The 47792-nt window shown below is 56.4% G+C and carries 50 protein-coding genes; 21 read left to right on the top strand and 29 right to left on the bottom strand.

The annotated features are described in order from the left end of the window. Positions 1-25: 25 nt before the first annotated feature. The 5 genes from KHU29_RS22570 to KHU29_RS19380 all read right to left on the bottom strand — a co-directional run bounded on the left by KHU29_RS22570 (position 26) and on the right by KHU29_RS19380 (position 3144). On the bottom strand, positions 26-298 hold the full coding sequence (locus KHU29_RS22570; protein ID WP_425514496.1) for a TOTE conflict system archaeo-eukaryotic primase domain-containing protein: 273 nt from the start codon (positions 296-298) through the stop codon (positions 26-28). 360 nt (positions 299-658) lie between these two features. After that, complete coding sequence (locus KHU29_RS19395; protein ID WP_211454878.1) at positions 659-1138, bottom strand: DoxX family protein; 480 nt, start codon at positions 1136-1138, stop codon at positions 659-661. Beyond that, a complete protein-coding gene (locus KHU29_RS19390; protein WP_211454876.1) occupies positions 1135-1938 on the bottom strand; it encodes an HvfC/BufC N-terminal domain-containing protein in 804 nt (267 codons plus the stop codon). Before KHU29_RS19390 ends, KHU29_RS19395 begins: the two co-directional genes overlap by 4 nt. Then, positions 1922-2812, bottom strand: coding sequence for an MNIO family bufferin maturase (bufB, locus tag KHU29_RS19385; protein WP_211454874.1), 891 nt, complete (start codon positions 2810-2812; stop codon positions 1922-1924). The genes KHU29_RS19390 and bufB overlap by 17 nt, the downstream gene beginning before the upstream one ends. 14 nt (positions 2813-2826) lie before the next feature. After that, positions 2827-3144 carry a BufA1 family periplasmic bufferin-type metallophore gene (locus KHU29_RS19380; protein ID WP_211454872.1) on the bottom strand — a complete coding sequence of 106 codons (318 nt, stop codon included), beginning with the start codon at positions 3142-3144 and terminating at the stop codon, positions 2827-2829. 134 nt (positions 3145-3278) lie between these two features. Here KHU29_RS19380 and KHU29_RS19375 point away from each other — a divergent pair, with 134 nt between their 5' ends. Both KHU29_RS19375 and KHU29_RS19370 read left to right on the top strand, forming a co-directional pair. Then, positions 3279-3938: a sigma-70 family RNA polymerase sigma factor gene (locus tag KHU29_RS19375; protein ID WP_211454870.1), complete on the top strand. Its 660-nt coding sequence runs from the start codon at positions 3279-3281 to the stop codon at positions 3936-3938. Further along, the gene (locus KHU29_RS19370; RefSeq protein ID WP_211454868.1) at positions 3935-4591 is read left to right on the top strand and encodes an NrsF family protein; all 657 of its coding nucleotides are present in this window, start codon (positions 3935-3937) and stop codon (positions 4589-4591) included. The genes KHU29_RS19375 and KHU29_RS19370 overlap by 4 nt, the downstream gene beginning before the upstream one ends. A 38-nt stretch (positions 4592-4629) precedes the next feature. Here KHU29_RS19370 and KHU29_RS22280 read toward each other — a convergent pair whose 3' ends face one another. The 5 genes from KHU29_RS22280 to KHU29_RS19350 form a co-directional block, all read right to left on the bottom strand. Further along, complete coding sequence (locus KHU29_RS22280; protein ID WP_246542294.1) at positions 4630-4845, bottom strand: GDCCVxC domain-containing (seleno)protein; 216 nt, start codon at positions 4843-4845, stop codon at positions 4630-4632. 6 nt (positions 4846-4851) lie between these two features. After that, positions 4852-5085, bottom strand: coding sequence for a mercury resistance system periplasmic binding protein MerP (gene merP / locus KHU29_RS19365; protein ID WP_211454866.1), 234 nt, complete (start codon positions 5083-5085; stop codon positions 4852-4854). A gap of 30 nt (positions 5086-5115) precedes the next feature. Continuing rightward, positions 5116-5676, bottom strand: coding sequence for a TVP38/TMEM64 family protein (locus tag KHU29_RS19360; protein WP_246542293.1), 561 nt, complete (start codon positions 5674-5676; stop codon positions 5116-5118). A gap of 429 nt (positions 5677-6105) precedes the next feature. Continuing rightward, positions 6106-6396: an addiction module antidote protein gene (locus tag KHU29_RS19355; RefSeq protein ID WP_211454864.1), complete on the bottom strand. Its 291-nt coding sequence runs from the start codon at positions 6394-6396 to the stop codon at positions 6106-6108. A gap of 1 nt (position 6397) precedes the next feature. Beyond that, a complete protein-coding gene (locus KHU29_RS19350; protein WP_211454862.1) occupies positions 6398-6694 on the bottom strand; it encodes a type II toxin-antitoxin system RelE/ParE family toxin in 297 nt (98 codons plus the stop codon). Between the two features lie 196 nt (positions 6695-6890). On the opposite strand from KHU29_RS19350, the gene KHU29_RS19345 reads away from it, so the two are divergent. Then, positions 6891-7517, top strand: a complete 627-nt coding sequence (locus KHU29_RS19345) for an SH3 domain-containing protein (protein ID WP_211454860.1) — start codon at positions 6891-6893, stop codon at positions 7515-7517. Positions 7518-7560: 43 nt separating this feature from the next. Here KHU29_RS19345 and KHU29_RS19340 read toward each other — a convergent pair whose 3' ends face one another. From KHU29_RS19340 to pxpB, 8 genes are all read right to left on the bottom strand, one after another. Then, positions 7561-7977 carry a F0F1 ATP synthase subunit epsilon gene (locus KHU29_RS19340; protein WP_092413985.1) on the bottom strand — a complete coding sequence of 139 codons (417 nt, stop codon included), beginning with the start codon at positions 7975-7977 and terminating at the stop codon, positions 7561-7563. A 136-nt stretch (positions 7978-8113) separates the two neighbouring features. Continuing rightward, positions 8114-8776: a pyroglutamyl-peptidase I gene (pcp, locus tag KHU29_RS19335; protein WP_211454858.1), complete on the bottom strand. Its 663-nt coding sequence runs from the start codon at positions 8774-8776 to the stop codon at positions 8114-8116. Between the two features lie 21 nt (positions 8777-8797). Continuing rightward, positions 8798-9808 carry a DUF2891 domain-containing protein gene (locus KHU29_RS19330; protein WP_211454856.1) on the bottom strand — a complete coding sequence of 337 codons (1011 nt, stop codon included), beginning with the start codon at positions 9806-9808 and terminating at the stop codon, positions 8798-8800. 9 nt (positions 9809-9817) lie between these two features. Next, positions 9818-10804, bottom strand: coding sequence for a DUF979 domain-containing protein (locus tag KHU29_RS19325; protein WP_211454854.1), 987 nt, complete (start codon positions 10802-10804; stop codon positions 9818-9820). Next, entirely contained in the window at positions 10801-11520 is a 720-nt protein-coding gene (locus tag KHU29_RS19320; protein WP_211454851.1) for a DUF969 domain-containing protein, read from the bottom strand. The genes KHU29_RS19325 and KHU29_RS19320 overlap by 4 nt, the downstream gene beginning before the upstream one ends. A gap of 114 nt (positions 11521-11634) precedes the next feature. Beyond that, positions 11635-12450 (bottom strand): 5-oxoprolinase subunit PxpA, encoded by an 816-nt coding sequence (gene pxpA / locus KHU29_RS19315; RefSeq protein WP_211454849.1) that lies wholly within the window; start codon positions 12448-12450, stop codon positions 11635-11637. Continuing rightward, a complete protein-coding gene (locus KHU29_RS19310) occupies positions 12434-13438 on the bottom strand; it encodes a 5-oxoprolinase subunit C family protein (RefSeq protein ID WP_211454847.1) in 1005 nt (334 codons plus the stop codon). Before KHU29_RS19310 ends, pxpA begins: the two co-directional genes overlap by 17 nt. Next, entirely contained in the window at positions 13435-14088 is a 654-nt protein-coding gene (gene pxpB / locus KHU29_RS19305; protein ID WP_211454845.1) for a 5-oxoprolinase subunit PxpB, read from the bottom strand. The genes KHU29_RS19310 and pxpB overlap by 4 nt, the downstream gene beginning before the upstream one ends. Before the next feature lie 361 nt (positions 14089-14449). Between pxpB and KHU29_RS19300 the strand changes: the two genes are divergently transcribed. Next, a complete protein-coding gene (locus KHU29_RS19300; protein ID WP_211454843.1) occupies positions 14450-14962 on the top strand; it encodes a winged helix DNA-binding protein in 513 nt (170 codons plus the stop codon). A 49-nt stretch (positions 14963-15011) separates the two neighbouring features. On the opposite strand, the gene KHU29_RS19295 is transcribed toward KHU29_RS19300, so the two are convergent. The 7 genes from KHU29_RS19295 to KHU29_RS19265 form a co-directional block, all read right to left on the bottom strand. After that, positions 15012-15542 (bottom strand): TlpA disulfide reductase family protein, encoded by a 531-nt coding sequence (locus KHU29_RS19295; RefSeq protein ID WP_211454841.1) that lies wholly within the window; start codon positions 15540-15542, stop codon positions 15012-15014. An 86-nt stretch (positions 15543-15628) separates the two neighbouring features. Next, positions 15629-17593 (bottom strand): M48 family metallopeptidase, encoded by a 1965-nt coding sequence (locus KHU29_RS19290; protein WP_211454839.1) that lies wholly within the window; start codon positions 17591-17593, stop codon positions 15629-15631. An 80-nt stretch (positions 17594-17673) separates the two neighbouring features. After that, positions 17674-18264, bottom strand: a complete 591-nt coding sequence (locus KHU29_RS19285) for a LemA family protein (RefSeq protein WP_211454837.1) — start codon at positions 18262-18264, stop codon at positions 17674-17676. Between the two features lie 129 nt (positions 18265-18393). Further along, positions 18394-19068 carry a BON domain-containing protein gene (locus KHU29_RS19280; protein ID WP_211454835.1) on the bottom strand — a complete coding sequence of 225 codons (675 nt, stop codon included), beginning with the start codon at positions 19066-19068 and terminating at the stop codon, positions 18394-18396. Beyond that, positions 19061-19657 carry a phosphoheptose isomerase gene (locus KHU29_RS19275; protein WP_211454833.1) on the bottom strand — a complete coding sequence of 199 codons (597 nt, stop codon included), beginning with the start codon at positions 19655-19657 and terminating at the stop codon, positions 19061-19063. The genes KHU29_RS19280 and KHU29_RS19275 overlap by 8 nt, the downstream gene beginning before the upstream one ends. A 145-nt stretch (positions 19658-19802) precedes the next feature. Continuing rightward, entirely contained in the window at positions 19803-20156 is a 354-nt protein-coding gene (locus KHU29_RS19270) for a YraN family protein (protein WP_211454831.1), read from the bottom strand. A 32-nt stretch (positions 20157-20188) separates the two neighbouring features. Next, complete coding sequence (locus KHU29_RS19265; RefSeq protein ID WP_246542290.1) at positions 20189-21295, bottom strand: penicillin-binding protein activator; 1107 nt, start codon at positions 21293-21295, stop codon at positions 20189-20191. Positions 21296-21361: 66 nt separating this feature from the next. Here KHU29_RS19265 and rsmI point away from each other — a divergent pair, with 66 nt between their 5' ends. Together rsmI and KHU29_RS19255 are read left to right on the top strand one after the other, a co-directional pair. Then, a complete protein-coding gene (rsmI, locus tag KHU29_RS19260) occupies positions 21362-22285 on the top strand; it encodes a 16S rRNA (cytidine(1402)-2'-O)-methyltransferase (protein ID WP_211454827.1) in 924 nt (307 codons plus the stop codon). A 286-nt stretch (positions 22286-22571) separates the two neighbouring features. Then, positions 22572-24473: a potassium transporter Kup gene (locus KHU29_RS19255; RefSeq protein ID WP_211454825.1), complete on the top strand. Its 1902-nt coding sequence runs from the start codon at positions 22572-22574 to the stop codon at positions 24471-24473. On the opposite strand, the gene trmB is transcribed toward KHU29_RS19255, so the two are convergent. The 4 genes from trmB to KHU29_RS19235 all read right to left on the bottom strand — a co-directional run bounded on the left by trmB (position 24470) and on the right by KHU29_RS19235 (position 26773). After that, positions 24470-25207, bottom strand: a complete 738-nt coding sequence (gene trmB, locus KHU29_RS19250) for a tRNA (guanine(46)-N(7))-methyltransferase TrmB (RefSeq protein WP_211454823.1) — start codon at positions 25205-25207, stop codon at positions 24470-24472. The two genes, KHU29_RS19255 and trmB, sit on opposite strands and share 4 nt — an antisense overlap. 132 nt (positions 25208-25339) lie before the next feature. Next, the gene (locus tag KHU29_RS19245; protein ID WP_014008142.1) at positions 25340-25597 is read right to left on the bottom strand and encodes a BTH_I0359 family protein; all 258 of its coding nucleotides are present in this window, start codon (positions 25595-25597) and stop codon (positions 25340-25342) included. Between the two features lie 303 nt (positions 25598-25900). Further along, positions 25901-26323, bottom strand: a complete 423-nt coding sequence (locus KHU29_RS19240) for a carboxypeptidase regulatory-like domain-containing protein (RefSeq protein ID WP_211454821.1) — start codon at positions 26321-26323, stop codon at positions 25901-25903. A gap of 237 nt (positions 26324-26560) precedes the next feature. After that, positions 26561-26773 carry a DUF3460 family protein gene (locus tag KHU29_RS19235; protein ID WP_211454819.1) on the bottom strand — a complete coding sequence of 71 codons (213 nt, stop codon included), beginning with the start codon at positions 26771-26773 and terminating at the stop codon, positions 26561-26563. Positions 26774-27211: 438 nt separating this feature from the next. Between KHU29_RS19235 and KHU29_RS19230 the strand changes: the two genes are divergently transcribed. From KHU29_RS19230 to KHU29_RS19160, 15 genes are all read left to right on the top strand, one after another. Further along, positions 27212-27472 (top strand): hypothetical protein, encoded by a 261-nt coding sequence (locus KHU29_RS19230; protein WP_211454817.1) that lies wholly within the window; start codon positions 27212-27214, stop codon positions 27470-27472. Between the two features lie 34 nt (positions 27473-27506). Then, positions 27507-28949, top strand: a complete 1443-nt coding sequence (locus KHU29_RS19225; protein WP_211454815.1) for a pilus assembly protein TadG-related protein — start codon at positions 27507-27509, stop codon at positions 28947-28949. Then, complete coding sequence (locus tag KHU29_RS19220; protein WP_211454813.1) at positions 28946-29863, top strand: hypothetical protein; 918 nt, start codon at positions 28946-28948, stop codon at positions 29861-29863. The genes KHU29_RS19225 and KHU29_RS19220 overlap by 4 nt, the downstream gene beginning before the upstream one ends. Continuing rightward, a complete protein-coding gene (locus tag KHU29_RS19215; protein WP_343216075.1) occupies positions 29860-30693 on the top strand; it encodes a hypothetical protein in 834 nt (277 codons plus the stop codon). The genes KHU29_RS19220 and KHU29_RS19215 overlap by 4 nt, the downstream gene beginning before the upstream one ends. Positions 30694-30746: 53 nt before the next feature. Next, on the top strand, positions 30747-31481 hold the full coding sequence (locus tag KHU29_RS19210) for a hypothetical protein (RefSeq protein WP_211454811.1): 735 nt from the start codon (positions 30747-30749) through the stop codon (positions 31479-31481). Next, positions 31478-31684 (top strand): hypothetical protein, encoded by a 207-nt coding sequence (locus KHU29_RS19205; protein WP_211454809.1) that lies wholly within the window; start codon positions 31478-31480, stop codon positions 31682-31684. The genes KHU29_RS19210 and KHU29_RS19205 overlap by 4 nt, the downstream gene beginning before the upstream one ends. A gap of 14 nt (positions 31685-31698) precedes the next feature. Further along, positions 31699-32706, top strand: coding sequence for a Flp pilus assembly protein CpaB (cpaB, locus tag KHU29_RS19200; RefSeq protein WP_211454807.1), 1008 nt, complete (start codon positions 31699-31701; stop codon positions 32704-32706). A gap of 157 nt (positions 32707-32863) precedes the next feature. After that, the gene (locus tag KHU29_RS19195; RefSeq protein ID WP_246542287.1) at positions 32864-35056 is read left to right on the top strand and encodes a pilus assembly protein N-terminal domain-containing protein; all 2193 of its coding nucleotides are present in this window, start codon (positions 32864-32866) and stop codon (positions 35054-35056) included. A 21-nt stretch (positions 35057-35077) separates the two neighbouring features. Then, a complete protein-coding gene (locus KHU29_RS19190; RefSeq protein ID WP_211454803.1) occupies positions 35078-36931 on the top strand; it encodes a TadA family conjugal transfer-associated ATPase in 1854 nt (617 codons plus the stop codon). Between the two features lie 12 nt (positions 36932-36943). Beyond that, positions 36944-37804, top strand: coding sequence for a type II secretion system F family protein (locus KHU29_RS19185; protein WP_211454800.1), 861 nt, complete (start codon positions 36944-36946; stop codon positions 37802-37804). A gap of 58 nt (positions 37805-37862) precedes the next feature. Further along, positions 37863-38756: a type II secretion system F family protein gene (locus tag KHU29_RS19180; RefSeq protein ID WP_246542297.1), complete on the top strand. Its 894-nt coding sequence runs from the start codon at positions 37863-37865 to the stop codon at positions 38754-38756. Continuing rightward, the gene (locus KHU29_RS19175) at positions 38753-40144 is read left to right on the top strand and encodes a DUF192 domain-containing protein (protein WP_211454796.1); all 1392 of its coding nucleotides are present in this window, start codon (positions 38753-38755) and stop codon (positions 40142-40144) included. The genes KHU29_RS19180 and KHU29_RS19175 overlap by 4 nt, the downstream gene beginning before the upstream one ends. A 2-nt stretch (positions 40145-40146) precedes the next feature. Continuing rightward, positions 40147-44994 (top strand): DUF6765 family protein, encoded by a 4848-nt coding sequence (locus KHU29_RS19170; RefSeq protein ID WP_211454794.1) that lies wholly within the window; start codon positions 40147-40149, stop codon positions 44992-44994. A 10-nt stretch (positions 44995-45004) separates the two neighbouring features. Then, the gene (locus KHU29_RS19165; protein WP_211454792.1) at positions 45005-46060 is read left to right on the top strand and encodes a right-handed parallel beta-helix repeat-containing protein; all 1056 of its coding nucleotides are present in this window, start codon (positions 45005-45007) and stop codon (positions 46058-46060) included. After that, entirely contained in the window at positions 45999-47699 is a 1701-nt protein-coding gene (locus KHU29_RS19160) for an RHS repeat protein (protein WP_211454790.1), read from the top strand. The genes KHU29_RS19165 and KHU29_RS19160 overlap by 62 nt, the downstream gene beginning before the upstream one ends. Positions 47700-47792 lie beyond the last annotated feature (93 nt).

Genomic DNA, 47792 nt, shown 5'->3' with positions numbered 1-47792 from the left:
CAGCAGCCGCTCACGCCATACCGCGCTACGCTCTTGTGCATTCTCCATACGACTTCTCCTCTTCGAAAAAGTCCGATTCTCGGCCGATCGATTCAGCAGCGGAAGGTGGGTAGGAAAGAGCGATTACCTTTATCCGTGGCTTGTCACAAACGCCGTACCGCCACTCGTTTGCACAGACTGGTGAGTACCCAGTTTTGCCAGTTTTCTGGCTTTCCCATCGGACAGGATAGACCTCGTTCCTTCCCTGATAGAGCCGGCGGAACAGCTTGATTTTTGCGTCTGGGGAGCGAGCTGGCAATGGGACGAGTGGCGGGGCCAACGGAATCTGCGGTGGTCACATGTTTTGGAATTGCAATGCCGTGCGTGGAAAGGGGCCTCTTGAGCATGTCATTTTCTGCACGTAACTGGATGAGTTCCGTTTCGATCTTTGACATACGAGGCTCATTTTGCGTTTATGAACACAGACGATCCGCTGGCAAATTGCGACTGGCCAGAGAGCGCCTCCGGGAGCTGGTGCGACAGGTTGGATATTATCGCAACAACTTCTGATAATTGTCTCGTTAACTTCTGGATGAATATACGCCAAAACAGGCAATTTGTCGCATTAACTACTGATCGTTCACAATGGTTGTGAAAAATTAGTAATTCGTGAGACAAATCAGATTTGGTTATGGCGATCCATCCATCGCTCCCACAGTAAATGATCAAAGGACCAGCTTCCGGCACCGCGGCATAGCAGCACCAGCAGCATCGCAGCCCACTGGATATGGGTGGGCCACGCTAACGGATAGACAAATATCTCGATGACCGTCGTCATGCCCAACAGTAGCAGCGCTACGGGGCGAGTCGCCAATCCCAGCACTAGCAGCACCGGTGCAGTCAATTCGATCGATACCGCCATGTAGGCCGCGAGTTCCGGCGGCAGGAGGGGCAACTTGTATTCTTCCACGAACAGTTCGAGGGCAGTCTCCCAGTTCGCGAGCTTGGTCATTGCTGAGTTCCAGAATATCGTGGCAACCGCGATCCGTAGAGGAATGGCGAGGAACGTATAAGGCACACGCTCGAACCATTGGACAAGACGTACCAGGCGCTTGTCATTTAGGTTCGGCGGCGTAGCCGATTGCGATATGAGTGTCATGAACGAATCCTCCTGAACGAGAGTTTCGACGCTGTGTCTGTCAGGCCGATGTTTATAAAGCATCCGCGTCTCAGGTGCGCGGCCAGCACGGCTTGCGCATCGGCACAAGGGGCGTCCTCCAACGCCGCGTGCAATGGTTGCCCGGAAAATAGCACCGCTGTAAAACGCCACTGACACTCACTCAGGCGCACCAAGGCGACACCGCTCTCCACTCGCTGAACCAGCAGCCAAACCGGGCCGTCTGCGAGATCGATTGCCGTCATGGCACTATCGTCGCGCTCCAGTACTGCATGCCAGATAGCGTCCGCAGGAAAATCGCAGCGCAGCAATTTTGCCGCAGGGTGGGGTGCAAACCGCCAATGCGCCAGCTCAGCTTCATCTAATTGTACAAGCCGGGCTACATCGAGCGGCTGCGCGTCTGCTGCGTGCAGCACAATATTCACTTGCCATTCAAGGCGGGCCACATCGGCGAGATAGGGTAACGATACGGCTTGGGGAAGCTGTGCCAGGAATTCAGGAAAATCAGCGCCATATTCATCTAGCAATGCACTGTGTGGAGGGGCTTCGGCGGCGAACAAGCGCGCAGCACCTTCAAAGAATTCCGCGCCCACCAGATAGCGGACGGCCGGGAAAGACAGGGTCAGTGCCGTTGCAAGCACACTGGTACAGGTATTGCGGTAAATGCCGAGACGCGCACCACCGTCCAAGCCGTCGGCGATCACATAGGCAGACAGGTCGCCATCCAGGTGGTGCAGCATGCTTTGCTCAATCGTGCGTTGCAGTTCAAGTAACGTTGGCATGGATGGACTCCTGTCGTTGTTTCTCGAGAGCAGCCTCGGCGACTGCGGCTTCTTCCATCAATATTTCAAGCGCTGGCACGTCGGTATCCCATTCAATCAAGGTGGGAACCGGCCCGAAACGTTTAAGCGCCTCCCGATAGAGCGCCCAGACGGCAGGCGCCACGCGGGAGCCGTGGTCGTCGATACGTAACGTTTGTCCGTTCCCGAGTTGCCGGATGCTATGGCCGGCCAGATGGATTTCGCCGATCGCTGCCGGCGGCAAAGCATAGAGATAGGTCATCGCGTCCCAGCCGTGATTGCTGGCGCTGACGTAGATGTTGTTGACATCACACAGAATTCCGCAGCCGGTACGCTGGGCGACTTGTGCGAGGAATTCCCACTCTGGAATCGTTGAGTGATGAAAACGCAGGTAGGTCGAAGGATTTTCGATCAGGATGCGCCGCTTGAGGTGAGCCTGCACCTGGTCGACATGCCGGCAAACAATATGCAATGCTTCTTCGGTCATCGGCAGCGGCAACAGGTCAGCCAGATACGTGCCGCCGACGGCGCTCCAAGACAAGTGTTCGGAAATCAATCCGGGCTCAATCCGGTCGGCCACGCTCCGTAGGCGGGCCAGGTGCGCTACGTCAAGTCCGTCAGCACTGCCGAGCGACAAACCGACGCCATGCAGAGAAATCGGATAGTCGCAACGAATCTTGTCCAGGTATTGTGGTGCTGTACCACCACCCATGTAATTTTCGGTGTGCACCTCGAACCAGGCGACATCGGGAGACGAGTCGATAACGGCTTGATGATGTCGAAAGCGCAGTCCGACTCCCGCTTTCGCGGGGATCGGGCTGGACATATCCTGCATCTTGGCAACAATAGCGTTCATACTGTGATGCTTGCTCAGCTTGCCTGCAACTTGCCACCTTGAATCTTGGAACAATCGCCGGCCGGCAGCAACACGAAGGACTTCGGATCGCGTGCCTGTGTAGCCTGACCAGCACAAGAATGCGCACCTTCAGCACAGTCGTTCTTCGCGACCGTATTGATGCTGTAACATTTCTCCAGCTTGTTTTTTGCCATTCTCGCCATATTGTCCTTGACGGGCTGTGGCATGGCGCTCATGTCCTTCATATTCTGGGCCTGTACCGGCGCTTGCATTGCGAGTGCGAGACCGATTGCGGCGGACAGCGTCGAAGCTGCCCATGCTTGTTTGCTCATTTTGCATTCTCCTCAGGTTGAGACCGCAGAATCGCGGCCTTGCTGATAAATTCGTCTGGAGTCCCCCAAAGGTTACGCCGCATAAAAAATTTATTTTTCGAGACAGAATCCTTCTCGGAGCGCAAAATTTGCCTATGTCATCCGAAACACGCCGCCCCGGCCCGTCACTGAGTCTCGTACAGAGTTCTCAGGATTCGGGCGCGCGGGACAATTCTTCCGCAGCACCTGATACCCGCACCGATGGCACTCTCGACTGGTCCATCTATATGGCTCGAGCACAGGAGGGCGACGGTGAGGCTTACCGACGCCTGCTCGAAGAGATTACGCCTTATTTGCGGGTGCTTGCCATACGCCGCATTGGCAATCGCAGCGATGCCGAAGATGCGGTGCAAGATATTCTGTTGACCATACATACAGTGCGGCACACGTACGATCCGACTCGCCCGTTCGGCCCTTGGCTGGTTGCTATCGCCAGCCGGCGCATCATTGACAGTCTGCGACGGCAGGGGCGCCATAATGCACACGAAGCACCGCTCGATCAGGATTATGAAACCTTATCGGCCTCTGAAGCGAATCTCCAGGAAGAGGCAACAGATGCCAGCATGTTGCGCGCGGCCGTCGCGCGCCTGCCAGCTGGACAACGAGATGCAATACAAATGCTGAAATTGGAAGAAATGTCATTGAAGGAAGCTGCCGCGTCTAGCGGCATGTCGGTCGCTGCGCTGAAAACCGCGACCCATCGTGCCTTGAAGAGCCTGCGCAAGATGATCGGCAAACGAGGTGGCAACACATGAAACCGACCGCCAATCTCATCGACTCGTTAGTCACAGATGTCAAGCCGGTGCGACGCTTGCGGTCGCCAGTGGTACGTGCTGCGTGCTGGTTATTGTTTGCGGCATTGATGCTGGCGTTAGTTGCCGTCGGACATGGTGTTCGGCCAGATCTGATGCTCAAGCTGCATCAGCCTGTTTTTATTACCGGTGTCGCTGCAGCTCTAGTGACTGCTGTTCTCGCCGCAATAGCATCGTTTATTGCAAGTATTCCGGGACTGTCCCGGCGCTGGCTGCTATTGCCGATGCCTGCGCTGGCGGTATGGATTTCTACGATTGGCTATGGATGTTTGACTAACTGGGTCAGTATCGGTCCGGAAGGTATGTCTCTTGGAGAGACTGCACGCTGCTTCGCAACGTTGGTGCTAACAGCGATCCCTCTATCGCTGACGATGCTCATCATGTTGCGCTACGTGGCGCGATTATCTCCGACGCCGGTTGTGATGACGGGCAGTCTTGCGGTCGCCGCGATGACGGCGAGCGCCTTGTCCTTGTTCCATCCGCTTGATGCAACGATCATGATTCTGATGTCGAACTTCGGCGTGACGGCCCTGTTCTTGGCCCTCAGCAAAAGATACGGGCAACGGCTGTTTGCACGGGTAACGCCCCAGGAATGACGCGGTTCGACGCTCGCAGAAAAATCGCATTTCAGACACTATTTGCAGCATCCGTGCTGCGCTTGAATCGGCGGACATTTTACCGAGCCGAACGAACAAAACACACAGCAATCACCTGGATTAGGCCGCAGCAGCGCCTTGCAGTTACTACACTCGTAATAGTACTGGCAAGCGTCGGTAGGCATGCTCTCCAGCTTGGCAAAGCCGCATTGCGGGCAAGTCAGAACAGATTCAAGGACGATAGCGTTGGGCATGGCACGTCACTTGTGCAAAGTGGACGGATAGCCTGCGTTCGTGGTGGCCTTGGTCAATGCCTCCGTTCGAGCTTTGTCAGGGTCATAGGTAACGACCGCTGTCTTCTTGTTGAAATCAACCTTGACGGACCTCACACCGGACATCTTATCCAGCGATTTTTTGACAGTAATTGGGCACAGTTCGCAGGTCATGTTTTTGACGTCGAGCGTGACAGTTTTTGGGGCGGCTGCCAGCGCCATTATTGCATAGGTTCTAAGCCACAAGGCAGCTCAATACACATGCAGCACCTTGCCAATATAATCAAAAAACAGGCAATACAACATGATCGGCAATGGCAAGCCGAGCATGGTGCCAATCAGATATTTATAAAACTTCACGCCGGACAAAGCCAGCGCGTAATTCAGGGCAGGAACGGTCTGAAACAATACTCTTAACAATGCAATGCTTTTAATGGGATGCGCATCCAGGCCATGGAGGATTTGCAACGCATATCGGTTTTTCAATTCTCGCATTGCATCGCCGCCGATGAAGCGTATTGTTAAAAAAGTAAATGCACAGGAGATGACTGCCGCGATATAGGTCGCCAAACCACCCCAGATCTTTCCCAGGGCCAGTACCGCCGCCGCGAGAAATATCCAGCCGGGTATCTGAATCAGATTACCCAGGCAAAACAGTAGGACGAAGATCACCAAACCGCTGACTTTATTGTCGACGATCTGTTGATGAAGAAACGCCAAATTGAAATGTTCTCTAAGTCCTGAAAATTGAAATAAGGCGAGCAGCGCCGCCAGAAACAGAACAACGATCAACAGCCGTTTGTAGCGACGCATGGCAGGGACTCGCAAGTTGAGGTGGCTGGCTTCATTTTTATGGTGCCTCTTGACGATACGTTGAGCATGACGGAATGCTATGTAAAAAACGCAAATTGGCCGCAGCTTTAATGCGGTTACACCGCCTGCCACAATAGGTTGATGAGTGACGACGACTCGGCGCCTGATTTGGTGCTCAAATTGATTGGCTTACTGATTGGCTTACTGATTGGCTTACGTAGGAGAGAATCATAGTGAGATGAAAAGAGTCTCGTCAATTACTGAATTTGTCTCGTTAATTAATGCATTAAAATGTTCCAAATAGGCAGATTTGTCTCATTAACTACTGATCGTTCACAATGGTTGCGAATGCTCAATAATTGATAAGACTATTTCCGCGGGATTCAATCGCAGATAGATTTTCGTCGTATTGAATCCCGATAGACGTAGTCAGGCGTGAACCTTGGCGGTCAGATCAATGCCAAGCGCCTTCATCACGGCAAGAGTGGTTTTTAAGGTCGGGTTGCCGTTCTCGCTGAAAGAGCGATAAAGCTGTTCGCGGGAAAGGCCGGTCTGTCCCGCGATTTCCGCCATGCCCTTCGCACGAGCGACAACACCTAGCGCATGCGCTATATAACCGACATCGCTCGTCTCGAATGCTGCTGCCATGAAAGCCGCGATTGCTTCGCTAGAAGCCAAATCTTCGGCAGGATCGTAGCTTGTCAGTTTTTCTTTGGTCATTTCATTCACTCCATTCAGCAGCAAGAAGCTTTGCCGTCTTGATGTCTTTTGCTTGTGTACCCTTATCGCCGCCGCAAAGTAAAACGATGATCGTGCCACCTCGTTTATGGAAGTAGATGCGGTATCCAGGGCCGTAATGGATGCGCATCTCGCTGATCCCTTGTCCAACGGGCTCCACGTCACCAGCATGCCCGAAGACCAAGCGGTCTAAGCGGGATGCTATCAAACCTCGTACCTTCTCATCCTTTAGCTGGATTCGCCATTTTCGGAAAGTCTCGGTTTGTTTTATTTCAAGCATGCCTTATTGTAGTTTATAAATTACTTTTTGGTGATAAAAATTGTCTTTTACGCATTGTTTTATGCGACTATTCATCTTCATATCAGGTGATAGTGTGTATCAATCAACCTGATATTTCCACTAAGTAATTTTCGATGTATTCTTAACAGCGTTCACACAGGGCGCAGTATCGATTGTCAATCCATTGGAGGTGGTCATGTTTCGCAACCGTTTGTTGCCGTTGATTGCAGTCGCTTGCTTCAGCGTCCCTATTGCCGCAGTTGCCCAGCAGCAGGCATTTACCAGTAAAAACGTCAATCTGCGGGCCGGCCCGGCGCGCGATTATCCGTTGGTGGCTCAGCTTCGTCCCGGCACGCCGGTATCGGTGGCTGGTTGTATCAACGGTTATAGCTGGTGCGATGTGACGCTGCCGGATGGCAATCGTGGTTGGGTGTATGCGCAAAACCTGAATTATCCCTACCAAGGCAACCAGGTGCCTGTGATGACCTATGGCAGCTCTATCGGATTGCCGATCATCGCCTTTACACTCGGCGCTTATTGGAACCAGAATTATCGCCATCGGCCGTGGTACGGGCAGCAGTCGCACTGGGCGCATCGGCCGCACCGGCCGCGTCCTCCAGTTGTTGTGCGGCCGCCGCCAAGGCCGCATCCGAAACCGCCGGTAGTCAAGCCAGGCAGGCCGCATCCGCAGCCGGGCTTCGGCGGTGGAAATCGTCCGCCACACGGCGCCAGGCCGCCGGGCGGCAACCGGCCACCAGGTGGCAAACCTCCGGGCGGTGGCGGCCGGCCATCGAATGGCGGAATCACACTGCAACCGCGTTGATCTGCCGCGAGGCGGCTGGCGTCAGCGAAGTACCTTGATGAGGTTATTTGCCGCGCCGCATCTGCGCCAACGTGGCGAGTTGTGCGGTTGCCTCAGCCAATTCGGCTTGCGCCAGCGCGTAGTCGATATTCGACGCCAGATTCTGTAAACGTTCCTCGGCTTGTTGTCTTGCCGCGGTGGCTTTGGCTTCGTCCAGATCCTTGCCGCGGATCGCGGTGTCGGCCAGGATGGTGACGGAGTGCGGTTGGATTTCGGCGTAGCCGCCGGCGACATAAATGAAATCATCTTCGCCGGTCAGACGTTTGATATGGACTGCGCCCGGCTTCAGGCGTGTCAGCAGCGGAGTGTGGCCGGGCAAGATACCCAGCGAGCCGGCGATGCCCGGCAGGGTGACCAATCCGGCGCTCCCGGCGTACAGCTCGCCTTCCGGACTAACGACAACGACTTGAGTTTCCGACATACGGGTTCCTGTAGCTAGACTTCATCATCAGGTTGTTTCTCACTACGCTAAACCAATGATAACCAATGATACAAGATCGGCTTGCCGAAAATCAGGAAATTAACGGAATCCGCATGTGCCGGCGCATGCACTAGATTTAGTGCAGCTGACCACCGCCTTCGATCACATCCTGCTGCAACGTCACGGCGCTCTGCAGTGCGACCTGTAAACCCTCGACGATCGTATCCAGCGCCAGACTGGGTTGTCCTGGATGGCGTGCAGCCTGCGAAGGAATATAGGGGATGTGAATGAAGCCGCCGCGGACTGCAGGCGTATGCGCGGCCAGCCGATGCATCAGTCCATAAAACACATGGTTGCAGACAAAGGTGCCGGCGGTTTGCGACACTTCGGCCGGGATGCCGGCAGCACGCATCGCCTTGACCAGGCCTTTGATCGGCAGCGTGGAAAAATACGCCGCGGGGCCGTCGCTGTGTATCGGTTGGTCGATAGGTTGGCGGCCGGCATTGTCGGCAATCCGTGCATCGTCGACATTGATGGCCACTCTCTCCACCGACAACTGGCTGCGGCCACCGGCCTGGCCGACGCAAATGACCAGTACCGGTTTGAGCTCATCGATCAATTGATCCAGCACCTCCAACGCGGTGCCGAAAACGCAGGGCAATTGACGTGCTGCCACGACGGCGCCTTCGCATTGCCAGCCATCCAGCGCGCGTACGGCTTCCCACGACGGATTAAGCGGCTCTTGCTCAAACGGCTCAAAGCCGGTGAGTAAAATGCGGTGCTGAATTTTCTGAACCATGAGTTACCTGCCTTAGTTGCCTTAGTTGTTTGTTTCCATCGCCATCATGGCAAACGTCGCCAGCCAGTGCTCGCCGGCATATTCGCCGCTAACGACGTGCGGCAGGCCTGCCTCCATATGACGGCGCGCGGCCGCAACCAACGTGGCGGTGGCCGGATCGTTTTCCGGCAAGCGCCGGGCAATCCTTTTCATGCACCAGGCGCGGCTCAAGTTCAAACCGTTCAGATGGGCGATCTTGGGATCGCTATGGTCGCTGACCTCGGCCGGATTCATCAGCCGGTCGATATCGGCCAGTGCCGGCAAATACTGGGCAAACCAGTCGACGAAGACATCTGCTTCAAGCACGTCAGCCATCAGCAACGCTTCGGTCAGCGCTGCCGACAGGAATTCGTCGCCGCCTGGTTCGTAGTGCGCCGGGTAATTGCTGTCGCTCATGAAATAACGGCAGGCGGCGTTGACTACGGCGCTTTCCAGTTCGCTGTCCTGGCGATGGCGAGCGAAATCGAGTATCAGCTTTAACGCAAACGCGCTGTTGTAATGGGTGCCGACCCGGATCGCATAACTGAGCTTGGAGAAATAGCTGAACACGCGGCTGCGGATTTCAGCCACCAGCGGCTCCATGGCCGCCAGCCAGGTTTTGGCCTTGGGGTGCTGCCAGGTTCCCAGTTCCTGCGCCAGCGCCATGATCCAGGCCCAGCCGTATGGGCGTTCAAAAGACACCCGTCCCGGCGCCTGGAAATACGCCAGCTCTTGTTGCATGTTGGCGGCGGTGAAATGTTCGTCGAACAGCGCCGCGATTTCGTCCTGCTGCGGCAAGGTCGGATACAGGCGGGCGCAGCGAGCCAGCAGCCAGTAGCCGTGTACCGCAGAATGCCAGTCGTAGCAGCCGTAGAACACGGGATGCATGGCGCGCGGCGTTTGCGCATCTTGCGGGCCGTTCAAGGCGTGCATGATGTAGTTCGGATATTCGTGGCGTAGCGAGCGCAAAGGCAAGCGCGCAAAGGCCGCAACCTGATCAAGAGTAAGGTGCATGGTGTCTCCTTAGCGGAATATGAGGAAATACATCAACAGTATATTCGCTGCCAATAGTGTCAATGCCGTCGGAATCTGGGTTTTGATCACCAGGTATTTATCCTTTAATTCCAACAGCGCCGCCGGCACGATGTTGTAGTTGGCGCCCATCGGTGTCATCAATGTACCGCAATAACCGGCCAGCATGCCGATAGTCACCAGCGGCGCCGGATCGGCGTGATGGACAGTGATCAGGAAGGGCAGGGCAATGCCGGCGGTCAATACCGGGAAGGCAGCAAAGGCGTTACCCATGATCATGGTGAACAAGGCCATGCCGACGCAGTAAATCACCACCAGCATGAAACGGCTGTCCGGATTGACGAACAGGCTGACGACTTCTTGCACCGACTTGCCGGTTTGCGCAGCAACGAACACGCCACCGAGCATCGCCAGCATTTGCGGCAGGACAGCGGCCCAGCCGATGGCGTCGAGCAGCCGGCGCGATTCACGCACGGCGTGCAGCGGTGTGCCGCCGGTCAGTTTCCAGCCAGCCAGGATTGCGCTGATACAGCCTACGCACAGCGCCGCCAGCGTCAGCTGTTTCTGATCGAGCAGATAGACGCCGCCGACCGACACACCCTTCAGCAGAACCGTGCACAGTACGGTAACTACCGGGATCAGCACGGCAGGCAAGAAAATCCAGTTGCCGATCTGATTGGCCGACGCCTGACGCTCGTCATGGCTGCGTTGTTTGTACGAACCGATGGACAGCAAGCCGAATCCGGCGATTAACGAAATCAGCACGACCTCCACGCCGATGATCCGGTAGGCCATCGACTTGCCAAGTGCGGAAACCAGCAAATCGCTGAACAGGAATACCGTGCCGAACAGGAACCAGAACAAGGCGGTAGTCATGCGTTTCGGATTGCCCTTGTCGCGCAAGGTCATGCCAACCAGCAGCATGAGGATGACGCCGATCAGGTAGTAGATCTCATTGATGGTGATCAGGGCGCTCATGCTGTTACCTCGTTTCCTTCAGTTTTTTTCCAGTCGGCGACGTCGCGCGCGATGCTGGCGTCAAGCCGCACCAGGCGGAACATGTGAATGATCAGCGCCGCGATAGCAGTGGGAATGGCCCACAAGCCGAGATGCAGCGGTTCGATACCGAGAATGCCGTTTTCCTTGAGGAAGGCATCCATCAGCAGCACCGCGCCGAAGGCAATGAAAATGTCTTCGCCGAAGAACACGGCGATGTTGTCGCAAGCAGCGGAATGCGCACGCAGCTTGTCGCGGATGTGCAGCGGCAATTCGCCGTGGCGCGCGGTAGCGGCGCCCTCAACCATCGGCGCCAGCAGCGGCCGCACGGTTTGTGCCTGGCCGCCGATATAGGTCAGGCCGAGCGCGCCGAAACCTTGGCGCAACACAAAGTACAACATCAGGATACGTGCCGAGGTGGCGGCGGCCATGCTCGAAATCCAGTCTTGCGCGCGTTCTTTCAAGCCGTAACTTTCAAGCAGGCCGATCACTGGCAGGATCAACACATAGACAGCCAGCGAACGGCTGTTGATGAATTTCTCGCCAAAGGTTTCCAGCAAAGTGCCGATATCCATGCCAACCGCGAGCCCGGTAGACAGACCCGCCACGGTCACCACCAGCAAGGGGTTGAATTTCAAGGCAAAGCCTGCCACTACGATCGGTATGCCGATGAGCGGCAATAATTCTGTTACGGTCATTGCTATCTCCTGATGTTGAGGCGGTCGTTGCCGCGCCGCCGGTTCTGTTGATTTTTTGGTGTTATCGGGTGTTATCTGGTGTTACTGTGACGCTACTGTGATGTTACTGATTACTTAGCCTAGCAGTGGAAACAGGGTCTCGGCGGTTGCTATCCGAGGCGCGCGGATGGCGATGCCTTGCTGCGTCAGTTCGTCATGGATACGGTGCGCAAACGCCAGCGCATGCGCACCGTCGCCGTGCAGGCACACTGTATCTGCCTTGACCGGCGCCCAGCTGCCGTCGATCGCGTGCACTTTGCCGTCACGGATCATATGCATGGTTTGTGCCAATGCCTGCTCTTCGTCTTCGATCAGGGCGCCGGGTGTGCCACGCTTGACCAGGCTGCCGTCCGCCATGTAGCCGCGGTCGGCAAATACTTCTTCCACCGCCAGCAGGCCGGCGCGATGGGCGGCGGCGATCAGCTCGCTGCCGGCCAGGCCGAACAAGGCCAGCGCCGGATCGACGTCGCGGATCGCAGCGACGATGGTGTCGGCCAGTGCGGCATCGCGCGCTGCCATGTTGTACAGCGCGCCGTGCGGCTTGACGTGCGCCAGCTGCGCGCCATGGGCGCCGGCAATCGCCGCCAGTGCACCGATCTGATACTGCACGCCGCTGTAGATTTCGTTGGCCGGAAGCTGCATTTCGGTGCGGCCGAAATTGTCGCGATCGGGAAAACTCGGATGGGCGCCGATGGCGACTTCTTGCGCTACCGCCCACGTCACGCATTGCTGCATCATCAAGGCGCTGCCGGCGTGCCAGCCGCAAGCGATGTTGGCGGAACTTACCAGCGCCAGTAATGCTTCGTCGCTACCGTTGCTTTGTTCGCCGAGGTCGGCGTTAAGGTCGACTTGTTGGTGTCGCTTACTTTGTCGTTTATCTTTCGTGGGCATGCTCTGCTCCCTTTTTGGCCGGACGCAACCAGTGCATCGCGGTTTCGATTTGCTGTAGGTATGCCGCTTCCTGGCGCAATTCCTCGCGCGCCTGGGCGGCGTCGCATTCGACAAACTGTATGGTGCGATTGAAGCGCAGCTGTGCCAGCTTGGCCAGGTCGGCGCCGATCACCACGCCTATTTTTGGATAGCCGCCGGTGGTTTGGGCATCCGCCATCAAGACGATGGGCTGGCCGGCAGGCGGCACCTGGATGACTCCAGGCAGCACGCCATGGGACAGCAGGTCGCCGCCTTTCTTGATCTTCAGTTCCGGCCCGCTCAGGCGAAAGCCCATGCGATTGCTTTGCGGCGTCAAGGTCCAGCTGCCGTTCCAGAAGGTTTTTTGTGCCGCCACCGTGAACAGCTCGTATTCAGGGCCGGGTATGACGCGGATCGCCAGTGTTTCGGTATCGTCGGCCTGGTACCAGGAGGGCGGCCGCACACCGAAAGACGCCGCAGTATGCAGCGGCGCGGCCGGGTCGTTCAACTCGCCGGCAGACAGGCCGTCGCCTTCGGTCAGGGCGCGGCCGCCGTGGCCGCCAAAGCCGGCCTGCAGATCGGTGGCGCGCGAACCCAGCTGGGTTGCGGAGTTGATGCCGCCGGCGACCGCCAGGTAAGCGCGCATCCCGTGACGTGCTGCTTCCAGCTTCAGAATTTGTCCGGCACGTACCCGCACACTCCACCACGGCGGCAGGGCGCGGCCATCCAGCGCCGCCGCGAAATCGGCGCCACCCAAGGCGATGCGGGTGTCGAATCCAAACTCCAGCTGGCACGGGCCGAGCGTGAATTCGATAGCGGCAGCGTCGCGCGGATTACCTACCAGCAGATTGGCGATGGCGAGCGCGGTGCGGTCCAGCGCTCCGGACTGGCAGATGCCGAGATGGCGAAAGCCGCTGCGGCCCATGTCCTGGACCGAATTGATGCGCCCGGCGCGGAGGATCTTGATCATGCAATCACCTCGCTGGCGACGAAACGTACGTGGTCACCCGGTTGCAGCAAGGTAGGAGGATTGGCGGCAGGATCGAACAGCTGCAGCGCGCTATGGCCGATCAGTTGCCAGCCGCCGGGCGAGGCCGCCGGATAAATCCCGGTCTGGCTGCCGCCAATGCCGACCGAGCCGGCCGGCACTACCAGCCGTGGCTCGCTGCGGCGCGGGGTGGCCAGTTGCGGATCGAGCCCGCCGAGGTAAGGAAAGCCCGGCTGGAAGCCGATGAAATAGACGATATATTCAGCCGCCGTATGGCGTTTGACGATCTCCGCCGGCGACAAGCCGGTGTGACGTGCGACTTCTTCCAGGTCGGGGCCGCTGGCACCGCCATAGACCACCGGAATGTCGATTTTTCGCCCGGCCTTTTGACTGATTGAGGCGGCGTCCCATGCGCTCTGGAGTTTATCTGCCAGTTGCTGCGCATCGGCTGCTAGCGGATCGAACAGGATTGTCAGGTTATTCATGCCCGGTACGACGTCGCGCACGTGTGGCCAATGCGAGGCTTTGGCGGCGATGGCCCACAAGCGCTGTTGGCATTCCAGGGTGGCGCTGGCGCCTGCATTCAATATCAGGGCGCTTTCACCAAGAGCTTGTATGACGGCTTGAGTCATGACGGCTAGCTTCCTTCGGCAGAATAGTCGGCAGTTGCGGCGCAGAGAGAAATGCCGCGAGGCGGCGCATGACTCTGTCCTCGACTGCTTGAACAACACGTTGAATTGCAAAGAAATGGCGGAATAAGTTAGCAGCCGTGTTAGCAGCCGTCGCAGCGTGCTGAATTAGTCTACCCCCAACAAGCTTACTCTTTATTACCAAGAGCTTAATCAAGGGGCAATATCGTTCATCAAAAATAAAATGTCAATAATTTGTGTGTAAATAGTTTGTGTTGTTGCAGAAACGCAGGCATAAATTCGCTCTGGTTTTTAGCGAAACTAGTTGTATGATTAATTTTTCTTGGCGTTTTGTAGGAAATGTATGAACGTTACTGCCCCTAAAATCCTGTCTTCTGCTCATCTGGCTTCGGAAAGCAGTGTCGAACTGTCTGAGCTGGAATACGCATTGATCATTGCCGGCAATGCGTTTAATCGCTGGATGGCGCGTTGCATGTCGGCTGCCGGCGTCAAGGATATGACTCCGGTCGAAGTTTCTTTGTTGCATCATGTTTGTCACCGTGAACGCAAAAAGAGCCTGGCCGACATCTGCTTCGTGTTGAATATCGAGGATACGCATATTGCCAGTTACGCATTGAAGAAACTGGTAAAAGCCGGCTATGTAAAAAGCGAAAAAGTAGGCAAGGAGGCTTATTTCTCGGCTACTGAGAGCGGTTACGCACTGTGTCTCAAATATCGCGAAATGCGCGAGGAGTGCCTGATTACGGTGCTGTCTGATACCGGTTTGTCGAACCAGGCGTTGGGTGATGCAGCAAAGCTGTTACGCACCGCCTCGGGCTTGTACGATACGGCTTCGCGTGCAGCGACGTCGAGATAGATTGGATTTCATGCAGGCATAAAAAAAGGGCGCTTGATGCGCCCATTTTTTATGCTGCTGCCAGTGCTTTATCCAGTAGTGCGTGCAACTCTTCAAACTTGGGTGCGCCAACGTAGCGCTTGATGATATTGCCTTGCTTGTCGATGACAAAGGTAGTCGGTGTCAGCTTGACATCGCCGAAGGAATTGGCCAGCTTGCTTTGCGTATCCAGCGTCACCTGGAACGGCAGGCTGCGGGTTTGCACGAAATTCAACACGTAGTTAGGCGGGTCGTAGCTCATTGCCACGGCGACATAGTCGAGGCCCTTATCCTTGTACATATTGTAGGTTTGCACCATTTGCGGCATCTCGGCGACACAGGTGGTGCAGCTGGTGGCCCAGAAATTCACCATCACCACTTTGCCGCGCAAGTTCTTCAGCGACACCTGTTCACCCTTCAGATTGGTAAACGAGACGTCGGGCGCGGCATGCGTGTTCGACATCGACATGTAGCCGGCCAGCGCCAGCGCTACCACCGCTACAGCACCCGCAGCCTTGATCCAAAGCCGTTTACCGGCGGTATTTTCAACTTGAGCTTGCATGACCACATCCAATACGGGGAAACCCGAGAATGTTCATTATAACGATCTGATCGAGGACTTGCCGAAAGCGACAGAATTATTGTGAATTAATTATCGAATTGCCACGGATAGGCGTGATAAGTGGCGGCGACTGCCGGCGGTATCGGCGCTTCGATGCCGGCGCAAATTGCACGCAGGATATCGGCGCTGGCAATCGGCAATTCAGCGCCGTTGTCGGCGACCGCAAGCAAAGCCTTGATCAATTGCGGTTTGGCCAGCGGCGCCAGTTGATTGGCGTGGTCCAGGGCCAGCTTCACCTGCGGGAAGCTGAGGCTGGCGCCATTGCAATAATCCTGGGCGGCGAGCTTGAGTTCCGGACAAAGCTGCGCGCCGCGCAGGAAAACGGCCAGGCGCGCGGCGCTGGCGTCGCCATGGCTGGCAGGCACTGCCACATGCGCCACCAGCGACAGCAGCACGGCGACCTCGCGGTTGAGTTCGGACAGGCGATTGTATTTGATCGGCACCAGACGTCCGGCGCGCGGCGCCAGGCGACGCGTCAAGATGGTCTGTAACACAAATTCGGCCAGCGTGATGCGGCTGTCGGCGGCGATCAGCTGGTCTGCCAGCGCCAGCATCTTGTCGCGTTCAGGTTGCGCCAGTTGACGCAATGCCGGTGTCGCCAAGTCGACCAAAGGCAGCCTGGCGCTGAGCGGCAACTGCGCTATCGACTCGGACAGGAAAGTGGCCAAGGCGGCTTGCTGCGGCGCTTCTTTGTTGAGTAGGGAAAGTTGCGCGTCGCGCTCCGCGCCGTCACCCAACAATAGTGCATAGACTACCGCGCAAGCTGCGACAGGATCGTGCACCGCGCCATCGAGTTGCGGCGACAATGGCGATCTGCCGCTGCTATTGCCGAACTCAAGCGATGGTGTCGATAATCCAGCGGTTATCTGCGCGGACGTTGACACAATCGCGGCACCTGCCAAACCGGCAGTGACGAACGGCAGATCTGCCATGCGCTCAACGATTGGTGCATGCGGCACCGCCAATTCGGGTGCGTCGAGCGGTGTCATGTTCCGGCCGTAGATACGCTTCAAGCGTTCTGCCAGCGGCGGGTGCGTGGCAAACCAGCCGTCCAGCAAATTGGGGCGGACGCTGCCAAGGAACAGATGCGAGAGTTGTTCGGCATTCGGATGATTGATTTGCGAGCCGATTTTTTTGCCATCGGTGAGGCCGCCGATCTTGCGCAAGGCGCCGCCAATGCCTTCAGGATTGCGGGTGAACTGGACGGCGCTGGCATCAGCCAGGAATTCACGCTGGCGCGACACCGCGGATTTGATCAGGCGGCCAAAAAAAATACCGATATAGCCGACCGCGAACAGCACCAGGCCGGCCACGAACAGCACCAGCTGCCATGGCGGTCCCTTGTCGTCGCGCCCGCCCCAATAGCGGCCGGCATTCATCAGTTGCTGGCCGAAGCCGGCAATCATCTGGATCCCGAACAAGACGCCGATCAAATGGATATTCAAGCGCATGTCGCCATTCAGGATATGGCTGAACTCGTGGCCGACCACACCCTGCAATTCGTCGCGCGTGAGCCGGCTCAAAGTGCCGCGCGTGACGGCGACCACGGCTTCATTCTGGTTATAACCGGCGGCAAAGGCATTGATCGCATCTTCGTGTTCCAGCAGGTAGACCTTGGGGCAGGCAATGCCGGAAGCCAGCGCCATTTCTTCCACCACGTTCAACAACCGCCGCTCTTGCAAATCGCCGCTGGATGGCGAGACTGTGCGGCCGCCGGCCATCAAGGCCACGGCATCGCCGCCATCGCGCAGGTTGAAGGTCTGGATCAGGGTGCCGCCGCCAATCAGCACCAGCGTGATCAAGGTATTGATCTCGAAAAAACCTTTGGGATATTGACGCAGGAAGCCATGATGGCTGCCGAACTTGAAGGTCCATACCAGCGCCATCGCCAGATTGACGGCGATCACGATTGCGATCACCGCCAGCACGAAAAGGAACACCAGTTTCCTGGTTTCCTGACGCGCCTGGTGCTGCTGTTCAAAGAAAGTCATGCGTGCCAGTTCATTTCAGGCCGGGTGTTAGCTGGGTTCTAGCGGGATTCAAGCCGGATTCAAGCCGGATCCGGACTTGATCAGAATGTGACCTTGACCGCCTTGCGCTCTTCCGGTGCTTCGGTCGCCTGCAGCAGTTCCGCCGGCTTGAAAGTAAACATGTTGGCGAATATCGAGCCGGGGACTTGCTCGATAGCGGTGTTGTATTCCATCACGCTGTCGTTATAGGCCTGGCGTGAGAAGCCGATTTTATTTTCCGTGCCGGTCAACTCTTCGGTGAGTTGCATCATGTTCTGATTGGCCTTCAGATCCGGGTAGGCTTCCGACAAGGCAAACAGTTTTCCAAGACTGGCGCTGAGTGCGCCTTCGCTTGCGGCCATCTGCTGCACGGCGGCGGCATCGGTAGCGTTGCCGCCGACCTTGGCGTTGGCGCTGACCGCCTGGTTGCGCGCCGAGATCACCGCCTCCAGCGTTTCACGCTCATGCTTCATGTAACCCTTGGCGGTTTCCACCAGATTCGGAATCAGGTCGTAGCGGCGTTTCAGTTGCACGTCGATCTGGGCAAACGCGTTCTTGAAGCGGTTACGGAAACTCACCAGGCGGTTATAAATACCGACCACCCAAAATACGATGGCAAGCACAATTGCCAGAAAAATGATGAACCCGATCATGGTTTTCCCCAAAAAAAAGCCGCCGGACAATTTGTCCAGCGGCAACGTTATATGACAAGAAGCGGAAAAGCAAGCCGGTTTACGTGCCGATTAGCAAGCCGATTCGCTCCAGCGTTTCAAGGCAATCGCTTACTTGGCGTTTTCCTTGGCGCTTTCCCTTGGCGCCGATGACAGTTGGGTCAGTTCGTCTTCGGTGATGTATTCAAACACCTTGACTACCTTTTGCACACCGCTGACACCTGCAGCGATTTCACCGGCACGCTTGCCTTCCCGTTCGGTGACGCGTCCCATCAGGTAGACATTGCCGCGCTCGGTCACCACTTTGAACGAGTTGCCGAACACATCCTTGGCATCCACCAGGGAAGCGATGACCTTGCTGGTGATGAAAGTGTCGTTGGAGCGTGCCGAGAAACTCGACGGCGCACCGATCGCCAGTTCATTGGCCACGGCATGCACGTTTTCGATAGATTGCGCTTCGCGTTCCGCCGCCGCCTTCGCCGCATCGTCACGTACTTCACCGGTCAGCAATACCTTACGGTTGTAGCTGGTGATGTTGACATGGCCATCCTGGCCGACGACGCCAGGAATCCGCGTTTCGGCCTTGACAATGATGGCCTTGTCCTCGGTCTGCGCACCCAGCGTACGGCGGTCCGTCGCAGCAAAGCCGCCGGCGACAGCGCCGCCCAAGGCCAGTGCCACGCAACCCTGCAAACCCATCACCACTGTGCCGCACAAAGCGATTGCAGCCAACGGACGTTGCCAGTTGCTCCAACCTGCCTGCCACCGGTTTTGCCGATCAATCATTCGCATCTCCTCCAAATAAAGCGACATCGATGCCGTCGCATAAGCAGTGAATCGTTAACAGATGAACTTCCTGGATGCGCGCGGTGCGGTCATGCGGCACACAGATATGCACATCTGCTTCAGTCAGTTTCTTGCCGATGGCGCCGCCGCCTTTGCCGGTCATGGCCACGACGCGCATGTCGCGTTCCAGTGCGACATCGATGGCGGCCAGCACGTTGGCTGAATTGCCCGAAGTCGAGAACGCCAACAGTACATCGCCGGCTTGTCCAAACGCTTGCACTTGTTTGGAAAAGATTTCGTTGTAACTGTAGTCGTTGCCGATCGCCGTGATAATCGAGGTATCGGTAGTCAGCGCCAATGCCGGCAACGGCAGGCGCTCGCGTTCAAAGCGTCCCACCAGTTCAGCCGCAAAATGCTGGCAGTCGGCAGCAGAGCCGCCGTTGCCGCAAGCAAGAATCTTGTTGCCATTGGACAGCGCAGAGAACATAAGTTCAACTGCGCTGGCAATTGGACCCGCCAGATCCTCTGCTGCGCGGGCCTTGAGTTCGGCACTTTCATTGAAGTGCGCCAGGATGCGTTGATTTATCATGATGTCGGTTTGGAGTGTGAGATGCTGCATTTCAACCTGTTGAGCGATACAGGCTGGATTGGCAGAATTGTTTTCTGAATAATATGCGTGCAGTGACTATGGTGACCGGATTATAGCGGCGTTGCCGTTGCCGACGGTAGATCAATCAGGCCTCGAAAGCTTGCTTGATCCATTCGATGGCATCGTCTTCGATGGCAATCACATCGAAACGACAGGCCGGCAGAGCGGCATAGCGCAGCAGGAAGATCTGGGCGGCAATGATGAGTTTGGCTTGTTTGCTACGCGTGACGCTAGCAGCGGCACCGCCGTAGCGTTGACTGTTACGCTGCCGGACCTCGACAAAAACCAGCAGGTTCGAAGCCGGTTCGGCCAGGATCAAATCGATTTCACCGGCCTTGCAACGGAAATTCCTTTCGATCAGCTTCAGTCCGCGCTGCTGCAAATAAGCCAGCGCGCGATCTTCCGCCATTTGACCGCTGGCCTGGCGCGGTGATGGCATTTTCGGGAGTTTGATCACGGCGCCCGGCGGAATCAGGGAGCGCCGAGAGGCATGACTATGCCATTTTGGTAGGCCGCGGTCGGTTCTATGCGTTCAAATCTCGGCGTGCCTACGCCAAAACTGATATTCAGCTGGCCGGTCACACCGTCGATCTGGAATACCGTATTGCGCGCGGCGATTTCGTGAGCGATGCGGAAAGCATCGATGCCCAGCGCATACAGGCGCTCCAGGTCGGCGTTGGGGCGCTGGTCGGCGGCCACCAGCTGGTGCGGATACGCCATGACGGCCGGGTGGTCGGGCTCTACCTGCCAGGGAATATCCAGCAGCCGCACGCCGTTCAGCTCAGGGATTTGATGTTCCGGATTATTGTCGTTCGAGATCAGCGGATTCATTTGGGAGATGCCGAAGATCGGCGTTTCCTCGCCAATCGCGCTGCGGACCTGCTTGGCCTGGTCGGCGTTTAGCGCGGCAAACAGCAAACGCGGCTTTTCAGTTTGTATGCGTTGCTGCAATTGTGTCAATGCACCGGCGTTGAGGGTGCCGTCTTCCAGGCTCAACGTCATCGAATTGGTGTGCAGCCCGCTGCCTTGGACTTGCTGTATGAAGGCATTCGCGACGCGCTTTTGCCAGGCTGCGTTGGTGCTGAGGACAAATACCGTGCCAGGCGCGTAATCCGCGCCGACCCAGCTGCCGACTTGCCGCGCTTCGGCCTCGATCGACAAGCCGATGGGCAGCAACTGCGCCGGCAGGGCCATTTCCTTGCTGGCCGCAAAATCCGGTTGGGTCAGGGCAATCGTCGGTTTCTCCACCTTGCCGTTCTGGATGATGGCGGTAAGACCGGTGCGCGACAGCGGGCCGACCAGGATATCGTACTTCTTGCTGGCAGTGAGATAGGCTGCCAGCATATCGCCAGGGGTATCGGCAGCTTCGATCACGGTAACGGCCAGGCCGCTCTTGTCGCGTTCGTAAGCGTTTAAAAAGCCGCCGCGCACGGCGTCGGCAGCCGCGCCCAGCGGGCCTGAGCGCAGGGGCAGCAACAAGGCGATGCTGGCGAGAGGAATGCTGTCGGCGCCGCCATCCAGGCTGGCCGATCCGGCCGAGGTTGTGTTTGCCAGCGCAGGCGGGCACAATCCGTTCAAGAGGATACTTGCCAGAAGTGCCAACCTGGCCCGTTTGGCCCATTTATATAACATTCATAACTCCCCATGACTCATCAATCTGCCAGCAGCCTCATCAACCCAGCGATTCTGGATGAGGTGGCGCAGCAAGCGTATCCCGCGTCCACATTATATGTGTTGGCCACACCGATCGGAAATGTCTGCGATATCAGCCTGCGGGCCTTGCATGTATTGTCCATGGTCGACGCGGTGGCATGCGAGGACACCCGGAATACTGCCCATTTGCTGAATCGCTATGGTTTATCCAAGTCCCTGGTGGCGGCGCACGAGCATAACGAACGGGAAGTGGCAGACAAGATCGTTGCGCGCTTGCAGGCTGGCGAGCGCATCGCGCTGGTGTCCGATGCCGGCACGCCGGCAGTGTCGGATCCCGGGGCACGGATTGTCGACGCCGTGCTGCGCGCCGGTTTGCGCGCATTGCCGTTGCCCGGGCCGTCGGCGGCGGTTACCGCGTTGTCGGTCAGCGGCCTGGTGAACGATCGGTTTCAGTTCGTCGGATTCTTGCCGAGCAAGGCAAGGCAGCGCGAGATCGTATTGGCCGGCCTGGTTGGCGCAACTGCGACGTTAGTGTTGTATGAGGCGCCGCATCGGATCGTAGAAACCGTTGATGCCTTGCTGCAAGCCTTCGGGCCAAGCCGTCAAATCGTGCTGGCGCGCGAGTTGACCAAATTGTTCGAGAGCGTACACCGTTGCCCCTTGGGCGAGGCGCCGGGCTGGCTGGCGGCCGACGGCAATCGGCAAAAGGGCGAGTTCGTGTTGCTGATCGAAGCCGCGCCGGTAGCGCTCGACGACAGCGCTGAAGGAGAGCGGGTGTTGCAGATACTGTTGGCTGAGTTGTCGATTAAGCAAGCTTCAGCATTGGCGGCGCAAATTACCGGGCAAAAGAAAAATGCCCTGTATGAACGGGCGCTGGAATTAAAGACGCCGAGAGACACTGAAGGTACTGAGTAGGATAGGTGTGATAATCTTTTGTCATCGTCCAGTGCTGTCCTGAAGGCTTAAACTGAATCAGCGCTGAACCAGGGCTGGAACCTGCGTATGTCCACGAATAGGCACAAATCGAGGCGTGCAGCGATGTATTTTAGCAACGGCAATAACATTCCAAATTAGTTCCGGCCAAGGGTTCAATAGTAAAATCCGCCTCCTTGTGCAATGCGGCAAAAGATTCAGGCAGTTATCAAATTGAAGTAAGCGGGCCATGCATGCCAGACTTGCCCTTACCAATAAGAGAGAGAACATGAGTAATACGCAAACCAGCAACAGCCCCGGATTCAAGTCATCCCGTCTACACATCATTACGCTGGCTGCGTTGGGCATCGTGTTCGGCGATATCGGCACCAGTCCGCTGTATGCGCTGAAAGAGTGTTTTAGCGCGGAGCACGGCATCCCGTTTACGCCGGCAGCAGTGTTGGGAATTATCTCGATGCTGTTCTGGGCGATCACGATCGTGGTCTCGCTGAAATACGTATTGTTTGTGATGCGCGCCGATAATAACGGCGAAGGCGGGGTACTGGCCTTGATGGCTTTGTCGCTGCGTACCGCAAAAACCGGCTCAAGCCGCGCCAAGCTGCTGATGATGCTGGGCGTATTCGGGGCTTGCATGTTTTATGGCGACGTCGTGATTACCCCGGCAATTTCGGTGTTGTCGGCGGTGGAAGGATTGGAAATCGCCACGCCGGGACTGTCGCGATATGTGTTGCCGTTATCGCTTGTGATCCTGATTGCCTTGTTCCTGATCCAGAAACACGGCACCACGGTGGTGGGGAAATTATTCGGCCCGGTGATGTTCGTCTGGTTCTTGTCGCTGGGCGTGCTAGGTGTCTACAACGTCATCAAAGCACCGGAAATCCTGGTAGCGATTAATCCTTATTATGCTTTCGCTTTCATGCAACAGCATGCTCTACAGGCTTTCGTCGTGCTGGGCTCGGTAGTGCTGGTGCTGACCGGCGCCGAGGCACTCTATGCCGACATGGGGCATTTCGGCATCCGGCCTATCCGTTTTGCCTGGTTGTTTACCGTCATGCCTTGCCTGATGTTGAATTACTTCGGCCAAGGCGCGAATTTGCTGATGAATCCGAGTGCGATCCAGAATCCGTTTTACCTGATGGTGCCGGACGCCTTGCTGCTGCCGATGGTGATCCTGGCGACCGCCGCCACCGTGATCGCATCGCAAGCCGTGATCTCGGGCGCGTTCTCGTTGACCAGCCAGGCCATCTTGCTCGGCTTCGTGCCGCGCATGCGGATCCTGCATACGTCCGAAGATGAACGTGGCCAGATTTATGTGCCGGTAATTAACTGGATGCTGCTGATACTGGTGGTGGCAGTAGTGCTGGCCTTCAAGAAATCCGACAACCTGGCCGCCGCCTACGGCGTCGCCGTCACCACCACCATGCTGATCACGACCGTGCTGGCGGCGGTGGTCATGCGTACCGTGTGGAAGTGGAATCCCTTCCTGGTGGCGCTGGTCATCAGCGCCTTCTTCATTGTCGATTTCGCCTTCTTCACCGCCAATCTGCTGAAAATTATCGACGGCGGCTGGTTCCCGCTGCTGCTCGGCGGCTTTGCATTCTTCCTGTTGATGACCTGGTACTCGGGCCGCATGCTGCTGCGTGAACGCAGCAAGGACGAAGGCATTCCGCTGGAGCCTTTCGTCGAAGGCTTGCTGGCGCATCCGCCGCATCGGGTCGAAGGCACCGCGGTATTCATGACCGGCAATGTGGCGACCGTGCCGGTAGCGTTGCTGCATAACCTGAAGCACAACCGCATTTTGCACAAGCGGGTGTTCTTCCTGAAAATCAGTATCTGGGACGTGCCGTTCGTCGAAGACAGCAAGCGTTTGACCTTGAAGGAACTGGGCAACGATGTGTATATCCTGCGCGCAGCGTTCGGTTTCAAGGAAGCGCCCGACGTGCAGTCCGTGATGGCTTTGGCCACCAACCAGTTCGGCCTTGAATTCGATGTGATGGATACGTCTTTCTTCCTGGCGCGCGATACCGTGATACCGAGCAAGATCCCGGGCATGCGACTGTGGCGTGAAAAGCTCTTCGCCTGGATGTATCAGAACGCGGCTAAACCTTCTGACTTTTTCCATATCCCGGTCAATCGGGTGGTTGAGCTGGGTACCAAGGTCGAAATCTAAGTTGTCTGGAACGTTCCCGCAGGTCGGCCTGGCTCGCGGGGATCTTGCAAGACTCGTGGCTCGCCGAGGCTGACCTGGCACCGCCACAACTGATGGCCGGAAGCCAGGTATTTGCTCTCAAACGGCGTGATTGGCAGCGTCGGCTGATACACTTCGCAGCCAACCTCTTTGCCGCTGAGCTGGCCCAAGGCGCTGGCGCATTCCTCTACATAGATCTGCCAGTTACTACGGCACTCCAGAATTCCCCCGAGGGCGGCAATATCCGGAAACACCGGATGGCCATGCCAGCGGCGGCTCAGCTGGCCAATCTTCGGCCACGGATTCGGATACAGCAAATAGTGCCGGGCCGGGAAAATCCCGGCAGCCAGCAGTAGCCGCCAATAATCCACCAGATCGGCACGAATCCGCAGGAAATTGTCCGGCAGCGGCGCCGCGCCCGGCCACAAGGTATTGCGGCCGACCCGGTCCGCAGACTGATCGACTCCAATCACGAAATGATCAGGATATTGTGCCGCCAGATGCATGGTCGACAAGCCGACGCCGCAACCTGCATCCAAGATCAAAGGCAAGCTGCCGGCGGCGCGCCAGGCGGCAATGCTGTCGTCAAAAGCGCGCTGGTTGTAAGCGCTGACCGGTTTTTGGAAGGTGTGCGCCGCATGTTTGGCGACGGTCGCTGCAAGCTGGTCATGAACGCCGCTTTGGGCACTGTGAATCGGGCTGGAATTGGCGTACATGGGGGAAGGCGCGGGAAATACGCCGCAAGCGAAGCTACGGCAACAATGCTTAAGCCGTCCCAGTCTTCCTGATGGCTGTCGACGGTGTCGGCAACAGCAGGTTGACTGAAACGAGGTGGATCGGAAACGAGGTTACTGTAACGTTACCGGCTGACTCATCATCGAGTCATAATTGCCTAAAAAGGCATCGATATCTTCGATGCTCGGCTCGGTCGCAATCAAATCCTCGACCCCTTTACGGAAAAATTCAGCCAAAGCACCAGCAATGAAAATCTCACGCTTGAATGATTTATCGACGATTTCATAGCCGCCGAAACGTAAAGCTTCGCGTTGTTCATCGGCACCAAATTCGACGACGCTGTATTGGTCACTGTTATAAATCAGGTTCATATGCGCTCCCGGTAATTAAGACAGAAGGTAATGATCGAGTAAGCAGTTTTCAAGCCAGCAAATGAAAATATTATTTTTTAACTCCTTTTCCGAGAGACATGTTTCAAATGAGACATATTTATCTGGTGAAGAATTTAAGTGTTTCTTTCATTTACATACTACGCCAGCACGGGTATTTGTCACGAAATAAATGTTGATGAAGGCTATACATTTTTTCTACCTGCCACTCAGGAGCCAACTATTCCGTGGCACTGCTTGCTCGAATCACAGTTATCAAATCTTGCTAAAAATGTTGCAGATCCGCTACTCGGACCATTCAAACATGATACGTTGATGCGATCCCGGCTTGATGGTCACATCGTGGGCCTTGGTTTGGCCGTTCTTGATTGCCTCGAGGTGATAACGCCCGGCTGGTAGTTGTGCCAGGAGGAAAGGCCCCTTTGATACTGTATCCAGGACGGTTTTGTGGCTGGCGTCGCTCATCTTCACTTGTATGTCAGAAGTAAACTCATCCTTGGGAGTAGCCTTGATGACAAACTCAAGTTCCAGGGAGTAGTTCTTTGCTGCTTGCTGTATGGCAGTTGATTCGTCCTGCCCGATACCGCCGGAAACATAGGTGGCGACACCGCTGGTGGTTGGCTGCAGCCGACTTTGCGTAGTATCGGCAGCAAATGCCAGGTTTGCCGCCATCAGTACGGATAGGGCAAAAAGAGTGCGCTTGTTCATGGTGCCTCCTCCAAAAATGTATCTCCCACAATGGGAGAACAGCGGAATGGCGAAAAATACGACATTGCACAATGCAATTTGGCGCGACTGTGAAGCAATTTGGGGCGCCTGCAGAATCCATCTTAGCGGCCGCAAATTAAAATAAGCTTAAAGCGGGATTGTTGCGGCGGGATGGTTGCCGCGAGATTGTTACAGCGGATTTGTTACGAGTTTCTTGCTGATTTGCCCTTAGTCCGGTCAGCTGTAGTAGTAAGGTTTGGTGGGCACGCTATCCTCGCCGGCCTTTTTCAATTCACCCAGGTCGACGTTACGATCCCAGAATATGTGCCAGCCCCGGCTTTGCTCGTCGACCACTTCTGGATGTTCTACGAGAAACTTGTCCAGGAACTGGGTGATTTCCGAGACATAACCATCGTGACCGATTCGGTAGTCTTTCCGTTTGGTAAACATATGGCCTCCAGGCCTAATACTTTTTGGACTGCCAACGGCGCTGCGAGTTTCCTTTGAGTCTTTAACACGGCAAGATCACAGGTCTTGCAGCGCACGCCGATATTCGATCGCCTCAGCCCCATGGCCTGCTGACATTGTCCGCTCCAGCCAGATCTACAAGTCGAAGCGGCTGTTGATTCAGGTGATGCGCAGGCGCTGCAGCTTCTGCAGCAACCCCTTTCGACGATCACTGCCTGTCAAAAAAATGATGTTAACAATTAACAACTAATGTTAACAAAAAGAATCAATTTTCTTGACGCAACATTTTTAAATGGGCAACATATTTCTTTAAGGAAATTTTTCAATGAATGCACCTATAAGGTGCTGAAAGTAGCGTCTGGCCGATATGCGTCTACGCGTTTATTGTTTTTATTGTAAAAAATGGGGAGTAATTCACAGATGTCTATGTTCAAAAACAAACAGCGCGGTCAAGGCATGACCGAGTACATCATCATCGTTGCGCTGATCGCCGTCGCCGCGATTGCTGTTTATCAATTCTTCGGTCAAACCATCCGTAACCAGACCGCAGGTATTGCCAACGAAGTTGCCGGCCAATCCGGCGGTGCGGCAATTACGGCGGCCCAAACCGCGGCTACCGCGGCCTCGGGCGAAGGCGTGAAAAAGGGCTTGAACAAATACACTAACGATAATTCTCGCTAAGACTTAGCCAGAACTTCATAGCGTACCAAGCATCATGCCACGCGCCAGCTTTCGCCGAAGCTGGCCAGCGTTCAAGGGGAGGCGATTTCAGCAGGGCCAAGCGCTCATCTACGGGATTTTTGTCCTGGTAGCTGGCTTGGCCGCGCTTTTCTTCCTTTTTAACACCGGTCAGCTTTCCCGCGAGAAAACCAAGCTCGTCAATACCTCCGACGCTGTTGCCTACAGCGCCGGGGTGATGCACGCACGCGCGCTGAACTATATCGCCTATACCAATCGGGCGATGGTGGCCAACGAGGTGACCATTGCACAAATGGTCAGCCTCTCCTCATGGGCCCAGTACACCAAGACCCACGCTGAGAGCACCGCCCAGCTGGGCTGCGAAACCTATTATTCAGAGCCGGTTGCCAAGGCCATGACCTTGTATATCCCGGTGTGCTCCGGTTTGTATTACGCCAACGTCATCGGCACTGTGGAAATTGTCAGCGAAGCGGTGCAGGTCGCCGCTGAAGCGATGGTGGTCGCATCGGACGCCGCCAAAGCGATATTGCAGGCATCCCAGGTCACCATGCTGGCGACCTTGCCGGTTGCCCGCAAAGACGTGATGCAGCAGGTGGCGAACGCCAACTACCTGAATGACGGCGAGGTCCAGGTTGATGTGGTGCCATTGCTCGATACCTTCTTTGCGTTTGACGGCTCGCCGATCATGCAGCGCTACAGTGGGGATCAGCGCGAGCGGTTTGCCCAGGTAACGAAAGCGTCAGCTAACCTGGACAGTTTTGTTCCATCTCGTCATTGGCGCAGCAATGCACTGATACCAACCTGTTGGGATCCACTTCCACACTTCGACTATGTCAATCGTGCGGGTGGCACAGAACTCATCGGCTACGACGAATGGCGGGCACTGGATACGGCGTCGATTTACAGGTATCGCCCGAAAGGACGGTGGATCAAAAGATGCCGAACTGATGAGGGAGCGCTCGGCTACGGCAAGCAAAGCGCAAACGACGGCGATTCATCGGGAGGCGGCGGCACAGTCACCAGCGGCAGGGAAAATTCTCAAGCGGCGTCGAGGGCTTCCAGCAACGACTGGAACTACACCGGCCTGCCCGGCTTCTTCGAGCTGTCCGACAAGGCGCTTGCCTACACCCCGGACAACGCAGACAAGAGCAAGCAGGATCCCAAGGTCCGATTCGCCATCCGGCTCCGGCGCCAGTCCGACCAGACCGCTACCTCCGATGCACGTTCGGCGGTCAAGCCATCGGCACATTTGAACAATTACCAGGGCACACCGGCCGGCGGATACTACGCCAGCGTCTCCGCGTCAGAGGTGTTCTTTTCGCGGCCGGTGCCTCGCGCCGACGGCAAAACCGAGCTGGCGAGCCTGTTTAACCCTTATTGGCAAGTTCATCTGATTGAAGTGCCGGATGACATCAAGGCTGTTGCCCAATCACTCCAAGGAACGGTTCTACCACCATGAAATCAGCTGTCGCACGTCTCTCCCGCCATCTTTTCGCCGTAACGGCATCCACGGCCGCATTGCTATCTGCTCCTGTGTATGCCGAGACCGGACTGGAACGCGAAATACTGAACGCGCCCATGCCGCACGAAAGCGGCAAAGGTGGCAAGGAAGTGCTGGTTCACTATGCACGTTTGCAGGGCGCTCTACAAGGCGACCCAGATAATGCAGTACGCCTGGAGCAACTTAAGCGCGATGTCGCCAGTTGCGCCGCCACCAAGCGCGAAGCAAACCTGCCGGTCAACTTGCCGACTGAATGGCCCGAGCACCTGAATGGCTTCCGCGAAGATTTCTACGCCACCAGGAATTTTGCCATCACCTATAGCGCCGCCTGGATTTATATATTGAATCCGGAAGACTGCAGCGTAGCCGACGGTCCGGCCCTGGCAGCCAAATCCCATTCCAGGTCGCGTGGCTTATGGACTACCGCCACCCTGAAATCATCTGCCGGCATGTGCCAGATCGACCTGGTCGCCAAAACAGCACGCGGCCAATGTGCGATGGATGTTCACCGCAACGCCCGGCCGTCGCAAGGAAAAAATCCGGCCGATGTGATCGCGCAACTCAAGCGCAATCCGGCCATTCCTGCCAGCGTCATCACGCAAATGGAGGCAGCCATGCCTGCTGCATCCGGGCCGTCCAAGAACATTCTGGGCATCTCGTGCCAACCCGAAAGACTGCTCGGCGATACCATGTGCGTCGCCAACGGCGGCAGCTTTACGCCAGCCGCCAAACTGGTGCTGGAGCGCAGCTCTGCCAAAGGAATCTCCATGACTGCCAAACAGGCAGCGCAGGACGTAAGAGTCGGTGAGAACGTGTTCGCACCGCACCTGGCTGGCGGCTTCCAGGTCACGCAGCCGGGAGGCAAGCCGTGAAATTCGCGCCGCGCATAGCCAGCCCAGCTTTGCGTAAGTCCGGTCTTGCCGATTCGAAAGGCCAGGCCCTGACCGAATTCCTGGTGATCTCGGTGGCGCTGTTGCCGCTGTTCCTGTTGGTGCCGATGATCGCCAAGTATCAGGACATCGCGCACAGCACGCAGCTGGCCAGCCGCTATGTCGCCTTTGAAGCGATGACGCGCAATGATGCCGTCAGCAGCTGGAAGCCGGCTGCACAACTGGCGGCTGAAGTAAGGCGCCGCTTCTTCAGCAACCCGGATGCCGCCATCAAGACCAATGACGTCGCCGGCGATTTCAAAGCCAATCAGAACCTGTTTTGGCGCGATCCGAAGGATGCGCCGTTGATCAAGCATTTCGATAGCGACGTCAATGTCAGCTTCGGCCCTGACCACAACAGCGATCACGGCGGAGGATTTACGTCAGCCAGCGACGGCCAGCCGTTTTTGCTGAAGAGGCCTCTCTCGCTCCAGGATCGCGGCATCTATAGCGCCAATGTCTCGGTGACATTGGTCAACTTGCCAGGCGACCTGAACTTCTACAAGCCATTTGACGCAATCAACCTGCGCATGAGCCGCAGCACAAGTCTCTTGATCGATGGCTGGTCAGGACGCGATCCAGGCAGCGTGCAAGACAAACTGAGCAACGTTGAAATTTTTCCGGGGAAAGCATTGGCGCCGTTGTCGGTCATCGTCGACCCGGTAGTGATGGTGATCGAACTGCCTGGCGGCATCACCAAAGGCCCCAAACTGGGCAAGCTGGATTTTTGGCAAGACGTGGTGCCGCCGGATCGTCTGAGAGCATCCCGGTGATCCGGACATCTTTTTGCCGACGGAGCCAAGCGGCCTTGGCTATGTGCCGCCGCGTGTCCACTTGTCTGGCGATGATAGGGGTCGGCTGCACGTTTTTTCTGGGGTACGCGTCGGCACAGAATGTCTGGCCCAGTATCGCGCTGCCGAAATCGGCCGATGCTTTCGGTATCGGCGAGCAGCTCACGGCCAACGGTTTGCCAATGCGGATACAGGGCTTCGTATCGCAGAAAAAGCCGGCTGAATTGCTCGATTGGTTTCGCCAGAGCTTGGGCAAGCCGTTAGTGGAAAACACACTCGGCAACAAGCAGATTCTGGGGCGGGCCGAAGGGCATTACTACCTGACGGTGCAAATCGAAGCGGCCGGGCAGGGCAGCAAAGGCCTGGCGGCAGTGACCGATGTGAAAGCCATGGTCCAGAGTCGGGAAAAAACGCAGGACAGCAACGGGCGATGGCTCAATCGCTTGCCGTCCGGGTCGAAAATAATCAGCCAGGTATCGTCCCAGGACGGCGGCAAGCTGAATACGCAGCTGGTGATCGTCAACGGCCACAGCGAAACATTGAACGCGAATGCGCTTAAAGACATCATGGAAAAAGACGGCCAGGAACTCGACCGCGAGGTGACGTCCGATGACAGAACGCTGAACCGCATTCACGCCCGGCTGACAAACGGCAGGACCTTGCTGTTCAAGGGAAAAGGAAAGGAAGCTGTCGCCACGATTGCACGCGACGGCAACGGCAGCACATCGATCGTGCTCAGCATTGTTACGCAGATGGAGAACTATAAATGAACAATCCGCAGATCTACACCGGTAGCGCTTGCCTGAACAGGCAAGCGGGCCAGGCATCGCTTGAATATGCCGTCGTCTGCGCCGCACTTGCTTTCGCATTGGGAGTCGGCATGATCGATTCGAACAGCGTGCTTTGGCAGCTGATTGATGCCTTCAAAGTGGCCTACCACAAATACAGCTATTCCCTTTCACTTCCGCTCTAATTTGACCTGACTTTATGAAGCTTTCCCTACCTAAAAAATTCAAACCGGGCAAAACCTGGATCATTCTCGGCGTGGCTCTCAGTATCGGTCTGTTGGCGGCGCTTGCCGCCCGCAGTTTCCTGTCGCACCAGATGGAGGCGATCGAAGCGCGCAGCAAAGGCGAGACTATCGACGTCGTGGTGGCCAAACGTGAGTTGAAGAAAGGCGAAAGACTGTCTTCTGAAAATGTCGCGGTGCGCTCGGTGCCGCTGCAGTATTCGCACTCGCAAGCCATTTTGCCGGATGCGTTTGATCGCGTCGAAGGCCAGGTTCTGGCTTACCCCGTCAATGCCGGCGAGATGATTATATGGGGTCTGATGGAGACCAAAAGAGTCCCCACTTTTTCGGCGCGGGTTGCACCCGGCCACAGGGCATTGACAGTAGCGGTCGATGAAATCAATTCGATCTCGGGAATGCTTGAGCCGGGCGACATGGTGGACTTGATGGCGACGATCGACAAAAAGGGGAAAAAGATTACATTCCCGCTGTTGCAGAGCATTCCGGTGATGGCTACCGGTCAACGCTCGATCGATGATCCGAAGAGCGGTGAACGGCGTGAATATTCAACTGTCACTCTCGAGACTTCGCCCGAGCAGGCGCAAAACATTATCGTCGCGCGTGAAGCCGGGAAAATTACCGCGCTGCTGCGCAATCCGCAAGACAAGCAGCCGATCGGCAACAGCAATGCAGATGTCGCTTCGTTGCTCGGGCTCACTGGCGGCAACACGCGCGAACCGTCGGACAATCAGGTACCGGTAATTTACGGTGGCGGCAACAGCAAAATCCCGGAAGAAGCTCTGTTGCTCAGCAAATATCAGACTCCAGCGGCTAATCCTGTCGGGCAGCTCGACGGCATGTCACGTCCCGCTGCTGCAGCTCAAATCCGGCCTGGCCCGCAGGCCACGGCAGGTCAAGCAGTTATTCCAAATCCCGCGCAATCATCGATGGCCGCGATCAACAACGCCGGCAATGGCCAGCGTTAAGGCAAGCACGCAGCAAAGCAGCCGATTGAATGCAATTTGAACTGAGTAGCGAGTTAAAACGAGTTGACCCCCAATGATAAATAACAATAGCCAATCTCCCTTTTTCCCCGTCAAGCCGCTGATGCTTTTTCTAGCGCTTGCTTTTGCCGGGGCCGACATGACAGCCAACGCGCAGAGCGCTCCGTCAAACATTGCCAACGCTGAAAGCGGCGCCGATAAAGGAGTGAACCTGCCGGCCAAGAATGGCTACGCAGATACGTATCGCTCCAACCTCAAACGCTCAGCTGTTGCTCTGAGCCAACCCTATAACCCGATCAAAAAGCAGGACGACCAGGCGCAGATTCCCGAGATCGAAATGTTTGTAGGCGAGTCGCGCGTATTCCCGGCGCCGGGCGTCGCCCGCATCGCCGTCGGCAACGGCCAGATCATGAGCGCGGCAGCGCTCGACAACCGGGAGGTGATCCTGTTTGCCAATGCGGCCGGCACCTCGTCGCTGTTTATCTGGAATGAAGATGGCCGCTACCAGCGTGTCAAGATCAATATCGTGCCGGGCGACACCAGCCGCTTTGCGCGCGAGATCGCGGCCTTCCTGACAACCATCCCCAACACCAAGGCTTCAATTATCGGCGACAAGGTGATCGTCGAGGGCGACGACCTGACCGATGCCGACATCAAGAAAATCGACGACCTGGCCAAGCGCTATCCGCAGATCGTCAACTTCACCAACCAGCTGGGCTGGGAACAAATGGTGCTGATGGATGTGAAAGTGGTCGAGTTTCCGAAAACCGAACTGCGTGAGCTGGGATTGAAATGGACCTCCACCGGCGGTGCGATCATCGGCGGCATCTGGAGTCCGGCACGGCGCGGTACCGATGGTCCCTATCAGATCAACATAAAAACAGGCCAGGATAATCCGGTGCCGATCACAGCTCCAGGTGGTAACTCCGGTACCGGCGTGGTGCTGCCGTCAGCACTCAATGTGTTGAGCGCGGTCAATCTGGGTCTCAATGCCCAGTTGAATCTGTTGGCGCAAAACGGCCAGGCAACGGTTCTGTCGGAGCCGCAATTGTCGGCGCGTAACGGCTCCAAAGCTAGTTTTCTGGTCGGCGGCGAGTATCCGTATTCGGTCTCCTCCATCAACGGCCTGACCGTCATGTTCAAGCCATACGGCATCAAGCTCGACATCGAACCGCGAGTGGACCGTAACGGCGTGATTCGCGCCAAGATTGAAAGCGAAGTCAGCGCCATTGACGGTTCCGTCGTGACCACTGCGGGTCCTGCCATCAGCACGCGCAAAACCAATACCGAATTCAATGTCAGAAACGGCGAAACACTGGTGCTGTCGGGCCTGATTTCACGCAAGACCAGCAATAATATCGACAAGGTTCCTTTCCTCGGCGATATCCCTATCCTTGGCGCCCTGTTCCGTTCCAAGCGTTTCCAGAACGATGAGACCGAACTGGTGGTTTTCGTTACTCCCACCGTGGTCGACAGCCGCTCGGCCGGACTGGTCGACCGGGTCCAGCGTGCGAGTCAGCGCCTGGAAGACAATTTCGGCAAGAAACCGTATTTGACGGATCCACTGCAGCCGGGTGTCGATCCGGCGCGCACTAACCAACCCTCGCTCGCCCCGGTTCATCCTTCTGCCGTAGAAACCGGTAGCGATGAATCCGCCGCACCGGCGATGGCGCCGGCAGAACCTGCGCCAATCGTTCCGGCTCAAGCGGCTAGCATCAGAGCTGCCGCCAGTGCGGCACTGGTGCCGGCCGGGCAAAACCCGCTGCAGGTCGGAGGCAGCTCGTTGCAAGTCAAGCAGGACGGCTTGATCGTGCATGCCGAGCCTGATCAGCAAAGCAGGACGTTGCTGCAACTTGGGCGCGGCTCCATCGTGCAGATGGGCAGCCTCGATCCGCAGCCGCTCGATTTTCCTCAGTGGCGCAATGTCGTCGTCGGCGCCGTCAACGGTTGGGTCGCTAGTGCATCGGTGGAACCGTCGAAGCTGCAACCGGCAATTCGCTCTTATTCGGCCAGCACGATTGCCCGGCCTGATCAGCAAGGCAGCATCATCGGCTCAAGTAATCCTGATCTGAAACCGGCCAATGCCACTACGCTCACGGCCAACGCCAAGAACAATGATGCGACTGAAGCCAGGCGTTATCGCGTCACCTTGAACCAACTGGCGCTGAGGACTAGCGCCGATGTCAATGCGCCGGTGATTCAACAATTGGCAAGCGGTAGCATCGTCGAAGGTTTACCGCAGGCTCCCAATGGCTACTGGTCACCGGTACAGATCGATGGCAAGCGCGGCTGGGTCGCCACGCAATGGCTGTTGCCGATCGCGGCGCAGTAGAGATAAAAGTAAGGTGAAACCATGCTCCAGATAGAAATACTCGACTCCGACGGCAATAAAAAATCGGTGCAGGCGCCAGATGAATGTGTGATCGGCAAAGGCTCGCAGAATGAGGTTCGCCTCGATAGCTGGCGTGTCTCAAAAGAACACGCACGACTGCTCAAGACCCCTTCGGGTGTCCTGCTCGAAGACATGGGATCGTTCGGTGGCGTCAGCGTCAACGGTGCACGTATCGACGGCCAGTATGGGCCATTGAAGGAAGGCGAAGTCATCGGTATTGGTCCTTTCAAGCTGCGCGTAATGGAGCTTGGGGAAAATTCCGGCATGGTGCAGGCAGCCCACCCGAAATCGCGTTCCGACACGGCGGCTATCCGTAATCAGATGGCGACCGACGAACTGAAGGCGTCGCGGCTGACTGCCGAGCGGGTCCAACGTCAGATCTTGCAAGAACAAGCGGAGGCAGAAGTCTTTGGGGGTGCCGACCAAAAGCCGCCGCAAGCATCGGCGAGCGCCAGTTTCGCGCTGGTGATTGCACCGGATCCGAAGCGCAAGGAGCTTGAGTTTGAATGGCGCAAGCGCATTCATGCCAAGCTGCTGGAAACGATGGACTTGCGGCGCCACGACGTGCACAGCATGACGGATGAGCATCTGCGCAAAGAAACCAGTGCGCTGATACGCCAGATTCTGCGTGAGGTGGATCTGGACATTCCGGCCGAGCTGGATCGCGAGCTGCTGTGCAAGCAAGTGCTCGACGAAGCAATCGGCCTGGGGCCGCTGGAAGAATTGCTGGCCGACGATAGCGTGACCGAAATCATGGTCAACCGATTCGATGAAATCTATGTCGAACGCGCGGGCCGCCTGCAAAAGCATGCGCTTACCTTCACCGGAGACCGTGCAGTGATGGGGGTGATTGAACGCATCGTCGCACCATTGGGACGGCGCATCGATGAATCGTCGCCGATGGTTGATGCGCGCTTGAAAGACGGTTCACGGGTCAATGCGATTATTCCCCCGCTGGCGCTCAAAGGCGCCTGCCTGACCATTCGTAAATTCTCCAGACGCAAACTGGGCGCGCAAGACCTGGTGCAATTTGGCGCGCTTAGTCCGGCGATGGCGAGCTTTCTGGAAATCTGCGTTCTGTCGCGCAAGAATATCATCGTCTCCGGCGGTACCGGCTCCGGGAAAACCACTCTGCTCAATATCCTGTCCAATTTTATTCCTGCCGGCGAACGCGTCATCACGGTGGAGGACGCGGCTGAGCTCAAATTGCACCATGAACACTTGATCAGTCTCGAATCGCGTCCTGCCAACGTCGAAGGCAAGGGCGCAGTGCTGATCCGGGAACTGGTCAAGAACACCTTGCGGATGCGTCCGGACCGGATTGTGGTCGGCGAGTGTCGCGGCGCGGAAGCGATGGACATGTTGCAGGCGATGAACACCGGCCATGAAGGGTCGTTGACGACGCTTCATGCCAATACGCCGCGCGACGGCCTGGCTCGTCTGGAAACCATGGTTTTGATGGCGGGTATGGATTTGCCGCTGGTGGCGATTCGCGAACAGATTTCATCGGCAGTCGACATCGTCGTGCAGCAGACCCGTTTTGGCTGCGGCACGCGGATGGTCACCAGCATTACCGAACTGACCGGCATGGAAAGCGGAAAAATCCAGATTCAGGAGTTATTCAAATTCGTCAATAAAGGTTATACCGGGCCACACAACAAGGTAACCGGCTACTTCAGCGGCTGCGACATGGTGCCGACCTTCTATGAGGAATTGCGTGCTACCGGCAGCGATCTTGACATGGCCATCTTCAAACCGTTCGATGAAATGCAGGGTGCTCATGCCGAACACAATTCCATGCATACAGCCAATTGACAGGGCGGAGCCATGAATAACAGCAACATGCTCACCATCATTACCGTCGTAGTGGCCCTGTCGGCAGGACTGCTGGGCTGGTTCATCATCGACATGGGAACGGTGACGATGAATCGCTACCGCGCTAATTTCACCGAACGCACCAAGTTCCAGGCGCAGGAATTTTTTCTGTTCATCGATCCGACCAAACTGTTCGTGGCCAACCTCGCCGTCATGGCGCTTGGCGGCTTACTGGTATGGATCATCACAGGCACCGCCGTCATCGCACTCCCCGTGTTCTTTGCACTGGCATTGTTGCCGCGCACCTTGTATGCATGGATGCGCAAGCGTCGCCTGCGCAAATTCGAAGAGCAACTGCCTGATGCCTTGATGATGCTATCCGGCGGCATGCGCGCCGGCGTCGGCCTGACTTCTGCGATCCAGCAACTGGTCACTGAAGCGCAAGCGCCGTTGGGGCAGGAGTTTTCACTCATGATCCGCGAACAGCGCCTGGGCGTCACTTTGGAACAGAGCCTGAACAACCTGGCGCGCCGTATGCCAACCCAAACCACGACGCTGGTCGTGTCGGCAATGCGTATCGCCAATGAAACCGGCGGCGGCCTGGCCGAGACGCTGGAGCGCACAGCAAACACCATTCGCAGCCGTCTACAAATGGAAGGCAAGATCGGCGCCCTTACCGCACAAGGAAAACTGCAAGCCTGGGTGGTCGGATTGTTGCCGATGGTGCTGATGGCGATTCTTAACAAGATGGAACCGGAAGCCATGAGCTTGCTGTGGCACAGCCGCACCGGATGGGCCACGCTTGGCGTGATTGCCTTTTTTGAGTTCATGGGCGTGTTTGTGATTCGCAAGATTATTGCGATTGACGTCTGATCGGCAAGAGAGCATCGATATGAATGACGCAGTGAGTAAAAATTTTGGCTTGATCAGCATGCTGTTTGCATTGGCGATCGGCCTCTCGGTAGCGCTGGTGGCGTGGCTGATCAGTCGCGCGGTAGCTGCAGTCCCGGAAGAAGATCGTGAATACAAGGACCCGCCGCCGCTGGGCTTTCGTCTGGTATGGTGGCCGATTCAGGCAATCAGTTATTACATCAACCCGCTTATCTCCGGCAAGGCGCATGCCGCATTGCTGACGCGTTTGCGCAAGGCCGGGCTGGATTTCACTATCAGCCCGACGCAATTCATGGCGAGCCGCATATTCGCAGCGGCGCTGGCGGCGATTGCATTTTGGTGGGGGCTAGGTTCTTTCGATCATGCTTCGGCGGATGACACAGGCTTTCGCAGCAGCCTCTATTTGCAGGTAACTGCCTGCGGCGCTTTGTGCGGCTGGGCTTACCCGGCGATCTGGCTGAGCGACCTGCTGGGCGCCAGGCGTCGCGAGTTGCTCAAGACACTGCCGTTTTATCTAGACATCATTACGCTGTGCGTCGAAGCCGGGCTCAACATGCAAGGTGCGATGAACCAGGCAGTGGCAAAGGGGCCGAAAGGTGTCTTGCGGGAAGAGTTCCAGCGTGTCCTGCGTGATATCCGCGCGGGTAAAGGGCGCGCCATGTCGTTACGTGACATGGCCGATCGCCTGAACGAAGCCAGCGTCACCAATTTTACGACTGCCGTGATTCAAGCGGAGAGCATGGGCATGAATCTGGGGCCGGTACTGCGTGCGCAGGCGGATCAGCGTCGTACCGAACGCTTTTTACGGGCGGAAAAATTGGCCATGGAAGCGCCGGTAAAGATGTTGTTTCCATTGATCGTCTTTATTTTTCCATGCACTTTCATTGTGCTGTTCTTTCCGATTGTGATGAAGTTCATACATTCAGGTCTATGAAAAACTTCCAAACTGCAACCATACAAACCAGCAGTGGCATGCATGAGTTCGAGCTCAGGCTGGCCGATAATTTCCTGCAGCGCTTCGTCGGTTTGATGATGAGCCGTCCGATGCAGGTGTGCATAAAAAAAATGCCTGGCATGCTGATCACGCGCTGTCCAAGCGTTCACACCGCGTTCATGCGCTACGCAATTGATGTGATTTACCTCGATGCAAACGGTATCGTCACCAAATGTGTGCCCAATCTCAAGCCATGGCGCGCTAGCCGCAGCTCGGGGACAGATGCGCAAGGGCGACGTCTGGCGCGCGCGGTCCACACGTTGGAACTGCCCGGCGGGGCGGTCGACAAGTTCGCAATTCGCCAAGGCGATCGCTTGTGCCATCCCTATTTCGAGGCCGGGAAACAGAGCGAGGCGGTCGACCTGCAAGCATCGGCTGCGCCGTATCGGAAAGCAGCAGCAAAACCATCCATGCGCTTGCAGCGCGGGGCGTCGATGATCGAGTTTGCCGTGGTGGGCCCGATCATCAGCTTGTTAGGATTGGCCGTACTGCAATACGGCATGCTGTTTTTTGCCAAAAACCAAATGAATCAGGCCAGCTTCATGGCCGCCCGCGCGGGAAGCATGGCCAACGCCAGTTTGTCTTCTGTCGGAAAAGCCTATACGAATGCCTTGATCCCGCTCTACGGCGGCGGACTGACCGTGCAGCAATTGGCCAGGTCCAGGGCGCTGGCTATCTGCGAATCCACTAAAAATCCGGGCGACCTGGCTGCGGCGCAAGCCTTGGCGGGAGCGACGTTTACCGCCGATGACCAGGCTGCCTGCAGCAAGTCCCTGGCCCAAGGTGGCGCATGGATCGAGCTTCTCAATCCTACGAAAGAAAGCTTCGACGACTGGAAGGACGACACCCTCACTCAAACGGTAGGTAACGGTAAGCGTGTGATTCCCAACCGCAATCTGGCGTTCAAGGATTCCAGCAAGATAGGAAGCAGTTCCGGGCAAAGTCTCCAGGACGCCAACGTGATCAAGGTGCGCATCACGCAAGGCTATACACCCAAGGTGCCGTTGATGGGTTTGATTTACACCAAGTACCTGAAATGGCTCGATACCAAAACGGACCCGGTTTACACGCAGCTGGTCAACAACGGCCGCATACCTGTGGTGACCAATGTCACCATGCAGATGCAATCGGATGCTATCGAACCTGACAACCCTGTATCAACGCCAGGCATGGGCAATGGCGGTGATCCGACCAATCCGGGAGATCCGCCTGTCGTCACCACCGATCCTCCTGCATGCGGAAGTGTCGGTTGCACAGTGCCGCCTAAACCGGTTGATCCGGGCGGAACCTGTACGGGCCCTAACTGCCCAGTCTGTAACGGAGCTTGATCATGCGTCTATTGCCTAAACTATTTGCTATCCCGGCGTTACTGGCCGCGTTGTTTTCCGGATCGGCTCCGGTGCAGGCCTGCGGCCCGAGCCCGGGCGGCCAGACCTGCAACGGCGGCCCCCAGGCTGCCAGCCTCGGTAACGACAGCAGCACCAACCAGGGGGCCGGCAACCCGATCAACATCATCAACGGCAACAAGTACCAGCAAGAGACTGACTTGCCGGCGCTGCCCGGGGTGCTGGGGCTGGAGATCATCCGTCACTACAACAGCCAGTACAGTATGCCCAATGTGCCCAACGGCGCGTTTGGCCGTGGCTGGAAGCTCAGCTATGAAACCGACCTGTATGTCTCCAGCAGCAACATCCAGATTGTGCAGGCCGACGGCACCCGTATCATCTTCGATCGCGATCCGAGCCATCCGAGCCTGTGCAGCAGCGCCAATCCTGCCAACGGCAAGTTGCTGATCGAGAAGAAGCACAACGGCGACGAATACACCTGGATCTGGCCCAACGGCCGCCAGCTGAACTTCAACAGCGACGGCAAGCTGGTGCAGATCGCCGCGCCGACCGGCGAATTCGTCAGCCTGACGCGCGATGCCAAAGGCATGTTGCTCAAAGTGACCGATCCGCAAGGCCGCAGCCTGCACCTGAACTACCTCGACAAGCAAAGTGCACGGCAAGGTGACCGTTTTCGTGGTGTGCAAAGCATCGACAGCCCGGTAGGCCGCTTCGGTTACAGCTACGGCAGCGAAGCGCCGCAAGGCAGCACGCTCGACAAGGCGCTGTTGCTGGCCAACCTGGTCAAGGTGACGATTCCGACCAGCTACGATGCCAATCGGAAAGCACACGCCTATACCGAACGCGGCACCAGCACGAGCAGCGTCAGCCGCACCTACCACTATGAAGACCCGCATTTCCCGACGCTCCTGACCGGTATCAGCGTCAACGGCAGCGGCAGTGATGGCAAGCTGGTCAATCAGCGGCTAAGCACCTGGATCTACGACCAGAATGGCCGCGGCATCTTGAGTGTCAAGGGCAGTCCGGCGCGGTTGCAAGCGGATAAAGACGGCAAGCCGCTGGAACCGAAGCGTCTGGCGCCGGGCACCGGCCTGGAGCAAGTCTTCTTCGACCGCCAGCCAACCAACAAGGTGATCCTGACCAACAGTCTGGGCCAAAGGACCAGCTACAGCTATAGCATCATTGGCGGCGAATACCGCTTGCTCGAAATCCGCGGCGCCGGTTGCGCCACCTGCGGCCCAAGCAATGTGCGTTACGGTTACGACATGGTGGGACGGCTGACCGAGACTACGCAACTCAATGACGGCGGGCAGGCGATTACGACCAGCAAGACTGAATTCGATAGTTACGGACGGATTGTGCGCACCAGCCGCATCGGCTACGCAAATGGCAAGCCGCAGCCGGCGCAATGGCTGACCCGCTACGAATATCCGGCGCTGGACAAGAACAACCCCGCTGCGCAGCCCAGCTCGACGCCGATAGTGATTGCCCGGCCGAGTGTGATTGCGGGCAAGGAAGTGATCACCCGGATTGCCTATAACGATGTGGGCCAGGTGACCAAGGTCAGCGAAAGCGGCTTCGCGCCGGCCGTCGATGGCAAGACAGCGGCAGCGGCTATCGAGCGCAGTACCAGCTATGGCTACAGCAAGATCAATGGCCGCAGCCTGCTGAGCCGGATTGACGGACCGCTGGCGAATGGTCCGAACAATGATCCGAGCGATTCCGACGTCACCCAGATCGCGTATGACCATCGTGGCAGCTTTGTCACAGCGGTCACGTATCCGCTCAATCTCAGTCGCCACTTCACGCGCGACGAAGGCACCGGACGCTTGTCGCAAGATATTGCGGATGACGGCATCGTCACCAATCTGGCATACAACACGCTAGGCATGGTCACGCGCACCGAACGTGCCGGACTGATCACTGAACGCCAGTACAATGCACTGGATCAGGTCAGCGCGCTGTCCGACGCCGCCGGCCGTGGCATCAGCTTGCGCTACGACAGCGCCGGCCGGCCGGTTCACATGGAAGACGCGCAAGGGTATTTCAGTGAGCTCAGCCTGGATACCGAAGGCAGGGTCAAGGTCAGCGGTTTGTACGAGCCCGCAGAGGAACAAGCGCAAGGCAAGCTGGTTCGGGCGACTTACCGCAGCTACGACGAAAACAACCGGCTGTCTCGCCAGTTGCAGCCAGACGGCAGGCTCGATACCTATGCCTACGATGCACAAGGAAGACTGGCAAGGCATCTGGACGGCGACGATGTATTGCATCTGAGTGCAGCAAACAAGAGCAATACTGCACGCGCCAACATCGATCTGGCGGCAGACGGCATGCTGCGGATCAATTTTCAACTGGCGCCGTCGTCATCCGATGAGACAACAAGAAAAATTCAACCCAATATCTTGCGCGACGATTTCGGCCGTGTGCTGAAAATCCACCTGGCCGATTACGGCAATAAGATCGCCAGCTACGATATCCGCGACCGGATGATCCGGCTCGACCAGGCAGACGGCAGCAGCATCGACTTCCGCTACGACCTGGCGGGCCGCATGATTCAAAAAACAACAACTGCCGCCGGCACCGCCAAAGTCTCGACGGTAACCTTGCGCTATCAAGGCAACCGGCTCATCGACGTCACGGATCCGGTTCAAACCACCGCCTATGCCTACGATGCCGCAGGCCGCATAGCGCAGACCCGCATCACCATCGACCAGCAAAGCTACACCCTGGCCACGACCTATGACCCGCGTACAGGTGAGCCCAGCACCCAGCGCCTGGCCGACGGCCAGGTGATGCAGATTGAACGCGACCAAGCAACGCAGGTAGCGCGCAGCATCAGCCTGCAAGGCGAGCGCTCAGCCAGCATTGCTGGCCAAATCGAGAAACTGCCGGCTTGGCTGCAATGGGCTAAAGCTATTCTGCCAAAACAAACCGTGGTCGCCGATATCGGCTTTAATCCCTACAACGGTCTGACCGGCTATACCCAAGGCAACGGGATTAAGACGGCGAAAGGATTTGATATCGCCGGACGCCTGACGTCGATGAAGATCGGTGCCGACCGCAACAGTATCGCCAGCTGGCGTTATGACTACGGTGTAGGCCCGCGCATCCGGGCTCTGCAAGCCGCCGCCGATACGCGGACCAATCCCGGCAGCGGTATCGTAAAAGCTACTTATGATTACTCCGGATTCGGCGCGTTAAAATCAGCTAAAGGAAACTATGGTCCGCTGAAAGTAGCCGCCACAAGTAACAGCATATTGCATTTGACGCCTAGTCATCGCGACAAACTTGGCCGAGTAATAGACGACGGTGAGTTCCGCTATCGCTATACGCCAGAAGGCCAGGTTGAAACAATAGTCGACAGCAAGAGCGGTATGCTAGTTGTCACATATCGTTACAACAGCTTCAGTCAACGGGTCACCAAAGTCGTTTATGGTAACCAGCAGAGCGCTGCTACCACTACCCGCTATTTGTGGGACAAAGGCCGTTTAGCTGCAGAAATTGATGCGCAGGGGCATATCAGAACGCAATATCTATATCTAACTGCGGACGGCAATGAGACCCCGATTGCTAAGTTGGAAAGCGAAAGAGGTAAAGAGCAGCGAATTCTCTACATCCATACCGATCAACGTGGTGCGCCAATAGCTATGACGGATAGCAGCCAACATATGGTTTGGCAAGCCGACGTCGCCCCTTGGGGACAAGCAAAAATTCAAAGCAAGGAAGGCAGCACGCTCAATTTACGCTTGCCAGGGCAATATTACGACGCTGAGACTGGTTTACATGATAATTATCATCGAACCTATAATCCCGCCGCCGGGCGCTATTTGCAACCTGATCCATTGGGCTATCTGGAAGGATCTGATGCCTATACGTATGTATCGGGTGATCCCATCAATAAAATTGATCCGTTGGGTCTGTATGAGCGTGATACTCACTATTACATGACTCTCTTTCTAGCATTGATGGCAGGCGTCGATAGCAAGGATGCTCGAATCATCGCATTGGGTGATCAATATGTTGATGACAATCCGCTCACTACTCCTATGCCAGATGGCTTAAGTCTCAAATCTATGCAGGAAAATGCAGATGCGCTCCTGAAATACCATTTTGTTATGCCGGGCGGAACGGATGGAACCAATATAAAAAATCCTAGCAGCGCCCAACTTGATAATTTATTCTCCGCAGCGATCACTGCAGATGCAGCTGGGAAGCGAAATGCTTGCCTCCAATTTTCTGGAGAATACCTGCATGCTTTTGAAGACACTTTTGCCCACCGCGATGAGAACAATATTTCTTTTGATCCGCTTAAAGAGGTAAATGTTATTCAATGGGGATTTATACATTACACAGCCGATCAGAAAAATCTGGGTCTTGGTCACGGACTCTATGGGCATGATCCTGATTATACGTATGATCATGAGGGTAAGCTGTGGGGGGCTTGGAGCGATGCTAAAGGCGGCACTGTCGATTTGTTTCTCCCTCCGCATACTGTGAAATGGGATGTCAATGAACAACGAACGCTCGACATGGAAGAGGCTGTTTTTAATAAATTGCAGCAATTTGGTGACAAAACCAAAGCGAAAAATTGGGATGAATTGAAGATGTATCTGATTGCGTTCAACGGTATTAATGAAAATGAGGACAATACAGACAAAAATTTTCCTAAGAAATTAGCGGCGCTGCAAGATGCCCTGGATACGTTTGGCATAAGTGGAATAGATTTAAGGGGCGCAGATAAGTACAACGAAGCTGCCGGTAAATCTAATCGCGATGATTTTCTTGGAAGTTTGGCTCAGAAGGATTATCCGGGGACCATTCTTGTTAAATAAGGATTGCATAATGTTTGATAAGTTACTTGTATCTCTGCGGGTCAGTTTGATGTTTGGCCTGTTAGCCGCTGCTTTTCCGGCTAGAACTGAAGAGATATCTTTTACGCCGGCTTTTGTATTTAGAGAATTTTTTCTCAAAAATAATCAAGCCGACCGATCGCTTCAAAGTAATCGCACCAAGGCAGGGGCAACTAGTCAGCCTGAGAGTGTACAGAACGATTCTGGGAGTTCTTGCGTTGTATTGCGCTGGGATAAAGCAAGTTTCAACAAGCCCTACATCGCGATTAGACAGTCTGGTCGTTATTGCTTGGACCAGGACTATGATTTTGCGTGCAGCCCATGGGCGCACGGATGCGGCGGAAATTTTATAGACATTGAAGCTGACAATGTTGACGTTGATCTGCGTGGACATACTCTCGGGACGATCGGAACGCGAGGCTATACCGGCATCTCGGGGCACGGAAAGAACATCCGCATACACAACGGAACCATCAAAGGCGTCGGTACGGGGATCGAGCTGGCTCAGCGCAGTACGAATTGGAAAATGGCTCCTGTTTATTCCTATCCGGTTTACCCGGTTTTGCCCAATGCACAGTTCACGGATACGCGCTTCATCATTGAAAGCATAAATTTTGTCGATGTCTTTAGTCCGATCCTGTTGTCTGGCACAGGCAACGTCATCCGCAATAATCATATTGGCGCGATTCTGGAAAATCGGCTTGTGGCGGATGGCAAGCCAAAATTTTCGGGAGATGACGAAGCAAAAGTATCAGTCTTGAATTTCGGCCCCAAAGCACTGATTGAAAACAACACAATTACCCAGAAAACAAATAACCGAGGCGTGGCTGCCTATACGCTCTATCTGCGCAATGGCGATGGATCTGTCGTACGCAATAATTCCATAACGCTGGATGGCAGCGTGGATAAGACGATTGCGATCGGACTGAGCAACAGCCGGGAAGTCGTGGTGCAAGAGAACAGTTTTGTGAAAGTAGAAACGCCGATTGAAGTCAAAGACGGAAGTACGGTCAAGGAAAGCGGTAGCAGAATTAATCAACCGTTCTAATCGGGGCGGATATGGCTTCGATATTCTCGGCCATAACATCTGGACCGCCAGCGCACTCGGCGTGATCGCGCGAAATAGTTTCGATACGGAGAGCAATCTGGTCGAATCCGCTACGCAAAACGCGCGTATTCAGCAGATACAACATTATCGTTACGACGCTCAGAATCGTCTGATAGCAACATGGGACAACACCGGCGGCATCAAACGGATCGCCTACAACGACCAGAATATGCCCGCCATATTGAGCGATAGCCTGGGCCGCCAAAAGCGCTATCGTTACGATGCCAATCTGCACCTGACTGACGTGACGTCAGCCGCCAATAGCGTGGTCAGGTTCGAGAACGATAGCCAAGGCAGAGCCGCGGCAGTGACAGCACCGAACGGCGCCGTCACCCGCACCATCAGAGATGATTTCGACCGCACGGTCGCCATCATCAGCCCTGACAGCGGCACCAGCACGCGCGCCTTCGACGCCGCCGGACGCCTGACAGCAAGCGCCGACGGCAATGGCAATCGCGCTCGCTATGAGTACGACCCCATGGGGCGTATCAGCAAACAAACCGTGTTTGACGCCAAGACCAGCGAACCGGTCGTCACCAGTTGGCAATACCAAGGGCAACGGCTGGTCGCGCTGGATTACCCGACCCAAAGCGAACGTTATGCCTACAACCAACGCGGACTGATGGTGAGCAAGACGGTGACGCTGAAACAGATCAACGGCAGCACATCGCCCTCCGCTATCAGCGCCATTACCCGCTATCGCTACGACGAACACGAACAATTGCAAAGCGTCAGCCTGCCGGACGGCAGTGCAATTCAGTATCAGCGTAATGGCCAGGATCAGATCGTTGCACTGACGCGCAGCCGGATTCAAACGCCCTGGCTCCAGTGGTTGTTGCCTGCCAAGGTGCTGGTACAAAACATCGAACGCGACATCGTCGGGCTCAAGAGCTATGCCTACGGCAATGGCATCGAGGCCCAATTCCAGCGCAGCAGGGAAGGCGCGTTGGCAAGGGTGGTATATCGCCGTCCGGCCAATAGCGGCAACGTGCAGACCGCCATGCTGGAACGCGTGCTGGGCATCGCCGATGCGCAGGCAGCCGCAACGCCCGCCAGCGCCGTCAATGGCACGTCCGGGTTGCCAGGCGCGCTTGGTTTGCCGGAGGACTCGCAAGCGCTGCTGGATCAGCGCTACTTGTGGGACACGCAAGGTAATTTGCTGCATATCCAGAATCGGGGGATGCTGACTGCGCCACATCAGCAAACCGGCAGCTACGCCTACGACGCCCAGGACCGTCTGATCGTGGCAAGCGCACCGCAAAGCACCGACCGCTATTTCTATGACGGCGCCGGCAACCGGCTGCTGGGGCAGCAAGGGATCAAGGACCAGGCTGACCTGACCACCAATTCGGTCAAGAATGTCTATGCGGCCAACAGCAACCGCTCGCTTGGCAGCGCAGCAAACCACACGAAATACGATAGCGGCGGCCAGCCGCAGCGTATCGCCAATCGGGAATATGTCTGGGATGCGTTCGGCAAATTGTCTGAAATACGCCAGGAAAACCGCAGCCTGGCCAGCTATAGCTACAACCATCGCGGCGAACGCCCCCTGTGTCAGGATAGATGTCGCGTCATCTGATTTTTCTTAAAAAGCTCAGGGGGCGGAGCGAAGACATGCAGTGAAACGCTATTCATTAGAACGCAAGGAAGCCATTCTCAGACGAATGATGCC

This window comes from Collimonas antrihumi (genome assembly GCF_018304965.1).
Lineage (GTDB): Bacteria > Pseudomonadota > Gammaproteobacteria > Burkholderiales > Burkholderiaceae_D > Collimonas > Collimonas antrihumi.
This window is presented reverse-complemented; position numbering and strand designations above follow the sequence as displayed.

Excerpts from the sequence above, each read along its gene's own strand:
- KHU29_RS19395 (WP_211454878.1), bottom strand. The coding sequence starts at position 1,138 with ATGACACTCATATCGCAATCGGCTACGCCGCCGAACCTAAATGACAAG.
- KHU29_RS19390 (WP_211454876.1), bottom strand. The coding sequence starts at position 1,938 with ATGCCAACGTTACTTGAACTGCAACGCACGATTGAGCAAAGCATGCTG.
- bufB (WP_211454874.1), bottom strand. The coding sequence starts at position 2,812 with ATGAACGCTATTGTTGCCAAGATGCAGGATATGTCCAGCCCGATCCCC.
- KHU29_RS19380 (WP_211454872.1), bottom strand. The coding sequence starts at position 3,144 with ATGAGCAAACAAGCATGGGCAGCTTCGACGCTGTCCGCCGCAATCGGT.
- KHU29_RS19375 (WP_211454870.1), top strand. The coding sequence starts at position 3,279 with ATGTCATCCGAAACACGCCGCCCCGGCCCGTCACTGAGTCTCGTACAG.
- KHU29_RS19370 (WP_211454868.1), top strand. The coding sequence starts at position 3,935 with ATGAAACCGACCGCCAATCTCATCGACTCGTTAGTCACAGATGTCAAG.
- KHU29_RS22280 (WP_246542294.1), bottom strand. The coding sequence starts at position 4,845 with ATGCCCAACGCTATCGTCCTTGAATCTGTTCTGACTTGCCCGCAATGC.
- merP (WP_211454866.1), bottom strand. The coding sequence starts at position 5,085 with ATGGCGCTGGCAGCCGCCCCAAAAACTGTCACGCTCGACGTCAAAAAC.
- KHU29_RS19360 (WP_246542293.1), bottom strand. The coding sequence starts at position 5,676 with ATGCGTCGCTACAAACGGCTGTTGATCGTTGTTCTGTTTCTGGCGGCG.
- KHU29_RS19355 (WP_211454864.1), bottom strand. The coding sequence starts at position 6,396 with ATGACCAAAGAAAAACTGACAAGCTACGATCCTGCCGAAGATTTGGCT.
- KHU29_RS19350 (WP_211454862.1), bottom strand. The coding sequence starts at position 6,694 with ATGCTTGAAATAAAACAAACCGAGACTTTCCGAAAATGGCGAATCCAG.
- KHU29_RS19345 (WP_211454860.1), top strand. The coding sequence starts at position 6,891 with ATGTTTCGCAACCGTTTGTTGCCGTTGATTGCAGTCGCTTGCTTCAGC.
- KHU29_RS19340 (WP_092413985.1), bottom strand. The coding sequence starts at position 7,977 with ATGTCGGAAACTCAAGTCGTTGTCGTTAGTCCGGAAGGCGAGCTGTAC.
- pcp (WP_211454858.1), bottom strand. The coding sequence starts at position 8,776 with ATGGTTCAGAAAATTCAGCACCGCATTTTACTCACCGGCTTTGAGCCG.
- KHU29_RS19330 (WP_211454856.1), bottom strand. The coding sequence starts at position 9,808 with ATGCACCTTACTCTTGATCAGGTTGCGGCCTTTGCGCGCTTGCCTTTG.
- KHU29_RS19325 (WP_211454854.1), bottom strand. The coding sequence starts at position 10,804 with ATGAGCGCCCTGATCACCATCAATGAGATCTACTACCTGATCGGCGTC.
- KHU29_RS19320 (WP_211454851.1), bottom strand. The coding sequence starts at position 11,520 with ATGACCGTAACAGAATTATTGCCGCTCATCGGCATACCGATCGTAGTG.
- pxpA (WP_211454849.1), bottom strand. The coding sequence starts at position 12,450 with ATGCCCACGAAAGATAAACGACAAAGTAAGCGACACCAACAAGTCGAC.
- KHU29_RS19310 (WP_211454847.1), bottom strand. The coding sequence starts at position 13,438 with ATGATCAAGATCCTCCGCGCCGGGCGCATCAATTCGGTCCAGGACATG.
- pxpB (WP_211454845.1), bottom strand. The coding sequence starts at position 14,088 with ATGACTCAAGCCGTCATACAAGCTCTTGGTGAAAGCGCCCTGATATTG.
- KHU29_RS19300 (WP_211454843.1), top strand. The coding sequence starts at position 14,450 with ATGAACGTTACTGCCCCTAAAATCCTGTCTTCTGCTCATCTGGCTTCG.
- KHU29_RS19295 (WP_211454841.1), bottom strand. The coding sequence starts at position 15,542 with ATGCAAGCTCAAGTTGAAAATACCGCCGGTAAACGGCTTTGGATCAAG.
- KHU29_RS19290 (WP_211454839.1), bottom strand. The coding sequence starts at position 17,593 with ATGACTTTCTTTGAACAGCAGCACCAGGCGCGTCAGGAAACCAGGAAA.
- KHU29_RS19285 (WP_211454837.1), bottom strand. The coding sequence starts at position 18,264 with ATGATCGGGTTCATCATTTTTCTGGCAATTGTGCTTGCCATCGTATTT.
- KHU29_RS19280 (WP_211454835.1), bottom strand. The coding sequence starts at position 19,068 with ATGATTGATCGGCAAAACCGGTGGCAGGCAGGTTGGAGCAACTGGCAA.
- KHU29_RS19275 (WP_211454833.1), bottom strand. The coding sequence starts at position 19,657 with ATGATAAATCAACGCATCCTGGCGCACTTCAATGAAAGTGCCGAACTC.
- KHU29_RS19270 (WP_211454831.1), bottom strand. The coding sequence starts at position 20,156 with ATGCCATCACCGCGCCAGGCCAGCGGTCAAATGGCGGAAGATCGCGCG.
- rsmI (WP_211454827.1), top strand. The coding sequence starts at position 21,362 with ATGACTCATCAATCTGCCAGCAGCCTCATCAACCCAGCGATTCTGGAT.
- KHU29_RS19255 (WP_211454825.1), top strand. The coding sequence starts at position 22,572 with ATGAGTAATACGCAAACCAGCAACAGCCCCGGATTCAAGTCATCCCGT.
- trmB (WP_211454823.1), bottom strand. The coding sequence starts at position 25,207 with ATGTACGCCAATTCCAGCCCGATTCACAGTGCCCAAAGCGGCGTTCAT.
- KHU29_RS19245 (WP_014008142.1), bottom strand. The coding sequence starts at position 25,597 with ATGAACCTGATTTATAACAGTGACCAATACAGCGTCGTCGAATTTGGT.
- KHU29_RS19240 (WP_211454821.1), bottom strand. The coding sequence starts at position 26,323 with ATGAACAAGCGCACTCTTTTTGCCCTATCCGTACTGATGGCGGCAAAC.
- KHU29_RS19235 (WP_211454819.1), bottom strand. The coding sequence starts at position 26,773 with ATGTTTACCAAACGGAAAGACTACCGAATCGGTCACGATGGTTATGTC.
- KHU29_RS19230 (WP_211454817.1), top strand. The coding sequence starts at position 27,212 with ATGTCTATGTTCAAAAACAAACAGCGCGGTCAAGGCATGACCGAGTAC.
- KHU29_RS19225 (WP_211454815.1), top strand. The coding sequence starts at position 27,507 with ATGCCACGCGCCAGCTTTCGCCGAAGCTGGCCAGCGTTCAAGGGGAGG.
- KHU29_RS19220 (WP_211454813.1), top strand. The coding sequence starts at position 28,946 with ATGAAATCAGCTGTCGCACGTCTCTCCCGCCATCTTTTCGCCGTAACG.
- KHU29_RS19205 (WP_211454809.1), top strand. The coding sequence starts at position 31,478 with ATGAACAATCCGCAGATCTACACCGGTAGCGCTTGCCTGAACAGGCAA.
- cpaB (WP_211454807.1), top strand. The coding sequence starts at position 31,699 with ATGAAGCTTTCCCTACCTAAAAAATTCAAACCGGGCAAAACCTGGATC.
- KHU29_RS19195 (WP_246542287.1), top strand. The coding sequence starts at position 32,864 with ATGACAGCCAACGCGCAGAGCGCTCCGTCAAACATTGCCAACGCTGAA.
- KHU29_RS19190 (WP_211454803.1), top strand. The coding sequence starts at position 35,078 with ATGCTCCAGATAGAAATACTCGACTCCGACGGCAATAAAAAATCGGTG.
- KHU29_RS19185 (WP_211454800.1), top strand. The coding sequence starts at position 36,944 with ATGAATAACAGCAACATGCTCACCATCATTACCGTCGTAGTGGCCCTG.
- KHU29_RS19180 (WP_246542297.1), top strand. The coding sequence starts at position 37,863 with ATGCTGTTTGCATTGGCGATCGGCCTCTCGGTAGCGCTGGTGGCGTGG.
- KHU29_RS19175 (WP_211454796.1), top strand. The coding sequence starts at position 38,753 with ATGAAAAACTTCCAAACTGCAACCATACAAACCAGCAGTGGCATGCAT.
- KHU29_RS19170 (WP_211454794.1), top strand. The coding sequence starts at position 40,147 with ATGCGTCTATTGCCTAAACTATTTGCTATCCCGGCGTTACTGGCCGCG.
- KHU29_RS19165 (WP_211454792.1), top strand. The coding sequence starts at position 45,005 with ATGTTTGATAAGTTACTTGTATCTCTGCGGGTCAGTTTGATGTTTGGC.